General features: G+C 58.8%; 45 protein-coding genes (1 of these 45 only partly in view). 25 read left to right on the top strand and 20 right to left on the bottom strand.

From position 1 onward, the window contains the following. Positions 1–403, top strand: partial view of an L-asparaginase gene (locus tag C8C92_RS00475; protein ID WP_099761627.1) — the 3' portion only. 371 nt of this gene lie to the left of the window's left edge; 403 of the gene's 774 nt are visible here — the last part of the coding sequence; its start codon lies off the left edge, out of view; it ends in the stop codon at positions 401–403. Here the strand turns inward: C8C92_RS00475 and C8C92_RS00470 are convergent. Beyond that, positions 391–1,404, bottom strand: coding sequence for a D-2-hydroxyacid dehydrogenase family protein (locus C8C92_RS00470; RefSeq protein WP_099761630.1), 1,014 nt, complete (start codon positions 1,402–1,404; stop codon positions 391–393). The two genes, C8C92_RS00475 and C8C92_RS00470, sit on opposite strands and share 13 nt — an antisense overlap. A 328-nt stretch (positions 1,405–1,732) precedes the next feature. Between C8C92_RS00470 and C8C92_RS00465 the strand changes: the two genes are divergently transcribed. Further along, positions 1,733–3,604 (top strand): phosphoenolpyruvate carboxykinase (GTP), encoded by a 1,872-nt coding sequence (locus C8C92_RS00465; protein ID WP_099761632.1) that lies wholly within the window; start codon positions 1,733–1,735, stop codon positions 3,602–3,604. Between the two features lie 142 nt (positions 3,605–3,746). Here C8C92_RS00465 and uvrA read toward each other — a convergent pair whose 3' ends face one another. Then, the gene (gene uvrA / locus C8C92_RS00460) at positions 3,747–6,596 is read right to left on the bottom strand and encodes an excinuclease ABC subunit UvrA (RefSeq protein ID WP_099761635.1); all 2,850 of its coding nucleotides are present in this window, start codon (positions 6,594–6,596) and stop codon (positions 3,747–3,749) included. Between the two features lie 381 nt (positions 6,597–6,977). Between uvrA and ssb the strand changes: the two genes are divergently transcribed. Then, on the top strand, positions 6,978–7,493 hold the full coding sequence (gene ssb, locus C8C92_RS00455; protein WP_034754418.1) for a single-stranded DNA-binding protein: 516 nt from the start codon (positions 6,978–6,980) through the stop codon (positions 7,491–7,493). Positions 7,494–7,575: 82 nt separating this feature from the next. Here ssb and C8C92_RS00450 read toward each other — a convergent pair whose 3' ends face one another. Next, positions 7,576–7,881 carry a hypothetical protein gene (locus C8C92_RS00450; protein ID WP_116742739.1) on the bottom strand — a complete coding sequence of 102 codons (306 nt, stop codon included), beginning with the start codon at positions 7,879–7,881 and terminating at the stop codon, positions 7,576–7,578. 114 nt (positions 7,882–7,995) lie between these two features. After that, positions 7,996–8,412, bottom strand: a complete 417-nt coding sequence (locus C8C92_RS00445) for a DNA breaking-rejoining protein (RefSeq protein WP_116742738.1) — start codon at positions 8,410–8,412, stop codon at positions 7,996–7,998. A gap of 289 nt (positions 8,413–8,701) precedes the next feature. Here C8C92_RS00445 and C8C92_RS00440 point away from each other — a divergent pair, with 289 nt between their 5' ends. Then, positions 8,702–9,481 (top strand): acetoin reductase, encoded by a 780-nt coding sequence (locus C8C92_RS00440; protein ID WP_099761642.1) that lies wholly within the window; start codon positions 8,702–8,704, stop codon positions 9,479–9,481. A gap of 73 nt (positions 9,482–9,554) precedes the next feature. On the opposite strand, the gene C8C92_RS00435 is transcribed toward C8C92_RS00440, so the two are convergent. Together C8C92_RS00435 and C8C92_RS00430 are read right to left on the bottom strand one after the other, a co-directional pair. After that, positions 9,555–13,136, bottom strand: coding sequence for a M1 family aminopeptidase (locus C8C92_RS00435; protein ID WP_116742737.1), 3,582 nt, complete (start codon positions 13,134–13,136; stop codon positions 9,555–9,557). Positions 13,137–13,145: 9 nt separating this feature from the next. Then, positions 13,146–14,072 (bottom strand): ABC transporter ATP-binding protein, encoded by a 927-nt coding sequence (locus C8C92_RS00430; protein WP_116742736.1) that lies wholly within the window; start codon positions 14,070–14,072, stop codon positions 13,146–13,148. 258 nt (positions 14,073–14,330) lie between these two features. Here C8C92_RS00430 and C8C92_RS00425 point away from each other — a divergent pair, with 258 nt between their 5' ends. After that, positions 14,331–14,840: a hypothetical protein gene (locus C8C92_RS00425; protein WP_116742735.1), complete on the top strand. Its 510-nt coding sequence runs from the start codon at positions 14,331–14,333 to the stop codon at positions 14,838–14,840. A gap of 6 nt (positions 14,841–14,846) precedes the next feature. On the opposite strand, the gene C8C92_RS00420 is transcribed toward C8C92_RS00425, so the two are convergent. Then, positions 14,847–15,695: a hypothetical protein gene (locus C8C92_RS00420; RefSeq protein ID WP_116742734.1), complete on the bottom strand. Its 849-nt coding sequence runs from the start codon at positions 15,693–15,695 to the stop codon at positions 14,847–14,849. 225 nt (positions 15,696–15,920) lie between these two features. Between C8C92_RS00420 and C8C92_RS00415 the strand changes: the two genes are divergently transcribed. Next, the gene (locus C8C92_RS00415; RefSeq protein WP_116742733.1) at positions 15,921–16,667 is read left to right on the top strand and encodes a metallophosphoesterase family protein; all 747 of its coding nucleotides are present in this window, start codon (positions 15,921–15,923) and stop codon (positions 16,665–16,667) included. On the opposite strand, the gene C8C92_RS00410 is transcribed toward C8C92_RS00415, so the two are convergent. The 5 genes from C8C92_RS00410 to C8C92_RS00390 all read right to left on the bottom strand — a co-directional run bounded on the left by C8C92_RS00410 (position 16,660) and on the right by C8C92_RS00390 (position 25,165). Continuing rightward, entirely contained in the window at positions 16,660–18,003 is a 1,344-nt protein-coding gene (locus C8C92_RS00410) for a sigma-54 dependent transcriptional regulator (RefSeq protein WP_099761655.1), read from the bottom strand. The two genes, C8C92_RS00415 and C8C92_RS00410, sit on opposite strands and share 8 nt — an antisense overlap. Beyond that, entirely contained in the window at positions 17,996–19,903 is a 1,908-nt protein-coding gene (locus C8C92_RS00405) for an ATP-binding protein (protein ID WP_099761658.1), read from the bottom strand. The genes C8C92_RS00410 and C8C92_RS00405 overlap by 8 nt, the downstream gene beginning before the upstream one ends. 121 nt (positions 19,904–20,024) lie before the next feature. Next, positions 20,025–21,035 carry a porin gene (locus C8C92_RS00400; RefSeq protein WP_099761660.1) on the bottom strand — a complete coding sequence of 337 codons (1,011 nt, stop codon included), beginning with the start codon at positions 21,033–21,035 and terminating at the stop codon, positions 20,025–20,027. Between the two features lie 108 nt (positions 21,036–21,143). Further along, on the bottom strand, positions 21,144–22,457 hold the full coding sequence (locus C8C92_RS00395; RefSeq protein WP_099761662.1) for a dicarboxylate/amino acid:cation symporter: 1,314 nt from the start codon (positions 22,455–22,457) through the stop codon (positions 21,144–21,146). A gap of 374 nt (positions 22,458–22,831) precedes the next feature. After that, positions 22,832–25,165: a catecholate siderophore receptor Fiu gene (locus C8C92_RS00390; protein WP_116742732.1), complete on the bottom strand. Its 2,334-nt coding sequence runs from the start codon at positions 25,163–25,165 to the stop codon at positions 22,832–22,834. A gap of 294 nt (positions 25,166–25,459) precedes the next feature. On the opposite strand from C8C92_RS00390, the gene nudC reads away from it, so the two are divergent. Together nudC and folE are read left to right on the top strand one after the other, a co-directional pair. Continuing rightward, positions 25,460–26,299, top strand: a complete 840-nt coding sequence (gene nudC, locus C8C92_RS00385) for an NAD(+) diphosphatase (protein ID WP_116745795.1) — start codon at positions 25,460–25,462, stop codon at positions 26,297–26,299. Between the two features lie 74 nt (positions 26,300–26,373). Beyond that, a complete protein-coding gene (gene folE, locus C8C92_RS00380) occupies positions 26,374–26,940 on the top strand; it encodes a GTP cyclohydrolase I FolE (protein ID WP_035822985.1) in 567 nt (188 codons plus the stop codon). Positions 26,941–26,987: 47 nt separating this feature from the next. Here the strand turns inward: folE and C8C92_RS00375 are convergent, their stop codons facing one another. Further along, positions 26,988–27,830 (bottom strand): helix-turn-helix transcriptional regulator, encoded by an 843-nt coding sequence (locus C8C92_RS00375; protein WP_243420067.1) that lies wholly within the window; start codon positions 27,828–27,830, stop codon positions 26,988–26,990. 168 nt (positions 27,831–27,998) lie between these two features. Here C8C92_RS00375 and C8C92_RS00370 point away from each other — a divergent pair, with 168 nt between their 5' ends. Further along, complete coding sequence (locus C8C92_RS00370; RefSeq protein ID WP_116742731.1) at positions 27,999–28,430, top strand: hypothetical protein; 432 nt, start codon at positions 27,999–28,001, stop codon at positions 28,428–28,430. On the opposite strand, the gene C8C92_RS00365 is transcribed toward C8C92_RS00370, so the two are convergent. After that, a complete protein-coding gene (locus C8C92_RS00365) occupies positions 28,424–28,789 on the bottom strand; it encodes a hypothetical protein (protein ID WP_099761670.1) in 366 nt (121 codons plus the stop codon). The two genes, C8C92_RS00370 and C8C92_RS00365, sit on opposite strands and share 7 nt — an antisense overlap. 327 nt (positions 28,790–29,116) lie before the next feature. Between C8C92_RS00365 and C8C92_RS00360 the strand changes: the two genes are divergently transcribed. Beyond that, complete coding sequence (locus C8C92_RS00360; RefSeq protein WP_116742730.1) at positions 29,117–30,763, top strand: methyl-accepting chemotaxis protein; 1,647 nt, start codon at positions 29,117–29,119, stop codon at positions 30,761–30,763. A 1-nt stretch (position 30,764) separates the two neighbouring features. Here C8C92_RS00360 and C8C92_RS00355 read toward each other — a convergent pair whose 3' ends face one another. Continuing rightward, a complete protein-coding gene (locus tag C8C92_RS00355; RefSeq protein ID WP_116742729.1) occupies positions 30,765–31,196 on the bottom strand; it encodes a hypothetical protein in 432 nt (143 codons plus the stop codon). A gap of 179 nt (positions 31,197–31,375) precedes the next feature. Between C8C92_RS00355 and C8C92_RS00350 the strand changes: the two genes are divergently transcribed. After that, positions 31,376–32,074, top strand: coding sequence for a glutathione binding-like protein (locus tag C8C92_RS00350; protein ID WP_116742728.1), 699 nt, complete (start codon positions 31,376–31,378; stop codon positions 32,072–32,074). A gap of 7 nt (positions 32,075–32,081) precedes the next feature. On the opposite strand, the gene uraH is transcribed toward C8C92_RS00350, so the two are convergent. Next, complete coding sequence (uraH, locus tag C8C92_RS00345) at positions 32,082–32,492, bottom strand: hydroxyisourate hydrolase (protein WP_116742727.1); 411 nt, start codon at positions 32,490–32,492, stop codon at positions 32,082–32,084. Positions 32,493–32,503: 11 nt separating this feature from the next. Beyond that, positions 32,504–32,998 (bottom strand): heme-binding protein, encoded by a 495-nt coding sequence (locus C8C92_RS00340; RefSeq protein WP_116742726.1) that lies wholly within the window; start codon positions 32,996–32,998, stop codon positions 32,504–32,506. A 138-nt stretch (positions 32,999–33,136) separates the two neighbouring features. Here C8C92_RS00340 and C8C92_RS00335 point away from each other — a divergent pair, with 138 nt between their 5' ends. Together C8C92_RS00335 and C8C92_RS00330 are read left to right on the top strand one after the other, a co-directional pair. Further along, the gene (locus tag C8C92_RS00335; protein WP_116742725.1) at positions 33,137–33,847 is read left to right on the top strand and encodes a heavy metal response regulator transcription factor; all 711 of its coding nucleotides are present in this window, start codon (positions 33,137–33,139) and stop codon (positions 33,845–33,847) included. Continuing rightward, a complete protein-coding gene (locus C8C92_RS00330) occupies positions 33,844–35,244 on the top strand; it encodes a heavy metal sensor histidine kinase (RefSeq protein WP_116742724.1) in 1,401 nt (466 codons plus the stop codon). The genes C8C92_RS00335 and C8C92_RS00330 overlap by 4 nt, the downstream gene beginning before the upstream one ends. Positions 35,245–35,400: 156 nt before the next feature. Here the strand turns inward: C8C92_RS00330 and C8C92_RS00325 are convergent, their stop codons facing one another. From C8C92_RS00325 to C8C92_RS00315, 3 genes are all read right to left on the bottom strand, one after another. Further along, positions 35,401–38,739, bottom strand: coding sequence for an AAA domain-containing protein (locus C8C92_RS00325; protein WP_243420066.1), 3,339 nt, complete (start codon positions 38,737–38,739; stop codon positions 35,401–35,403). Between the two features lie 174 nt (positions 38,740–38,913). Next, complete coding sequence (locus C8C92_RS00320) at positions 38,914–40,620, bottom strand: methyl-accepting chemotaxis protein (RefSeq protein WP_099761688.1); 1,707 nt, start codon at positions 40,618–40,620, stop codon at positions 38,914–38,916. 207 nt (positions 40,621–40,827) lie between these two features. Next, positions 40,828–41,718 (bottom strand): LysR family transcriptional regulator, encoded by an 891-nt coding sequence (locus C8C92_RS00315; protein ID WP_116742722.1) that lies wholly within the window; start codon positions 41,716–41,718, stop codon positions 40,828–40,830. Positions 41,719–41,838: 120 nt separating this feature from the next. Between C8C92_RS00315 and C8C92_RS00310 the strand changes: the two genes are divergently transcribed. The 12 genes from C8C92_RS00310 (at position 41,839) to C8C92_RS00255 (ending at position 56,817) form a co-directional block, all read left to right on the top strand. After that, the gene (locus C8C92_RS00310; RefSeq protein ID WP_207780956.1) at positions 41,839–43,020 is read left to right on the top strand and encodes a serine hydrolase domain-containing protein; all 1,182 of its coding nucleotides are present in this window, start codon (positions 41,839–41,841) and stop codon (positions 43,018–43,020) included. Beyond that, positions 43,017–44,180 carry an MFS transporter gene (locus C8C92_RS00305; RefSeq protein WP_116742721.1) on the top strand — a complete coding sequence of 388 codons (1,164 nt, stop codon included), beginning with the start codon at positions 43,017–43,019 and terminating at the stop codon, positions 44,178–44,180. The genes C8C92_RS00310 and C8C92_RS00305 overlap by 4 nt, the downstream gene beginning before the upstream one ends. A gap of 354 nt (positions 44,181–44,534) precedes the next feature. Then, positions 44,535–45,818 carry a nucleotide sugar dehydrogenase gene (locus tag C8C92_RS00300; protein WP_099761694.1) on the top strand — a complete coding sequence of 428 codons (1,284 nt, stop codon included), beginning with the start codon at positions 44,535–44,537 and terminating at the stop codon, positions 45,816–45,818. Positions 45,819–45,827: 9 nt separating this feature from the next. Beyond that, entirely contained in the window at positions 45,828–46,868 is a 1,041-nt protein-coding gene (locus C8C92_RS00295) for an NAD-dependent epimerase/dehydratase family protein (RefSeq protein WP_116742720.1), read from the top strand. A gap of 500 nt (positions 46,869–47,368) precedes the next feature. Then, complete coding sequence (locus C8C92_RS00290; protein WP_207780955.1) at positions 47,369–49,291, top strand: SLBB domain-containing protein; 1,923 nt, start codon at positions 47,369–47,371, stop codon at positions 49,289–49,291. A 54-nt stretch (positions 49,292–49,345) separates the two neighbouring features. Continuing rightward, a complete protein-coding gene (locus C8C92_RS00285) occupies positions 49,346–50,587 on the top strand; it encodes a Wzz/FepE/Etk N-terminal domain-containing protein (protein WP_116742718.1) in 1,242 nt (413 codons plus the stop codon). A 111-nt stretch (positions 50,588–50,698) separates the two neighbouring features. Beyond that, complete coding sequence (locus C8C92_RS00280) at positions 50,699–51,817, top strand: DegT/DnrJ/EryC1/StrS family aminotransferase (RefSeq protein ID WP_116742717.1); 1,119 nt, start codon at positions 50,699–50,701, stop codon at positions 51,815–51,817. Next, positions 51,814–52,512: a WbqC family protein gene (locus C8C92_RS00275; protein ID WP_116742716.1), complete on the top strand. Its 699-nt coding sequence runs from the start codon at positions 51,814–51,816 to the stop codon at positions 52,510–52,512. The genes C8C92_RS00280 and C8C92_RS00275 overlap by 4 nt, the downstream gene beginning before the upstream one ends. After that, entirely contained in the window at positions 52,512–53,495 is a 984-nt protein-coding gene (locus C8C92_RS00270; protein WP_116742715.1) for a hypothetical protein, read from the top strand. The genes C8C92_RS00275 and C8C92_RS00270 overlap by 1 nt, the downstream gene beginning before the upstream one ends. A gap of 12 nt (positions 53,496–53,507) precedes the next feature. After that, complete coding sequence (locus C8C92_RS00265) at positions 53,508–54,068, top strand: GNAT family protein (protein ID WP_116742714.1); 561 nt, start codon at positions 53,508–53,510, stop codon at positions 54,066–54,068. Positions 54,069–54,203: 135 nt separating this feature from the next. Next, positions 54,204–55,718 carry an oligosaccharide flippase family protein gene (locus tag C8C92_RS00260; RefSeq protein ID WP_116742713.1) on the top strand — a complete coding sequence of 505 codons (1,515 nt, stop codon included), beginning with the start codon at positions 54,204–54,206 and terminating at the stop codon, positions 55,716–55,718. 199 nt (positions 55,719–55,917) lie between these two features. Next, positions 55,918–56,817: a glycosyltransferase gene (locus C8C92_RS00255; RefSeq protein WP_116742712.1), complete on the top strand. Its 900-nt coding sequence runs from the start codon at positions 55,918–55,920 to the stop codon at positions 56,815–56,817. Positions 56,818–57,671: the final 854 nt, after the last annotated feature.

Genomic DNA, 57,671 nt, shown 5'->3' with positions numbered 1-57,671 from the left:
GGGCGCCGATTACAACGTCAACCCCGTGATGGGCTGGGGCGATACGCCCGGTGCCACCACCGGCGAGTTGATCGATGCCCTGGCCCGTTTCGATCCGCAAGGCCTGGCGCAGGCGCTGGGGCGCGACGACGACCATAGCGCGTGGTTTGGCCGCGTCTGCGACGCCTTGTTGCCCAATTACATGTACAGCCTGGACATGCAGCGCACCCCCGGCGAGCCCTTGCAGGACATGCCGCCCGTGCCGGTCGTGGCCGTGCGCGCCGGCGTGGCGCCGTATGCCGGGCCGGACATCGCCTGGCCGCCCGGCTGGGCCGGCCTGTGGCGCGGCCGGCACGCGCTGGCCGCGCCCGCCATCCGCATCACGGGTGAGCCTGACCTTCTCAAGGGGTTTCAGCGCTCCTGAGGGGCTTGCCGCGCATGCTGCAAGACCTCGGGATTGAGCAGACGCGTGCATTGACCCTGCGTAAAATCGACGATGTTTTGCAAGGCGTAGCGGAAATACAGTTCATAGCTGTCACGCTCGACGTAGCCCAGGTGTGGCGTGGCCAGCACGTTCGGCAGCAGCAGCAATGGCGCGCCTGGGGGCAGCGGCTCGTCCGTAAACACGTCAAGCGCGGCGGCGCCCGGGCGCCCCTGCTGCAGCGCCGCTTCCAGCGCACCCTCGGCCACCAGCTCGGCGCGGCTGGTGTTGACGAACAGGGACGTCGGCTTCATGCGCGCCAGATCCTCGCTTGTGACCAGGCCGCGCGTCGTCTCGGACAGGCGCAGGTGCAAGCTCAATACGTCGGCTTGTTCAAAGAACGCTGCGCGCGATGTCGCCACCGTGTCGCCAGCGGCCACGGCGGCCGCGCGGCTCGCTTCGCTGCCCCACACGAGAATGGTCATGCCAAAGGCGCGGCCATAGCCGGCGATCAATTGACCGATCTTGCCGTAGCCCCAGATCGCCAGGGTGCGCCCTTTCAATACCGTGCCGAGCGTGTTGCGCGCCGGCTCGATGGAGGACGTTTGCCACAGCCCTTCCTGTAAATGTTGCGCGTATGGCACGATCTTGCGCTGCGCCGCCATGATCAGCGCCCACGTCAGTTCGGCCGGCGCCGTGGGCGAGCCGATACCTTCCGCGATGGCGATGCCCAGTTCCGTGGCGGCCGCCACATCGATGTGGCCGCTGACCTTGCCCGTTTGCGAAATCAGTTTCAAATTCGGCAGTTTCGACAGCAAGGCGCGGTTGAAACTGCTGCGTTCGCGGATCAGCACCAGCGCGTCGAACGGCGCCAGGCGGATGGCCAGCTGACCCAGGCCCCGCGCCGTATTGCTGAACACTTTGACCTCGTGGCCATCGAGCAATTTGAAGCAATCGAGGCCGCGCACGGCATCCTGGTAATCATCGAGTATGGCAATTTTCATGGTGGATGGCCGATTTTAGTAAGGATTTGGTAGGGAAATAACAGGATACGGGAAATGCTGAATAGCCTACTACATTAGTCAAGCTATTCTCCTACATTTTTGCGAGAATAGCTGATTGGCGGGTGTACAATCGCCGGCACTTTTGAAGCTTCCTGAGTATAGTTATAGCGCAAACTGTTCCCGCAGCCTGGGCGCATGATCCAGGTAAACGACACCAGAGCCCTGCCCGCGTGAAGACGCCGCCTGCAGTGAGCCGCAGCCACCTCTCAACGATGCTGCCTGTCTTGCCGGAATGACCAGAATTTCTTTTATTGGTATTGGAGGTAATATGAATCAGCCCGTCATGGGTGGCGTCGCCGCACTCAACGTCCCAGCTTATATTAAACAACAGAAACTGATCAACTGGGTGGCCGACATTGCCGCGCTGACCAAGCCGGACCGCATCTACTGGTGCGACGGCTCGCAGGAAGAGTACGAGCGCCTGTGCGCCGAAATGGTTGCCAGCGGCACCATGAAAAAACTGAATGCCGAAAAGCGCCCGAATTCTTATCTGGCCTGCTCGGACCCGAGCGACGTGGCCCGCGTCGAAGACCGCACATATATCTGCTCGACAACGAAAGAGGCGGCCGGCCCGACGAATAACTGGACCGAGCCTGGCGAAATGCGCCACACCCTGAACGGCCTGTTCGACGGCTGCATGCGCGGCCGTACCATGTACGTCGTGCCCTTCTCGATGGGCCCGCTGGGTTCGCCCATCGCGCACATCGGCGTGGAACTGTCCGATTCGCCGTATGTCGCCGTCAACATGAAGGTCATGACCCGCATGGGCCGTGCCGTGTACGACGTGCTGGGCACCGATGGCGCCTTCGTGCCGTGCGTGCACAGCGTGGGCGCGCCGCTGGCTGCCGGCCAGCAAGACGTGAAATGGCCGTGCAACAGCACCAAATACATCGTGCATTTCCCGGAAACGCGCGAAATCTGGTCTTTCGGTTCGGGCTACGGCGGCAACGCCTTGCTGGGCAAGAAATGCTTCGCCCTGCGCATCGCCTCGAACATGGGCTACCAGGAAGCGCAAGCGGCCGACAACAACCCGGGCTGGCTGGCCGAACACATGCTGATCCTCGGCGTGGAATCGCCGGAAGGCAAGAAGCATTACGTCGCGGCAGCGTTCCCATCGGCTTGCGGCAAGACCAACTTCGCCATGCTGATCCCGCCGGCAAGTTTTAACGGCTGGAAAGTGACCACCATCGGCGACGATATCGCCTGGATCAAGCCCGGTGCCGATGGCCGTTTATATGCCATCAACCCGGAAGCCGGTTATTTTGGCGTGGCGCCGGGCACCAACGAAAAAACCAATTACAACTGCATGGCGTCCATGCGCGACAACACGATCTTCACCAACGTGGCGCTGACGGACGACGGCGACGTCTGGTGGGAAGGCTTGACGAAGGAAGCACCAAGCCACCTGATCGACTGGCAGGGCAAGGACTGGACGCCAGCGTCCGGCACCAAGGCGGCGCATCCGAACGCACGCTTCACTGTTGCTGCCACGCAAAATCCGGTGATCGACGCCGCCTGGGACGATCCGGCCGGCGTGCCGATCTCGGCCTTCATCTTCGGCGGCCGCCGCTCGACTACAGTGCCGCTGGTGACCGAAGCGCGCAACTGGGTCGAAGGTGTCTACATGGCGGCCACCATGGGTTCCGAAACGACGGCCGCGGCCGTGGGCCAGATGGGCGTCGTGCGCCGCGATCCATTTGCCATGTTGCCGTTTATCGGCTATAACATGAGCGATTACTTCCAGCACTGGCTGGACATGGGCGTCAAGGTGGGTAAAGTGAACCCGGCGGCCCTGCCGAAGATCTACTGCGTCAACTGGTTCCGTACGGACGAGGCCGGCAAGTTCGTCTGGCCTGGCTTTGGCGACAATATGCGCGTGCTGAAGTGGATGCTCGAGCGTATCGAAGGCACGGCGGGCGGCGTGGAAAACCTGTTCGGCACGACGCCGCAGTATGGCGACTTGAACTGGGATGGCTTGCCATTCACGCAAGAACAGTTCGACACCATCACGTCGATCGACAAGGCGGCGTGGCGGGACGAATTGAAATTGCATACGGAGCTGTTTGAAAAACTCGCGTATCATCTGCCGCAAGAATTGACAGATCACAAGGCAGCGTTGGAAAAGCGTTTGGCTGAGTAAGCGTTAGTAGTGGGGGAGAAACACGCCGGCAAAGACTGGCGTGCGATAAATGACACGCCGGCAATGACTGGGGTGCTAGCAAAAAGAGAAACGGCGCGGATTGCATGAGCAATCCGCGCCGTTTTTTATTGCGCTGCCGTTCTTATTGCTTGAGCAGCGGCCCCAGGTATTTACCCGTCACGCTGGCCGGATTCAGCGCCACGTCTTCCGGCGTGCCGGTGGCGATGATCTGTCCGCCGCCGGCGCCCCCTTCAGGGCCCAGGTCGACCAGCCAGTCGGCCGTCTTGATGACGTCCAGGTTGTGCTCGATGATCACCAAAGTGTTACCCTGGTCGCGCAGGCGGTGGATGACTTTCAACAGCAAATCGATGTCGTGGAAGTGCAAGCCCGTGGTCGGTTCATCGAGGATGTACAGGGTGCGTCCCGTATCGCGCTTCGACAGTTCCAGCGACAGTTTGACGCGCTGCGCTTCGCCGCCGGACAGGGTAGTAGCGCTCTGGCCCAGCTTGATGTAGCCCAGGCCCACGTCGAGCAGGGTTTGCAGCTTGCGCGCGATCAAGGGCACGGGCTTGAAGAATTCATGCGCCTCTTCCACCGTCATGCCCAGCACTTCCGTGATGCTCTTGCCCTTGTAGTGCACCTCCAGGGTTTCGCGGTTGTAGCGTTTGCCGTGGCACACGTCGCACGGCACGTAGACGTCGGGCAGGAAGTGCATCTCGACCTTGATCACGCCATCGCCTTGGCATGCTTCGCAGCGGCCGCCTTTCACGTTGAACGAGAAGCGGCCTGCGCTGTAGCCGCGTTCCTTGGCGGTCGGCACGGTGGCGAACAGATCGCGGATCGGCGTAAACAAGCCCGTGTAGGTGGCGGGGTTCGAGCGCGGCGTGCGGCCGATCGGCGCCTGGTCGACGGAAATGACTTTGTCGAAGTGCTCCAGGCCGCTGATCGATTCGTGCGGCGCCGGTTCCGTCTGCGAACCGTACAGATGGCGCGACAGCGCCGGATACAGGGTATCGTTGACCAGCGACGATTTGCCCGAGCCGGAGACGCCCGTCACGCACGTCATCAAGCCTACCGGCAAGCTGAGCGACACTTTTTTCAGGTTGTTGCCCGTCGCACCAGTAATGACCAATTGCTTTTCCGGATTGCTGACATGGCGCTTGTTTGGTACGGCGATTTTCAGCTTGCCGTTCAGGTATTGCGCCGTCAGCGATTTCTTGTTCTTGAGAATGTCTTGCAGGGTGCCTTCGGCGATGATTTCGCCGCCGTGCACGCCCGCGCCGATGCCCATGTCGACGATGTAGTCGGCCGTGCGGATGGCGTCTTCATCGTGCTCGACGACCAGCACGCTGTTGCCGATGTCGCGCAAGTGTTTCAGCGTTTCGATCAGGCGGTCATTATCGCGCTGATGCAAGCCGATCGACGGTTCGTCGAGCACATACATGACGCCCGTCAAACCGGAGCCGATCTGCGACGCCAGGCGGATGCGCTGTGCTTCACCGCCCGACAGCGTGTCGGCGCTGCGGTCCAGCGACAGGTAATCGAGGCCCACATTGTTGAGGAACTTCAGGCGCGAAATGATTTCTTTCACGACCCTGTCGGCGATTTCCTTCTTGGCGCCCGTCAGTTTCAGCTTTTCAAAAAATTCCAGCGTCTCGCGCAGCGGTTTTCCCGCCACTTCATAGATGGCGCGCTGCTGCTTGCCGGTGCCGACCTTGACGAAGCGCGCTTCCACGCGCAGGCGCGCGCCATCGCATGAGGGGCAGCATTTTTCATTGATGAACTTGGCCAGTTCTTCCTTGACGGCCATCGAATCCGTCTCGCGGTAGCGGCGCTGCAGATTGTTGACCACGCCTTCGAACGTGTGTTCCTTGATGACGGTGCGGCCCCGTTCGTTGACATAGGTAAACGGAATCACTTGCTTGCCGGAACCGTACAGCACGGCTTGCTGGGCATTCAGTGCCAGTTGCTCGAACGGCATGTCCAGGTCGAATTCATAGTAAGCGGCCAGGTTCGACAGCATCTGGAAATAAAACTGGTTGCGGCGGTCCCAGCCCTTGACGGCGCCCGATGCCAGCGACAGGTTCGGGAACGCGACGATGCGTTTCGGGTCAAAGAATTCGATGTGCCCCAGGCCGTCGCATTCCGGGCAGGCGCCCATGGGGTTGTTGAACGAGAACAAACGCGGTTCCAGTTCCTGCAGGGAATAGCCACACACATTGCAGGCGAACTTGTTCGAGTACACGTGTTCTTGCGCGGTATCCATTTCGTAGGCAATGGCGCGGCCATCGGCCAGGCGCAGGGCCGTCTCGAAACTTTCCGCCAGGCGCTGCTTGATTTCCTGGTTGACCTTGACCCGGTCGATGACGACGTCGATCGTGTGTTTTTCCGTCTTCTTCAATTTCGGCAGGTCATCGACTTCATAGATCTTGGCCGCATGCGTGCCGCTCTGTACGCGAAAGCGCACGAAGCCCTGCGCCTGCATCTGTTCGAACAGGTCGACATGTTCGCCCTTGCGATTCGCGACGACGGGCGCGAGTATCATCAGCTTGGTGTCTTCCGGCATGGCCAGCACAGCATCGACCATTTGCGATACGGACTGGGCGGCCAGCGCGTTTTCCGGGTGGTCGGGGCAGTACGGCGTACCGACGCGCGCGTACAGCAGGCGCAAATAATCGTGGATTTCCGTCACGGTGCCCACCGTCGAACGCGGGTTATGCGACGTTGCCTTCTGTTCGATGGAGATGGCCGGTGATAAGCCTTCGATCAGGTCGACGTCCGGTTTTTCCATCAACTGCAAAAATTGGCGCGCGTAGGCCGACAGCGACTCGACATAGCGGCGCTGGCCCTCCGCGTACAGGGTGTCGAAGGCCAGCGAAGACTTGCCGGAGCCGGACAAGCCGGTAATCACGATCAGCTTATTGCGCGGCAAATCGAGATTGATATTCTTGAGGTTATGCGTGCGAGCGCCGCGAATGCGGATCTGTTCCATGTGATTGCCTTGCTTTCAGTGAGTGGTGCGGCCGGCGCATTGTGCCTGGGTGCAGATGAGGAGCCACAACGGGTCAACCTGTAACTATAGCCGGGTTTTGCTCTGCATGCCTGAGGCGTCCATGGGCGGATTGCGCCGCCGGGCGAACGTGCCCCGACAAAGTTTGATACAGATGCGTGCAGACGTTTAAGCACTGTATATAATACCAGTATTCAAGTTTCTTGTTTTCACCTGCCGTGAAAAAAACGTGCTGCCGCACGGGAGAGGGCGTCCGCCAGAAAGCGGGTGCTTTGCGCCGCGTGGTCGCTTATAATCCTCGTTTAGTACACTAAACTACCGCGCGGGACACCGGCTCCCGCTGCAGTTCATCAGGAGTTATTCATGGCATCAGTCAACAAAGTCATCATCGTCGGCAATCTGGGCCGTGACCCGGAAATCCGCTACATGCCTAGCGGCGACGCGATCGCCAACATCGCCGTGGCCACTTCGTACAAATCGAAGGACCGCAATACGGGCGAACAAAAAGAATTGACAGAGTGGCACCGTATCTCGTTCTTCGGCCGCCTGGCGGAAATCGTCGGCCAATACTTGAAAAAAGGTTCGTCCGTCTACGTCGAAGGCCGACTGCAAACCCGTAAATACACGGACAAGGACGGCGTCGAGAAGTACGCAACCGACATCATCGCGGAACAGATGCAAATGCTGGGCGGTCGCTCCGGCATGGGCGGCGATGCCGGCGGTGGCGATGACAGCTACGGTGGTGGTGGCGGCGGCGGCTACGACGCCCCGGCCCCGCGCCAGGCGCCAGCCCCGCGTCCAGCCCCGGCCCCGGCCCCACGCCCGGCACCGAAGCCAGCCCCGAACTTCTCGGATATGGATGACGATATTCCGTTCTAATTCGGTCAAGGTCGTTTTTTGTTGCCTGAAGCCTGTTTTCCGAGAGGAAAACAGGCTTTTTGCGTTATGGAGAGAGTAACGCTTACCTTGCAAGCGCTTCCAGGCGCGGCATCCCGATCCAGCCAATCTGGCCCTGGCAGTGCCCGCTCATCACGCGTACATGGGCAAGGGCTATGCCTGTAGCCCCGGGTGTATTATTTTTGATTTCAAGGATGGCAACCGTGTCCCCTTTCAGCGGCTGGCAGGCATGCATGGCATCGCCTTCGATGGTTGCTTCCCTCAACAACACGTTGCTCTCGGTGAGCTTTGCCATGCGTTCGGGCGTTTGCGCTCCTGCCAGGCTGCAGCTGAGTGCCAGGACGATGGCAATGAAATTGGCTTGTTGCATATCTCCTCCATTGAGTCAGTCAGAAAAACCAGCAATGGATAAGATCATCGGCAGGCGAAAAAATTCAATGCCGCTGGCCTGGGGGACAGGTGCGCATGCTGAATCACGCAAACCTCAATCGCGCAGCCGCATCTCCAGGCTGTAATTCGCCACCGCATTCCTGCGCGCCGCGTTGCGCATCAAATACACCTGCACCGTGTACTCGCCATCGGCCGGCAGTTTCACCTGGTAACTGTTGCCGCTGGTCGAGCCGATGAACAGGGCTTCGTCCTGGCCTGGCTGGCGGATGTTGAAGTAATTCGATGGCTGATTGGTCTTGAGCTTGACGCTGAGGGTCTGGCCGGCCTTGCCAGTGAGCGTGTATTCGGCCGTGGCGTAGCCCTTGATCTTGCCTTTCACGCTGCGCGCGTTCTTGCTTGCCGTCAATTCGACGGTTTCCTTGTGGACTGGATCGGCGCTCCAGGCGGGCGTGGTGAAAACGAGGGCCGCCAGCAGCAGGCTGGCGCGGAGGGGCAGTGGACGACGCAGCATATAAAATTTCCTTTGAACGTGGATAAAAACCGGGCGATGGTGATGCCGCCCATCTTACGCCAGCGGCTGCCAGGCGCCTGTACGGCAGCGCGCGCATGGCCAGTTCGAGGATGGTTTTTTTCCCCTTTCTTGATCCAGGTACTTTTTTTGGCTGCGCACGTTTCAAGCTGCGGAAAAATTTCAATTTCAGGTAGGCTGAAGTGTCACTACGCTGCGGAACCGGCCGTGGGCGCTGCTGCGCCGGACCGGTTTTTTGCTGCTCTTCTTCCCTGTACTGAAAGGAACGCAAATGGGTATTTCCGGAAAAGTCGCGCTGGTCACGGGTGCCGCGCAAGGTATCGGCAAGGCCATCGCCTTGCGCCTGGCCAAGGATGGCGCCGATATTGCGCTGGTGGATTTGAACCAGGACAAGCTGGACACGGCTGCCGCCGAAGTGCGCGCGCTGGGGCGCCGCGCCGTCACCTTCATTGCCGACGTGTCGCAGCTCGATCAGGTGAGCGCCGCCGTGGCGTTTGCGGAACAAGAATTGGGCGGCTTCGACATCATCGTCAACAATGCCGGCATCGCGCAAGTACAGCCCTTGCTCGACGTCACGCCGGAAGAAGTCGACCGCATCATGCGCATCAATGTGCAAGGGACGCTGTGGGGCATCCAGGCGGCCGCCAAGACGTTCAAGAAACGCCAGCAGAAGGGCAAGATCATCAATGCCTGTTCCATCGCCGGGCATGACGGCTTCGCCCTGCTGGGCGTGTATTCGGCCACCAAGTTTGCCGTGCGCGCGCTGACGCAGGCGGCGGCCAAGGAACTGGCGGCCGACGGCATCACCGTCAACGCGTATTGCCCCGGCGTTGTCGGTACCGACATGTGGGTCGAAATCGACAAGCGCATGGCCGAGCTGACTGGCGCCGAACTGGGTGCGACGTACAAGAAATATGTGGACGGCATCGCGCTGGGACGTGCCGAGACGCCGGAAGACGTGGCGGGGCTGGTTTCCTTCCTGGCGGGGCCGGACTCGGACTACATGACGGGCCAGGCGCCGCTGATCGATGGTGGTCTCGTGTACCGTTAAAACACTGACGGCATAAAAAACAGGCCACGCTGTCGGTGACGGCGTGGCCTGTTTGCGTTGGTTCAAGCTAGCCTTAATTGAAAGTGATTTCCTTGCGGTTATCGCGCGGGACGCGGTCGATCATCTTGTTGTACGGATCAACACCCACTTCGAACGGTTTGTCCTTCACGGTGATGGTGATCACCGGGTCGCTGCCCGACACGCTGCGCTTGTCCGTGAACAGGACTTTTTCATCCTTTTCCTTGGCGCCAGGGGCGCGCGCGAAGATGGCGATTTCAACCGGCTCGTCATAGGCGCGCGCGCTTTCCTTGCCCTTGCCGTCGGACTCCAGCTTGGCCAGGTGCAACTGCATGGTGACATCCCACTGGCCATCCTTGCGCTGTACGGCTGACGCTTGCGTCACGCGGTTGTCGTAGAAAACGATCTTCTCGAACAGGTCCGTGATCAGCGCCTGCTTGTCCTGCGGCGCTTCGGCGCGGATGTAGGCCAGCAGCTCCAGGGTGGTGGTGAACGGTGCCTGCTGGTAACCCTTGTCCTGCAGATAGCGTTTCAGGGCACGGTTCAGGGCTTCCTCGCCGAGCTCGTCGCGCAGGCGGTAGAACACCAGGCTGCCTTTGTTGTAGTGGATGTATTGCTGTCCTTCCACGCGCGCCAGCGGCTGTTCCTCGATGGCTTCGCCGCCGCGCCCGCTCAGGTAGCGGTCCAGTTCATAGCGCAGGAAGCGGCGCATTTTTTCGCGGCCATATTCCTTTTCCATCACCATCAGCGCCGAGTACTGCGACAGCGATTCCATCAGCATGGTGGCACCCTGCACGTTGGCGCCGATCACCTGGTGGCCCCACCACTGGTGCGCCATTTCATGCGCCGTGACGTAAAACACGTAGTCGATGTCATCCTTGTCGCGCAGGTCGGCGATGAATCCGATGCCCTCCGAATACGGAATCGTATTGGCAAACGACTGCGCGAAGCTCTGGTAGCCCGGAAACTCCAGGATGCGCACCTGCTTGTGCTGGTAGGGCGTGAACTGGGTGGTGTAATAGTCGAGCGACTTTTGCACGGAGGTAATCATGCGCTGCGTATTGTAGCCGTGCTTCTTGTCGAAATAAATTTCGATCGGTACGCCATGCCAGTCGCCTTTCTTGACCTCCCAGCGCGCCGACAGGTAGGCAAAGAACGGCATCATCGGCTGGTCCATCTTGTAGCGGTAATAGCGGCGGCCATCCTTTTCCCAGCTTGCCTGCAGGTAACCAGGCGCCAGCGCGATCTGCTCGCCGCTGGTGGAGACGGTGGTGTCGAAATGGATCCAGTCCGCTTCATTGCCAAAGACGGTGTTGCCGTAGGCCGACTTGTCTTCCAGCTTGGCCATGCGCTGCGGTTCGCCCAGGCCACGTTTGCGGCGCTCATTGCGGTCCGTCAATTCCATTTCCTTCGCGTAGCCGAAGTGGGGGAAGAAGGCCTGGTTGTTGAAGAAGCTGCCGTTCAGGTTGACCTGGTCCGGCGCGCCGTCGTTGGTGAAACCCTGATGCGTGACGGCCACCGTGAAGTCCAGCGGCAGGGTGGCGCCCGGTGCCAGGGGTTGGGCCAGCTTGAGGATGCTGAAGCCGAGTTCCTTGTCATCGAGCACGACCTTGTGCTCAGGCAAGTTCAACCAGTGCGTTTCCAGGTCCGGGTTGAGCTGGATGCGCAGGGTATCGAGCGGCTGCTGCGTCTTGTTTTGCAGCACGTAGTGGCCCTTGATCAACACCTTGCGTTGCTCAGGATAGATAGCCACATCGGCCTGGACGTCGGTGATCTTCAATTGCGGCAAGCCCTTGTATTGTTTGTACAATTTCTCGTAGCGGGCCTGCTTGTCCATGCCGATGTCCGACGTCTCGTACTTGTTCAGCACGTTCGTGTTGTAGAAGATCCAGCCGCCCGTGCCTGCCCAGCACAGCACGACTACGGCCAGGGCGGCGCCGGCGCGGCCTTGCAGGCGCTGGCGGGCCAGGCGCACGCGCGCGCGCCAGTCGACGGACAGGCCGCGTACCCAGAAGGCCCGTGCCAGCATGATGAGCGCCACGGTAAACAGGCTCCAGTACACAGAGAACCAGGCCCAGCCCGTCAGGAAGTGGCCATAGCCATTCATGTCCGAATACTTGATGGCGGGCGTGCCGCCGAAGGCGTACAGATTGTGTTCCAGATGCAGCATGCCCAGCACGGCTTGCGCCACCATCAGCAGGATCACCAGCAGGTAGCCGATGAACTTGTTATTCGACAGCACTTGCAGGGTGAGGGCGCACAAGCCCATCAGCACGAAGAAGAGGGAACCGAGCAGGGTGCCTTTCAGGTACAGGCCCAGCTCCACGGGCGCGCCGCCCTTGACGAGCTGGAAACCGATGGCGGTGATGACGCCCACTAACAGGTAGCCGGCGATGACGCCGACCAGGGCCGTGCATTTGGCCAGCAGGGGCACCCAGCCGGGTACGGGCATGGCATCGCTGACGTCGGCGATCTTGACCTGGCGCTCCTTGAAGATCAGCTCACCCGCATAAAAGGTGACGATGATGATCAACAGGAAGCTGAAGCTGTTGTTGATGCTTTGCAGCATCAAATGGGTCATCGGATACACGGCCGTGCCGTACATATTCTTGCCCACGCTGGAGCCAGCGATCAGGTTGATGATGCCGAACAGCAGCATGACGAGGAAGGGCACGCTCTTGAAGACGCCGGCGGCATCGAAGCGCAGGATCTGCCACCACTGGCGCCAGGCCGTTGCCGGGGTAAAGGTGGGCATGCTGCGCGGCAGGTGCAGCGGCGCGCTGGCGGCCGGTGCGGCCGCTGGCGCCTTGTGCTTGCCGAACAGGCGCTTGCCCGTGCCCGTGCGCTGCGGCTTGAAGAGGATCACGGTGGCGGCAAACAGCACGACGGTGATGCCCAGCCACAGCAAGCGGTTGGCCAGCAGGAAGCCGGACAGTGGCGGCAGGCTGGCATTCGACTCGGCGGCCGTGAAGTAGCGCGTCATGCGGCCAAAGGCGCGCACGCCGAAGGGGTCGAGCAGGACGGCATACCATTCATTGTTGATGTCGCGCGTAAACACCCCTGCCATGGCCCACAGCACGAAAAAGCCCAACACGCCCACGTAGACGAGCATCATCGAACGCGTGGTGGCCGCCAGCAGCATCAGCAGGGCGCCGATGAAGAGCAGGTTGGGGATCACGATGACGGCGAAGCTCCAGGCATACGCCTGCAGCGAGAACGCGCCCACGCGCTGCGCATCGACCCAGGGCATGACGGGGCCGAGCATGGTGGCCAGGGCAATGGCGACGAAGATCACCAGGCAGGCGACAAAGCCGGCGGCGAAGCGGCCGAACAGGTAATCCCACTTGCGCATGGGCGTGGCGAACAGCATGTCGGCCATGCCCACTTCGCTGTCGCGCAGCACGGCGCCGGCGATGAAGACGGTGACGAGCAACATCGCCAGCAGGCTGAAGATGCCCAGCATCTGCGCCACCACGGTGGGAGCGTTGCGGTTGATGTTGCCGATGGCGCCACCGATCTGCACCGAGTCGCTGGTGGTGGCGCCAAAGGCCATCAGGGCCATGATGATTGCAAAGACCCACAGCAGCGGCTGTTTCAGCTGGTAGACGAGGTCAAACTTGAAAAATTCCTTCCACATGGCGGCCCCTTACGCTGCCACGGCGGCCGAGGTGGCCGGTGCGGTAGCGGGAGCAGCGGCGCCGTCGCGGGCAGCGTTGCGCACATGCAGGAAATACACGTCTTCCAGATCTGCGGCGATCTGCACGAAGCCGCTGTCGGGCTGGCTGTCGGCATACACGTTGATTTGCGGCTTGCCGCCCACCAGACGCGTCGACAGCACGTTCAAGGTTTGCTGGTACTGCGCCAGTTCTTCCGTCGTGATGCTGCGGCGCCAGACTTTGCCGTGCAGGGTATCGATGGCCGCCTGCGGCTCGCCCTGCACCAGCACCTGTCCCTTGACGATCATGGCCATGCGCGGGCACAGGTCCGTTACATCGTCGACGATGTGCGTCGACAGAATCACCACCACTTGTTCGCCGATCTTCGCCAGCAGGTTCAGGAAGCGGTTGCGTTCGTCCGGGTCCAGACCGGCAGTGGGCTCATCGACGATCACCAGGCGCGGTGCACCCAGCAGGGCCTGGGCGATGCCGAAGCGCTGGCGCATGCCGCCCGAATACGTGCCCAGGTTGCGCTTGCGCGCTTCCCACAGATTGGTTTGCTGCAGCAAGGCTTCCACGGCTTCCTTGCGCGGGCCCTTTTCCGTCAACCCTTTCAAGACGGCAAAGTGGTTGAGCAAGGTTTCCGCGCTCACCTTCGGATACACGCCGAAATCCTGCGGCAAGTAGCCGAGCTGGCGGCGCAAGCCAGCCTTGTCCTTGAGCACATCGAGGCCATCGAAATGGATGCTGCCGCTGTCGGGATCTTGCAAGGTGGCAATGGTGCGCATCAGCGAGGACTTGCCTGCGCCATTCGGTCCCAGCAAGCCGAACATTCCGTTGGGAATCTCCAGGCTGACATCATTGATGGCCTTGACGCCATTGGCATACGTTTTGTTCAGCTGTTTGATCGATAGCATGTGCAGCACTCTCCAGAGCTTGGGTCTAAAAAAGCCGGCAGATACCTGTCTGCCGGTCTGTGCAAGGGGATCGCCCTTGTTTTCTGTCAACCGCGATGGCGGATGTTACTTAAAGGAAATAATATATAAGCAATTGGGAAAAAAGTAATCTTTTTGCGACCGGAGGCGGAAAGACGGGCATGAAATGCCCCAGGCGGCGATCAGTGACGGTGATACCATCGCGCACTGGATCGACGCCACTGCGGAGCAAATCTTTTCATGCATGCCATACACAAGATCATCGCCTTGCGCGCCATTGCCCCGGGCGAAGAGGAGGCACTGGCGCGGCTGTTTCAACTGTACTGTTATGACAATGCCGCCTGGAGCGGTGAGGCACTGCTGGCCGACGGCCGCTACGACGTGTGCGATGCGGGGCTGGCGTCGTATGTGCATGCAGCCGGCCACACGGCCAGCTGGATCGAGGTCGATGGCGAACTGGCGGGCTTTTTCGTCACGGAGCCTGGCATGGCGGGCGGGCTGGCGGTGCAGGAGTTCAGCGACTTTTTTATTCTGAAGCCGTACCGGCGCCGCGGCGTGGCGCTGGAAGTGGTGCGCAGAGTGCTGCTGGACAGCGCTCAGACATGGCTGGTGGCGATGTTTCGCGCCGATGCCGCTGCCTGCGCGTTCTGGCAGCAGGCGTTCGCGCGCCTGCCGTTTGCCAGGATCGAGGCGTACGACGATGCGGCCTTGCCGCAGTTTCAGCTATACCTGCTGAAACCGGCGGCCTGAGGCGGTTTAGAAGCGTACTTTCACATACGCTGACGGTCCCGTCAGGCGAATGTTCAGGTCCGCATCGCGTTCGCTGTCGCGGTGCAGCTTGATTTTCGAGATGCCGTAATCGGCCACGAAACCGATGTTCTTGAACGGAAACCATTCCACACCGACATTCCCGCCGTAGATGTGGCCATTGATGCGCCCGCCATTTTTCTTGATGCCCGACGCTTCCACATACATGCGCAAGTCCGGCGTGAAGGCGTGGCGCCAGCCCACTTCCAGCAGCGGCGCAAACGCGTGCTCGCCGATGGAGTCGCGCGCCGTGGCCGTTTCGCCATTGACGACGCCGGTGGCCGTGCCGTTCAGGTTGGCATGGTAGTAGGCGGCGCCCAGGCCTATGCCGAAGGTGTCGTTGCCGCTGCCCAGCCACCATTTATAGGCCAGCTTGGCCAGGTCCAGCTTCAGATCCGCATTCGCCGTGGCCGTGCCCGTGACGGGCTGGCCATTGATGATGGTCTCGCCCGTCAGGCTTGGCGTGTAGGATTTGTCGTAGCGGTAGTAGTCGAATGCCAGGCCGTGGCGGTCGCCGATCAGCACATCGGCCTTGATGCGCGGGATGGTGGTATGGCTGGGCTTTGATTCGGGGGCGTCGATGCGGCCAAACTGCGTGTCGGCGCCGATATTGATGCGCGGATCGGCGGAAAACGCTCCCACCGAAATACTGACACGGTCCAGCGTGGGCGATGGCTCGGCCCGCGCCGTGGCGCCGGCCGTGGCCATGCCCAGCACGCCCAGCATCATGCTGCCGCGCAAGGCGAGATGCTGCAAACGGGGTGGGGACAGGCGGGCGGGGACGGACGTAACAACCATGGGACAACTCCTCAGGATAAAGTGAAACTGTCGCGATGCTTGGGCGGCCCACGCTGGGCAACAGTGCAATGAGGAAATGGTAGCAATGGTTACATTTGAATCACGTAGCCGCACGGCGCAAGTGGTCGTCGGATTTGTCCTACCGTGTGTAATAGCTGGTACATGCCGACATTGCTTGCGACCTGGAACGCGGGCAGAATGGTGTGCAAGAAGAGGAGACACTGCATGAAAATCGCCGCCATTTCCGATATCCACGGCAACCTCGATGCGCTTGAGGCCGTGCTGGCCGACATCGCCCGGCGTGGCGTCGACGTGACCGTCAACCTGGGCGATATCGTCTCGGGCCATCTGCAGCCGCGCGCCACAGCGGCGTATCTGATGGGGCTCGGCTTGCCCACCATCCGCGGCAACCACGAGCGCCAACTGCTGGGCGACCCGGCCCGCATGGGCGTGTCCGACGCTTTTGCGCGCGCGCAACTGCTGCCCGAGCAACTCGCGTGGATCAATGCGCTGCCTGCTACCTTGCGCTTGCGTCACGATGTGCTGCTGGTGCATGGCACCCCGACAAGCGACCTCGTGTATTTTCTCGACAGCGTCACGCCGCAGGGCAGCCGCGCCGCCACGCCGCAAGAGGTGGCCGAACGCGCCGGGACGGCCGACGCGGCCCTGATCCTGTGCGGCCACACGCACATGCCGCGCCAGGTGCGCCTGGCCGATGGGCGGCTGATCGTCAACCCGGGCAGCGTCGGTTTGCAAGCCTACGACGACGATCATGCTTATCCGCACGTGATGCAGAACGGCACGCCGCATGCGCGCTATGCGATTGTCGAACAGGCGATGGACGGCGCCTGGACGGCGCAGTTGCACGCCGTGGAATATGACTGGGAGCAGGCGGCGCGGCTGGCGCTGGCGAATGGCCGGCCCGACTGGGTCACGCCCTTGCGCACGGGCCGTGTCGGCGTGCTTACCTGAACTCTTCCGCCACCAAGTTGTACTTTTGCATCTTGTGATACAAGGTCTGTTTCGGTAAGCCGAGCACTGTGCTCACTTCGCTGACGTTGCCGGAATATGCGCGTAGTTCCTGTTCGATCAGTGCGCGTTCGAAGCCGTTCACCTGCTCCGCCAGCGACAGGGGGCTGGCCTGATTGCCCGCCAGCAGGCTCGAAGCGCCGCCGGCGATACCCAGCACGAAGCGGTCGGCGATATTGCGCAGCTCGCGCACATTGCCGGGCCAGGAATGGGCCATCAGGTTGCGCATCTGTGCGCTGGAAACCACGGGCGCGGCGCGGTTGTAGCGGGCGGCGGCGGCCAGCACGAAGTGCTCGAACAGGATGGGAATGTCTTCGCGCCGTTCGCGCAAGGGCGGCAAATGCAGCACGATCAGATTCAGGCGGTAGTACAGGTCGCTGCGGAATTTCTGCTGCTGCGACAAGTCTTCCAGGTCCAGCTTGGCCGCCGCGATGACGCGCACGTCGACGGGCGTGGGCACGTTGGAACCGAGCCGTTCGATATAGCGTTCCTGCAGCACGCGCAGCAATTTCACTTGCAGGGACAGGGGCAGGCTTTCGATTTCGTCGAGGAAGAAAGTGCCGTGGTCCGCGTGCTCGATCTTGCCCACCTGCCGCTTGGCCGCGCCCGTGAAGGCGCCCGGTTCGTGGCCGAAGACTTCGCTTTCAAATATGCTTTCGGGAATCGCGCCGCAGTTGACGGCGACAAAGTTATGCTTGCGGCGGTGGCTGAAGTCGTGCAGGCAGCGGGCCACCATTTCCTTGCCCGTGCCCGTGTCGCCATAGATCAGTACGTCGGCCGGTTCGTCGGCAACGTCGAGTATCAAGCGCCGTATGTCGCGCATCGCCACGGAATTTCCCAGCAGGCGTGATTCGATGCCGCCGCCGTCCTCGAGCTGGCGGCGCAGGCTGTGCACTTCCAGCGTGAGTCGCCGCGTTTCCAGCGCGCGCAGGATGACGTCGACCAGTTGCTCGGACGAATACGGCTTTTCGATGAAATCGTAGGCTCCCGTGCGCATGGCGTGCACGGCCATGGTGATGTCGCCGTGGCCGGTGACGAGGATCACGGGCAGGTTGGCATCGAGCGCCTTGACCGCTTGCAGCAATTCCAGGCCGCTCATGCCGGGCAGGCGCACGTCGCTGACGACGATGCCGGGAAAATCCGGCGTCAGCAGTTTATAGGCCAGTTCGGCCGAGTGGAAGGCCAGCACGTCCAGGCCGGCCAGCTGCAGTGCCTGCTCGCTGCCTTCGCGTACGGTGGGGTCGTCTTCGACCAGCAAGACCTTCAAGCCGTCAAACATGTTTTTCCTCCTGCGTTGCAATCTGTAGTTCGATGGTGAAGATGGCGCCGCCGCCGGGGGCGTTTTCGGCGCGCAGCACGCCGCCGAACTGGCGCGTGATCTGTTCGGAAATGGCCAGGCCCAGTCCCAGGCCCAGTCCTTGCGGTTTTGTTGTGAAGAACGGTTCGAACAGGTGTTCGTACACTTCCGTCGACAGGCCGGGCCCCGTGTCGGCCACATGGATCAGCACGTGTTCGGGCGTGCATGCGACGGACACGCGCAGGCTGCGCACGTCGCTGCCGTTCATGGCGTCGAGCGCGTTCGCGTACAGGTTCACCAGCACCTGCTCCAGGCGGTTGCTTTCGCACATGGCGAAGATGTCTTCAGGCGGCAGTTGCAGGGTGAAACGCACATTTTCCACCTGCAGCCGGCGCTCGACCAGGAACAGCGCATTGCTGATCGCCGTGGGGATCGAGACGGAAGTCAGGCTGGTTGTCGATTTGCGCGCAAAAATCTTCAATTGACCCGTAATAGTCCCCATCCTGGCCGCAATTTGCGAGATCTTCGCCAGGTTGCGCCGCGCATCGTCGAGCCGTCCGCGCTCGAGCAGGATCACGGCATTGTCGGACATGGTGCGCAGCGCCGTCAGCGGCTGGTTGAGTTCATGCGTGATGCTGGCCGACATTTGCCCCAGCACGGCCATCTTACCGGCTTGAAACAATTCGTTTTGCGTGATGTGGAGTTTTTGCTCGGCCTTGCTGCGCACCTCGATTTCCTGGCTCAGGCTTTGCGTCATGGCATTGAGTTCCGAGGTGCGTTCCTCGACCATGGCTTCCAGGTTGTCGTAGGCATGTTGCAAGTCTTCGCGGGCGCGCAATTTTTGCGCCACGGCTGCGCGGCGCTGGCGCAGGTAAAAGAACAGCAGCATGAAAAAACCCAGCAGCACGCAAGAGAAGGCGGCCGCCGCGCGCGCGCTGGCTTTTGCCTGTGCCAGGTCGGACAGGTAGATAAAAGTCCAGCCTTGCGGCGATTTGAGCTTGATCTGCGTCATGACGCTGGAGCTGATCTTTGGTGGCGTGTCGGCGTGTTCCTGCTCGCGCACGCTGATCACGCGCGCGCCATTGCCCAGCTGGCGGTCCGAGATGAAGGGGATGGCTTCGAGCTGCTTCGAGTAATACTGGCGCGTGCGGTTGAGTTCTTCGACGATGGCGGGCGACAGCGGCGCCAGGGTCTTGTATTTCCAGTCCGCCATGGAACTGAGAAAGATCACGCCGTGCTCATCGGCCAGCATGACCTTGTCCGCGCCTTGCACCCAGCGTTTTTCCAGGGTTTCCAGGTTCACCTTCACCGTTGCCAGGCCCAGCATGTGGCCATTCTGGTAGATGCCATGGGCAAAGAAGTAGCCGGGTTCGAGCCGCGTCGTGCCGACGCCATAAAAACGCCCCGGCGTGCCCCGCAGGGCGTCCTGGGCGTAGGGGCGGAACGAGATATTGTCGCCAATAAAGCTGTCGGGCTGCTGCCAGTTGCTGGCGGCCCGCGTGTTGCCGTCGAGGTTGCTGATGAAAATGGTCGACGATTTCGCCTGGGCATTCATCTGCTCCAGGTAATGGTTGACCGTATCGACCAGCACCGGGTCTTCCGGATGTTGCAGCAGGCGGATCACGTCGCGGTTCAGTTCCAGCGTCTTGGGCAGGAAATCGTATTTCTCCAGCGCGTTTTCCAGGCTGCTGACATACACCTCGAGGCGCTGCGCGCCACTCGCCTGCAACTTGCCGATGGCGATGCGTTCGGTCCAGAAATACACGAGCCAGACGGTCGTCAGGCACGCTGCCAGCACCACGCCCCAGGCCAGCGTTTCACGGCCCGAGCGTTGCGCCAGACGCTGGCGCCAGGAAAGGGAGGGTTTGTTACTGCTATTCATAAAATCAGCTGCCAACTTGCAAGAACCTACAGTATCGCATTTAAATATTGCGTAAAAAGAAAAAGCCGCCGGATATGCATCCGGCGGCTCACGCTTTTATTTTACGGACAGCTCAATGTCCTTAGAACGTGTGGCGCATGCCCAGGTTGAAACCGCTGTTACCGGTGCCATCGTCGGTGGCATTGCCAACCTTGTAGGTAGCGCCGTTCTTGTTGCTGATGTGGCCGTAACCTGTGTACAGGTCGCTGCGCTTGGACAGCGCATAGAAGGCGCCGATGGCCCACTGCTGGGCGTCACGGTTGGCAATGCTCTTGTCGTTGTGGCGGATGTACGACGCGACCAGCTTGGTGGCGCCGAACGGAGCGCTGAAGCCGACGAGGATGTCATTGCTCTTGCTGTCGTTGCTCTTGTTGTCGTCGATGGCGCGGTTGTCTGCATAGCCGAAGTTGCCTTGCAGCACGCCGAAGTCGTAGCGCGTGGCCAGCAGGGTGTTGCGCGTTTGGATGGTCGCCAGCGCATTTTCCAGGCGGTGGTGCGTCAGGGTCACGTTCAGCGGACCGTCGATGTAGTGCACGGCGCCGCCCATGCTGCGGCTTTTCGCATTGTCGCCGGCCACTTCGCCAAAGCCATACGCCAGGTCGGCCGACAGGCGGCTATAGGTCGGCGTGCTGTATTGCACCATATTATCGACGCGGTAATTCGTCGTCGACATAATGTTCGACGCCGTGCCGGCCAGGCCGATGACGAACGGATCGGCCACGTCGCGCAGGGCCAGGTAGTACGGCGTGTATTGGCGGCCCAAGGTGACGGCGCCGGCGCTGCCGGTCAGGCCGACGTACGACTGGCGGCCGAACAGCCGGCCGCCCTGGCCCGAGGTGCCGGTATCGATGTTGAAGCCACTTTCCAGCACGAAAATGGCGGCCAGGCCAGCACCGAGGTCTTCCTTGCCTTTGAAGCCGATGCGCGAGCCGGAGGCGATGCCGGAGGCAACGCGGTTCAGGCGGTCGCCGGCCGCATCCTTGTCGAACACCAGGCCGGCGTCAGCCACGCCATACATGGTCACGCTCGATTGCGCCAATGCGCCGCCGGAAGCTGCGCCAAGGGCCAGCAGGGTAAACAGGACTTTTTTCATGAAAATCTCTCTAATAAGTTGGAATGACTACTGATCGCACTACCTGACTGCTTGTTACTCAACATGGACAACAAATAAATGGCCCGCTTGTGGCGGGCCATGGCGCTATCAGGCTTTGCTAGCGTGGTCAGCTTCGCCCCAATGGCTTTCCGTGTTCTGGTTGGCGGCGTTGGCCGCAGCGGCTTCTTCCTCGGTGGCCAGGCCACCCTCCCACTTGGCGACGACGGCCGTGGCGACGGCATTGCCGACCGCGTTGGTGGCCGAGCGACCCATGTCGAGGAATTGGTCGACGCCCATCAGCAGCAGCAAGCCCGCTTCCGGGATATTGAACTGGTTCAGGGTCGCGGCAATCACCACCAGCGAGGCGCGCGGCACGCCGGCCATGCCTTTCGAGGTCAGCATCAGCAGCAGCAGCATGGTGATCTGCGTGCCGATCGACAGGTCGATACCGTAGGCTTGTGCAATGAACAGCACGGCGAAGGTGCAGTACATCATCGAGCCGTCGAGGTTGAAGGAGTAGCCCATTGGCAACACAAAACTGGAAATCTTGCGGTCCACGCCGAACTGGTCGAGCGCCGTCAGCAGTTTTGGATACGCCGCTTCCGAGCTGGCCGTCGAGAAGGCCAGCAGGAATGGTTCGCGGATCAGGCCGACGAGCTTGAAGATGCGCGGGCCGATGACGACGAAGCCAGCGCCGATCAGCAGGGCCCACAGGCACAGCAGGCCTATGTAGAAGCCGCCCATGAACTTGGCGAACGTGACCAGCACGCCCAGGCCGTGGGTGGTGATGACGGAGGCCATGGCGGCGAACACGGCCAGCGGGGCCAGGTTCATGATGGTGCCGGTGATGCGCAGCATGACTTGTGCCAGCTGGTCGACAACGGCCGTCAGGGTCTTGCCCGATTCGCCCAGGCCGGCCAGTGCGCCGCCGAAGAAGATCGAGAACACCAGCACTTGCAGGATTTCATTGTTGGCCATGGCCTCGATCGGCGACTTCGGCACCAGGTGCGTGAAGAAATCTTTCAAGGTGAAGGCGGCCGTTTTCAAATTGGTCGACGCGTGTACGTCCGGCAGCGGCAGGCCCAGGTTGGTACCCAGCTGCATCAGGTTCGACAGCACCATGCCCAGCGCCAGCGAGACCAGCGAGGCAACCACGAACCAGCACATGGCTTTCAAGCCGATGCGGCCCGCCGTCTTGCCGTCGCCCATGTGGGCGATACCGACTGTCAGCGTGGAAAATACCAGCAGCGCAATGATCATCTTGATCAGGCGCAAGAAGACGTCGGTGACGATGGAAATATTGCCAGCGATCTGAGCGCTGAGCTTGGCATCAGGGAAGGCGGTGTTGCATCCATAACCGACGGCAATGCCGAGGATCATGGCAATCAGGATGTACAGGGTTAATGGCCGTTTCTTTTTCATTTTGACTCCTCCGGTGAAACGCCGCTGTGAGCGGATTATTGATAGCGAGCAACTCAAGCTTGGAGTCAGTATTTCTCAAAAACAAGCCTTTGCGTGCCAGCGATTATTTGCAGCAAAACCTGTACATAGCAAAGGATATGCCTGAAATGGGAATTTGCGACCTAACTTCTTAAGTTGTTGATTTAAGGAAGCTTTTTTGTTGCTTAGATGTCGCAATTTGGCGTGCTTGCGCGAAATATTGGACGCGAAGGGTGATCGCTGTATGACTTTTCATACGCTAGTCGCGGCAAGGGGGTGGTGCGGCAAAAAGACAAGATTATCAGGACAATAAAAAAGCCCCTCCGTAGAGGGGCCCGATGTGGCGCGCTGCGTGTTTAGAACTTGATATTTGCCGTCAGGCTGAACGAACGGGGCTGGCCCGGGGTGTAGCGGAAGCCGGACTTGTTGATGGCCGCCACATAGGTCTTGTCGGCCAGGTTGTAGGCGTTCAACTGCAAGTCGAGGTTTTTGTTGACGGTATAGGTTGCCATGGCGTCGACAACCCAGTACGCATCCACCCGGGCTGGCGTGCCGACGGCGCCATCGGTACCGCGCAGCATTTCACCCACGTAACGCGCGCCGCCGCCGATCTTCAGGCCAAACGGCAGGGTGTACGAAGTCCAGCTGGTGAACGCCTGTTTTGGCGTGTAGCTGAGGTTATTGATGCCGCTGGCCGTGACGACCTTGCCCGACTCGACCTTGGTATTCATGCGCGTGTAGCCAGCGCTGACCAGCCAGTTCGGCATGACTTCGCCGACCACGCCGATTTCGATGCCTTCCACGCGCTTCTTGCCGGTCTGGTAATAAATGGTCGGGATCACAGGATCCTGTTCCACCTCATTCTTGACGGTGGTCTGGTAGACGGCGGCCGACAGCGACAGTTTTTGCTTCAGGAAGTCCCACTTGGTACCGATTTCCTTGGTGATGGTTTCCTGCGGGTCATATTTCGGGTTTTGCGCGCTGCTGGCGCCGGTGCTCAGCGCAAAATTGGTGCCTGGCGGCGCCTTCGACGTGGCCAGCAAGGCGTATACGCTGCTGTCCGGCGTCGGCTTGTACATGGCCGAGATCTTGCCGTTGGCGAAGGTGTCGTTCAGGGTGATGTGAGCAGGAATTGGCGTGCCCACTGGCAATGGCTGTACCGCTGGCGCCTTGACGGCCGTTTGCAGGGTGACGGCGTCATAGCTGGTGTTGAAATGGTCGAAGCGCACGCCGCCGTTGAAGATCCACTTGTCGCCGAACTTGACGGTGTCGAACACATACAGGCTTTGCGTGTTGACTTCGCCTTCCGTGAAGGCGCCGCTGCGCACGGGGTTGTGGCCGGTGACGGTGTCACGCGGATTCGGATGGTACAGATTGGCATCCGGCAAGGTACCCAGGCTGGCAGGCACATAGCTGTAGTTGGTCTGCTTTTCGCTGGTGAACTCGGCGCCGGCCACCACGGAGTGCTTCAGCACGCCCGTGTCGAACTGTGCGCTGACCACGGTCTGGTTGGTCAGAATCGTGTTTTCCTGATCCTTCACGGTGCGCAGCGAGCGCGCCATGGTCCAGGTCGACGGATCGGTCGGGACCGGTGTCTTCAGGTTGGCCATGCTGCCCATGAAGGCCGTCAGCAGGTAATCCTGCTTGGTCTTGCCGTAGCGCGTGGTGTTCTGGAGCTGCACGTTGGGCGAGAAATCATGGTCGATGCGCAAGGTGCCCATGTCGGCCTTGACCTTGTCGTAGTCCGCGGTGGAACCGTAGAAATTCTTCGTGTCGACCCTGGCGGCGCTGTTCAGGAAGGTGCGGATGACCGGTTGTTCCTTCGTGGCGACGTCCGGCGTCGAGTAGCCAGGCAAGCCGATGGTCGGCACGCCGCCGTCGGGCACGTTATTTTGGTCCACGTGCAGGTAACTGGCCGTGATGCGCGTCGGTTTGCCGATGCCGAAGGTGACGGTGGGCGCGAAGGCCCAGCGCTTGTTGGTGACTTCATCGCGCGCCGGGTTGCCGCTGTCCTGCGTCATCAGGTTCAGGCGCATGGCCGTGCCAGAATCGCTGTCGAGGACGCGGTTCCAGTCGGCCGTGGCGCGTTTCTGCTTGCCGCTGCCCGCCGTCAGCAGGGAATTGAACTTGTTTTCCATGCTGGCCGTCTTGCTGACCAGATTGATCGAACCGGTGGGCGAGCCGCGGCCGCTGTCCGTGCCCGCCGGGCCCTTCAGCACATCGATCTGTTCGATGTTGAAGACGTCGCGCGAAATGGAGCCCACATCGCGTACGCCATCGACATAGATGCTGCCGGACGAATCGAAACCGCGCATGTAGACGGCGTCGCCCGTGTTCGTGTTGCCGTTTTCGCCGAGGAAGAAAGTGCCGACGCCTGGCGTGTTGCGCAGTGCGTCCGTCAGGGTCAGCGCGCCTTGCTGTTCGATCAATTCCTTCTTGATTACGACGATGGTTTGCGGCGTATTGACCAGCTCTTCCGTGTATTTCGGCGACGAGGCTTTTTCGGCCTTGAAATCATTTTCCTTGGAGCCCACGACTTTGATTTCGTTCAGGGTTTGCTGCGATGCCGGGGCACTCTGGCCGGCCGGGTCGGCCGCCTGGGCGGCGACGGGCAGCAGCATCACGGCCAGGGCGGCGCCGATGTGCTGGTTGAAACGGGTTGCGGCGTGTTTGCGGCTCTTGATTGCCATCTTGCTCTCTCGATAAGTTCAGGTTGGTAGTTCCTGGCTGGCTCTGCGCCGCTGTGCTTGGGCACGCGGGCAAGTGGCTGGCGATGGAGACGGAATAGGCGGTATTGTAATAACTGGGCGCTATTTCGTAAATGAGAATCGTTATCAGTATCGTTTACGCAACGGATTGGATGTACCGCAAAAAAAACACTGTCATGGCGCATGAATCCTTGCTTTGCAGCTTCGCCGCTGCTATGCGCGCAAGCGTCCGGCAGCGGGAGTATGATGAGCAACCTTTACAAATTTCCGCCCAGCATGCTGCAGACTCCTGATGCCTTTGTCCCCCTGATCGACCCACCCGAACCGGCTCCGGCCGCCACCGAGACGCTGACGTTTGTCTTTCACCGCGGGCGTTTATTGTTGCGCTCGCCTGAGCTGACCCTGCCCACGGCCGCCGAGGCGGCTGCGCTCGATATCGACCTGAGCCGCGCCCAGCCCGTGGGCCTGTGGCAGGGCCGCTATTGCCAGACCGTCTGGACGGATGCGGAGCTGCTGCCCGCCGATAGTGCCCTGGCCTGGCACGCCATGCGCTCGCTCTTTAATACCGTCGATGATGACTTCCTGGGCCTGGCCAGCCGCGCGGTGCAACTGGCCGAGTGGGCGCGCACGCACCGCCATTGCGGCGTGTGCGCCACGCCCATGCAGCGCACGCGCGGCGAACGTTGTTTTACTTGCGCCGCCTGCGGCATGCTGGCGTATCCGCGCATCTCACCGGCCATGATGGTGCTGATCCGCAAGGGCGATTCCGTGCTGCTGGCCATGCACAAGCATTCGCCATCGCAGCGCTTCAGTCCGCTGGCCGGTTTCCTGGAAGCGGGCGAATCGATCGAGGAAGCGGTGCACCGCGAAGTGATGGAAGAGGTGGGCTTGCGCGTGCATAACTTGCAGTACTTCATGAGCCAGTCCTGGCCGTTTCCCCACTCGCTGATGATTGCGTTTACGGCCGATTACCTCGACGGCGAGATCCGTCTGGACGAGAACGAGATCGCCGAGGCGCGCTGGTTCGGCCCCGGCGATGCGTGGCCGGAAGCCAGTTCCAGCGTGTCGATTTCCGCGTTGCTGGTGAGAGCGCACCGCCCGCCGGCAGTGGCGTAAAGCGGGGGCTGCTCAGGCAGCTTGCCGCATTTTCTATATACTGGCGGCAATTGAAAATTTTAGGGTGGTGTAGCATGTCTCAAGAAGAATTCTCCGAAAACGACTGGCGTCGGCTGATCAGCAGCTTTGGCGAAGATCCGCAGCGTCCCGGCTTGCTGGAAACGCCGGCACGCGTGGCCAAGGCGTGGAAGCACTGGACGTCCGGTTATGGCCAGGATCCGGTGGACTTGCTGAAAGCCTTTGAAGATGGCGCGGAACAGTACAACGAGCTGATCGTCGTGCGCGGCATCCCCGTCTACAGCCATTGCGAACACCATCTGGCGCCGTTCTTTGGCAAAGCCACCATCGGTTATGTACCCAACGGCAAGATCGTCGGCCTGTCGAAACTGACGCGCCTGGTCGATTGCTTTTCCAAGCGCCTGCAAGTGCAGGAACGCATGACGATGCAGATCGCCAATGCCCTGATGGAAGTGCTGGAACCGAAATCGGTGGGCGTGGTCGTACGCTGCCGTCACCTGTGCATGGAAAGCCGCGGCATCCGCACGCCGGGCGAAGAAACCATCACCTCGGCGATGCTGGGCGAGATGCAGCCGAACCTGGCGCTGCGCACGGAATTTTTGGCCCTGGCGCGCGAAGTTTGATTGTTTAGGCGACGATGCACGACGAAGGCGGCTGATGCCGCCTTTTTTTATACTCTTCCGGATTCGCGTTGCGCCAGATAACGCGCTGGTGGCTTGCCCACCGCCTTGCGGAACATGGTGACAAAACCGCTGGTGTTTTCATAACCGAGTTCGAGCGCCACGGCTTTCACGCTATGCCCTTGCGCCAGCCCTTGCAAGGCCAGGATGACGTGCAATTGCCGGCGCCAGCGGCCCACGCTCATGCCCATTTCCTCCAATGACTGCCGGGTCATGCTGCGCTCGCTCATGCCGATGCGCCTGGCCCATTCGGCCAGGGTGCTTTTATCGGCTGGCTGCGCCAGCAGCAGGGCGGCCAGGCGGCGCAGGCGCGCATCGCGCGGTATCGGCAAATGCAAGTCTTCCACCGGCGCCGTGGCCAACTCATCGAGCAGGGTGGCCACCAGGCGTTCCTGCGCGCCGTGCAGCGCGGTCAGGGTGGGAAAACAGGCCGCCTTGGCGATCAGTTCGCGCAGCAAGGGCGAGACGGCCACGGTGCAGCAGACGGTGGGCAAGGCCGGTGCCATGGTCGGCTCGACAAACAGGCAATAACATTGCGCCTCGCCCACGCCCTGCGCGGCATGCATCAGGCCGCCCGGTATCCACACGGCGCACTGGGGCGGCACGATCCACACGCCGCTTTCCACCTCGCAATGAATCACGCCCCGCGTGGCATACAGCAGCTGCCCCTTGCGGTGCTGGTGCGGCGCCTGTTCCGCATCCTCGGGCACGCTGGCCAGGCCCACGGCCAACAAGGGACGCAGCACGCCATCGACGTCGAAATCGATGATGGAGGCGCCGACGTCCAGGCCCAGGTGGGCCATCAGCATGCTGGGCAAGAGGGGATGGGGCATGGGAAGACTTTGGCTGGATTGAATAATATTGTGGCCATTTTATGCAATGACGCGCCATGCCGCCAACGCTATCGTATGGGCATCCGCCGCCCCGCTTCAACGGTAACCGCCGCCGCCCGTGTTCTGATGAAGGTAAGGAGGAACGGCCACCCCTTGAAGGAGTCTCCCATGCAACTCGATATCACCGATTTCCCCCTCGTCTGGATGCGCCGCGACAGCGCCTCCAGCAGCCCCGACGATGCCTTGTTCGCCCAGTTCGAAGACTTGCTGGCGCGCCAGCAGGCGTTTGTCATCCTCAGCGAAGAGGGCCTGGACGAAGAGGGGCATGCGCATCCGCAGGAAGAGCGCAAGCGCGCCGTACTGTGGATGAAGCGGCACAAGGCCGCCCTGCGCGCGTATATCCAGGGCATGGTGCTGGTCGAACCGAGCGCCGCGAAGCGCCTGGCCGGCAAGGCCTTCGCCGTCCTGTTCGGCCAGTTCTGGGGCTATCCCCTGCATTTCGGTACCAGCCGCGACGACGCGCTCGACATCGCGCAGCATTTGCTGAAGGCCTGGCTGCCGCCGCAACTGCCGTCAGGCAACACGGCTATGCATCAGTAGCGATAATCGTTGACGAAGTGTTTTGTAAAATTGTACTTGCTGCCGCCATCGAGCAAGTCGACCAGGCGTTTCGGCGCCGAGGCCGACATGAAGGCGTCGGCGGCGCCGCCCGTGCTGCGGAACCTCATGCCGGGGCTGAGGATCTGGCTGGCGCCGATTTTCAGGTGCTGGAAGCTTTTCGTTTTCTCATTGTTGAGGATGAAGTGCAATTCCTGCTTGAAGGTCAGGAAGGGAATCTTCAGCCACCAGCCTTCGTCTGTGCCATAGCTGGCGACGCTGGCAAAATGCGTGTTCTTGTCCGTCAGGGTGGGTTTGCCCAGGCGGTCGTTGATGCGTTTCATGGCTTCATTCTTGGTCATGCTGTTCTTTCGTGATTCGTCGTAGTGCGTCGTGTATCGGCCGGCGTGCATTTTGACACACGCACGCCACCCCCGCCTGCCTTGCCTTCGCCTATCTGCATGCTTTTTTGCCGCAATGCAGCATCAATTCTCATCAATTGTCGCAGCCCATTAACAACACTGTGTAAAAAACATTGCTTCCCAGCATTGTAAGTATCGGTCGTTCGAGCGTATGCTGGAAACGTCTGAACGGTGCCGCCAGAGCACCGTCGCCGCCGCATTCCTGGCCTGCAGAGCTGGAAGCAGGCCACGCCCCTTCGCCGCACAATAGAGAGTTGGAGACACAGCATGAAGAAATTGACGTTCCAGCAGAAGTTATGGATCCCCCTGATTTGCAGCCTGTTATGCATCACCGTTATTTTTGTCTATAACGCGCTGGAAATTCGCAAGATCCGCATCGAAGAGCGCAGCGCCGACCTGAGCAATGCCGCCGATCTGGGCCTGGGCGCAGTCAAGATGTTCGGCGACCTGGCCGCCAGCGGCGCCCTGACGCCGGAAGAAGCGCAGAAGCAGGCCACGGCCGTCATCAAGAGCATGCGCTTTGGCGAGACTGGTTATTTGTCCATCATCAACCTCGATGCCGTTGTCGTGATGAATCCCGCCGCGCCGCAAACCAACGGCAAGAACATGTCGGATTTTAAAGATGCCAACGGCACCTATCTGTACCGCGACATCGTTGCCGTCGGCAAGAGCGATGCGGGCAAGGGCTTCGTCCACTATTACTTCCCCCGTCCCGGCCAGAAGAACGCCGAACCGAAGATGAGCCGCGTGGTGGCCTACAAGCCGTGGAGCTGGACCATCGTGGTGGGCGTGTACATGGACGATATCGACGCGGCCTTCCGCCAGTCGCTGATCACCTCGCTGGGCGTACTGCTGCTGGTGTGCGGCTTGCTGGCCGCCGTCGTCGTGGCGATCAACCGCAGCCTGCGCCATGCGCTGGGCGGCGATCCCGAATATGCGGCCGACGTGGCTGCCCAGATCGCGAATAACGACTTGAGCGGCGCCGTGCGCACGCATGCCAACGACCGCCACAGCGTGCTGTATGCGATGAAAACCATGCAGGCCAACCTGGTCGACGCGATCAGCGAGATACGCCACAGTGCCGAAACGATTGCCACGGCATCGAGCGAGATTGCCAGCGGCAATATGGACTTGTCGGCGCGCACGGAAATGCAAGCCAGTTCACTGGAAGAAACGGCGGCCTCGATGGAGGAATTGACCTCGACCGTGACGCAAAACGCGGGCAATGCCGTGCAGGCAAATGAACTGGCGCAGTCCGCCTCGGCCGTGGCGCGCCAGGGCGGCGCCGTGGTGGCGCAAGTGATCGGCACCATGGACACCATCAACGCCTCGTCGCGCAAGATCGTCGACATCATCGGCGTCATCGATGGCATCGCCTTCCAGACAAATATCCTGGCCTTGAACGCGGCCGTGGAAGCGGCGCGCGCCGGCGAGCAGGGCCGCGGCTTTGCCGTGGTGGCGTCGGAAGTGCGCAACCTGGCGCAGCGCTCGGCGGGCGCGGCGAAGGAAATCAAGGAACTCATCGGCGCTTCCGTCGACAGCATCGCGGCCGGCAGCGCCCTCGTCGCACAGGCGGGCACGACCATGGATCAGGTGGTCGCTTCCGTGTCGCGCGTGACCGACATCATGGCCGACATCACGGCCGCCTCGCACGAGCAAAGCACGGGCATCGGCCACGTCAACCAGGCGATCACGGAAATGGATAGCGTGACGCAGCAAAATGCGGCACTGGTGGAAGAGGCGGCGGCAGCGGCGGCCAGCATGCAGGACCAGGCGGCCGTGCTGGCGCAACTGGTGACGCGCTTCAAATTGTCGGCGCAGGAGCCGGCGACGGCGTCGCGTCTGGCGGGCAGTTCGGCTGGCGCGCCACGCGCCGTGGCGAAAAAGCCGCTGCGCAGCCTGGCGGCGCGCTGATTTACTGGGCCGGCGCCGGCGCCGCCGCTGGCGGTGCCGGCTCGAATTCCAGCTTGTCATCGACGACCACGAATTGCCCGACCGGTTGGCCCAGGTCGGCTTTCGGGTCGTTTTCCATTTCCGTCAGCTCATTGCAGGTGTTCGTTTCCGCCTGCCACAACTGCTTGCCCATGCGGATATTCCACAAGCCATCGCCGGCCGCAAACAGCTCGACGGTGATGTCGGCCGGTGCATCGGTGGACAGGATATGCAGGCGCTGGCATTGCGGCAAATTGGTGGCCATCAGCTGCACTTCCACGCTATCTTGCCAAAAATAACGTTGCTGGCGGCGCACGGTCAGGGAATGCTCTTGCCCATCGAACATGTAGATGGCGAAGTCCTGGACACAGCCTGACAGCAGGACGGACAGCATGACGATCAGGAGTTTGCGCATGGTCGGCTTTCTTTGTTTGTGCACTGGAATGTCGGGATGCCTGCGTGACGGGGCGAGTGCAAGCTTGCGCCGCCTGGGTGCCGTCTTGTTTTTCGCTTACGTGGCATTATATCCATGCACACCAGTTGCGGCGCGACAATAGTTACGCCCTCCCCATGCCAACGAGCTGAAAGACGACGATGATCGACCTGTATTACTGGACCACGCCCAACGGGCACAAGGTGACGATGTTCCTGGAAGAAGCGGGCATCCCCTACAACATCATTCCCGTACATATCGGCAAGGGCGAGCAGTTCAAGCCCGAGTTTCTTGCCATCGCGCCCAACAACCGCATCCCCGCCATCGTCGACCAGGCCCCGGAAGATGGCGGCGCGCCCCTGTCCCTGTTCGAATCGGGGGCGATTTTGCAATACCTGGCGGAAAAAAGCGGGCAATTCCTGCCGGCCGACGTGCGCGGCCGCGCCGAGGTCATGCAATGGCTGTTCTGGCAAATGGGCGGCCTGGGCCCCATGGCCGGGCAAAATCACCATTTCGTGCAATATGCGCCCGAACCGATCGAGTACGCCATCACGCGCTACGTCAATGAAACGAACCGTTTATACGGCGTGCTGAACAAGCGCCTGGCCGACCGCGAGTTCGTTGCCGGCGACACGTATTCCATCGCCGACATGGCGATCTACCCGTGGATCGTGCCGCACGCGCGCCAGCGCCAGAAGCTGGAAGATTTTCCGCACCTGGCGCGCTGGTTCGCGGCCATTGCCGCCCGTCCGGCCACCGTGCGCGCGTATGCCCGCGCGGCCGAAATCAACGTGCAGCCCACCGTCAGCGGCGATGCGAAAAGCGTGCTGTTCGGCCAGACGGCGAAAACGGTGGCCTGATCAACGGTCAGTTACCCCGATACGTGGAAAAGCCGAAAGGGCTGAGCAGCAACGGTATGTGATAGTGCTGGTCAGTCTTTTCCACGTGGAATTGCACGGGAATTTCCGGGAAGAAGGTTTCCTGTTTCAGGCGCGCATAGTGTTCGCCTGTTTTAAACACGATGCGGTAGTCGCCCGCCTGCATGGGCGTCTCGGCCGGATACATGGCCGCGATGCGCCCCTGCGCATTCGTCACGGCGCTGCCCAGCTGTTGCCAGCCCTCACCGTTCTTTTGCTCCAGGGTCACCGTCACGCCCGCCGTCGGCTGGCCGCTCTGCAGGTCGAGGATGTGCACGCTCAAGGGATTGGCGGCGGCCAGAGCCATGCTGGACAGGCTGGCGAAAGCCAGGGTGGCGGTGATTTTTTTCAGATAAGTCATCGTTGTCTCTTTCAAAGGGTGGGGGAATCGAGTTCGGGCATGGCCGCCAGGGCGGCTTGGGCGCAGGCGCGGTCTTGCAGGGCGCCACCGCCACCGGCGACGCCGATGGCGCCGACCACTTCGCCCCTGGCGCGCAAGGGCAGGCCGCCGCCCAGCAGCAACAGTTCCGGCAGTGTCGTCAAATTGGCCATGTCGGGGTTGTCGCGCGCGGCCACGGCCAGCGCCTGGGTATCGTTTTTCGTCGACAGGGCCGTGTAGGCCTTGCGCCGGCTGGCCTCCGTGTTGTGCGGCCCGACGCCATCGGCGCGCTGCACCGTCACGACATTGCCGCCACGGTCCAGTACGGTGACGACGATGTGCCGTCCTTGCGCCTGGCAAGCGGCCATGGCCGCATCGGCCAGCTTGTTGGCCGCTGCCAGAGAAAGCTCATCGACCTTGCGCAATTGAGCGTGGGCGGGACTGGCCAGCAGGCACAGCAGGGTACTGCCGAGTAACAGGGTTTTCATGGGGCGGTCCGTTGAATAAAGTGACGCCAGTATGGCCAGTGTTACCCTACGAGAAGATGATCGCCGCATGACATTTTTATCATCCGCGGCCGTCTGCGCGCGGCGTAAAATGGTTTTATATTCTTTTAGAAAGCGGCCATGCGCATCCTCGTGATTGAAGACGAACCAAAGACGGGCGACTATTTGCTGCGTGGCCTGGCCGAGTCCGGCTTCACGGTGAGCCTGGCGCGCAACGGCCGCGACGGCTTGCACATGGCGAGTTCGGACGCGCCCGACTTGATCGTGCTCGACGTCATGCTGCCCATCATGGATGGCTGGCAAGTGCTGCGCGCGCTGCGCTTGCAGGAAGGCGGCGCGGATGTGCCCGTGATTTTCCTCACGGCGCGCGACGAAGTGCAGGACCGTGTGAAAGGGCTGGAACTGGGCGCCGACGATTACCTGGTGAAACCGTTCGCGTTTGCCGAACTGGTGGCGCGCATCCGCACCCTGCTGCGGCGCGGGCCGCCGCGTGAAGATGACGTGATCCGCATCGGCGACATGGAAATCGACGTAATGAAACGCAAGGTCAGCCGGCAAGGGCAGCGCATCACCCTGACGGCCAAGGAATTCGGCTTGCTGCATTTACTGGCGCGGCGCCAGGGCGAGGTCTTGTCGCGCTCCATCATCGCTTCGCAAGTGTGGGACATCAATTTTGAGAGCGACACCAACGTCATCGACGCAGCCATCCGCCGCCTGCGCAGCAAGCTCGACGATCCGTTCGAACCCAAGCTGATCCACACCTTGCGGGGCATGGGCTATGTTTGCGAATTGCGCACGCCATCCGCTCCAGACAGCGGCGCGGCCGCATGAAGCTGGCAGAACTGCGCCGCTCGCTGACCCTGCGCGTCACGCTCGTCTTCGTGCTGATCGTGGCGCTCGTGTCGGCCGGGCTGGGCATGCATTTGTACCGCTCTTTTGTGGCGGAAATCGAGCGCCGCGACGATATTTTATTGCTGGGAAAATTGCGGCAAATCCAGCAATTGCTGGGCAATGCGGGCACCCTCGACATCATCCGCGAGCGGCCCCAGTATTTCCGCGACACCATGAGCGGGCAAGAAAACTCGCTGGTGCGCATCGTGCGCGCCGATGGCACGCGTTTGATCGATGTCAATCCGCATGGAGAGACGGTGGCGCATGCTGTTCCCGTGGCCGTCGATGCACCCGTGACGGCCAGCGACATCGTCAGCTGGACCAGCCGCGACGGCTATCCGGCCAGGGTCGTGGCGGCCAGCGCGCGCATCGGCGACCCGGCGCAGATGGCCGACATTTCCGTCGCCCGCGTCTACGGCGACCGCACGGCCATGTTTGCCGCCTACCGCTGGCAGATCGTCGTGTCGGTTGCCGTCAGCGCGCTGGTGGCGGCCTTGCTGGCCAGCGTGATGCTGTTGCGGGGATTGCGTCCGCTGCGCAATATTGCCGCGCATGCGGCCTTGGTGCGGCCCGGCAAGCTGGGCCAGCAGCTGGAGGCGCGCGATGCGCCCACGGAATTGCTGCCCCTGATCCAGGCCTTGAACGCCATGCTGGCGCGGCTGCAGGAAGGCTATGCGCGGCTGTCGCAGTTTTCCGCCGACCTGGCGCATGAATTTCGCACGCCCGTCACCAATCTGCTGGGGCAAAGCCAGGTCATGCTGGCTCGCCCCCGTAGTGCGCAAGAGTATGAACAGCTGGTGTCGTCGAATGTGGAAGAGCTGGAACGGCTGTCGCGCATGATCGACAGCATGCTGTTTCTGGCGCGCGCGCAGCAGGATGAAATGGTGCTCGTCAAGCAGACCTTGCCCGTGCAGGACGAGTTTTTGCGCCTGGCCGATTTCTTTGAGGGCCTGGCCGAAGAACGCGAGCTGGCGCTGGCTTGCCACGGCAGCGGCACGGTGATGGCCGAGCCGCAACTGCTGCGCCGCGCGCTGGGCAATCTGCTGTCGAATGCGATCCGCCATGCGGCGCCGGGCAGCACGATACTGTTACGTTCGCATGCGACGAAGGAGGGCGTGGAACTGAGCGTGAGCAACCTCGGCCCCGCCATCCCCGCGCGCCATTTGCCGCACCTGTTCGAGCGTTTTTACCGCGCCGACCCGGCCCGCAGCGACTCGGCCGCCTCCACAGGATTAGGGCTGGCCATCGTCACGGCCATCCTGCAATTGCACGGCGGCAGCGCGACGGTCGCATCCGACGCGGCCGCCACGACATTTACCCTCGTTTTCCCGGCGTAATTGACTGGGGTGGTGTCGGATTACGCTACGCTAATCCGACCTACGCCGCATTCCGGCGCAGGGTAGGTCGGATTAGCGAGGCGAAGCCACGCGTAATCCGACAAGAGCCGCCAATAATATTGTCGGATTACGTGGTTCCGCATGGTCTCGGGGCCGTTACCCCATTTCCACCAAAAACTCATGCATGCCCGTATGCGGCAATTGCGCGCACGCCGGTGCAAAGTGCGGCAACTGTCCCCACAGCAAGGGGTTACCGACGATGTACACAAAGTGTTGCGCGCGCGTCAGGGCCACGTTGAGCAGGTTCGGCGTGGCCGCCGCCCATTGTGCGGCACCGGCCGTGCTGTCGTCGGCGCCCAGGACCAGCATCACCACGCTTTGTTCCTTGCCCTGGAAGGTGTGCACGGTGCCCACCATCTGGCTGCTCCATTGGCGCAATTCGCGCGCCGTCGGTGCCTTGCCGTAGCCGAGGCGACGGTCCCAGTCCATATCGACGATGCGCGAGCGCAATTCGTTGCGCACCGCCTTGAACGGCGTAATCACATACATGTCGGGCAATTTGCCGTCGCGGCGATACAGTTTCAGCAGCACTTCCAGCACGAAATCGAGCTGCACGGGCACCACTTGCTTGTAGCTGACGGGACCAAGAGCGTCGATCCAGCGGCTGGGGCCACGCGTCAGGCCGCGTGCACCGTCCGGCGGCGTGCGGTCGCTCAAGCCATAGACCATCTTGTCTTCATAGGCGATGCTGTTGGCCAGTGAAAACATCGGTTCCACGCAGCGGCGGTGCACGCGCAGGGGGCTGCCGATCCACAGCGGCTGGGCGCTGCCGGCGCCGACGACTGCGCCATAACGGTTGGCCTTGTCGGCCAGTGTCTGCACGGAAACGGAAGTTGGCGCGTAACTGCCATCCTGCGTGTGCGGCGACAGGGCGGACAAGGTTTGCACGAGGCGGCCCGGCACCGTGAACACGGGTTCGATTTGCAGCGGGTCGCCCACGACGACGGCACGCTTGGCGCGCCACAGGCTGCCCAGCGCCGCTTGCGGCACGGCCTGGCCCGCTTCATCGATGAACAGCCAGCCCAACGATTCGGGGCCCATGCCCTGGAACTGGCGCGCGAACGAGGCGAACGTGGTCGACACGACAGGCACCACCATGAACAGGCTGTGCCAGACCATGGCGATGTGCGACTGGTCATACGCGCGCTTGTTTTTCAGCAATTTCGACACGGCCAGCAAGTTGCCGCCAAAGCCGGGCCCGCCCTTCTTCGCCACTTCCGCCAGCCAGGCTTCATGCAGGGCCAGGGCCTTGGCGAACAGGCGCGAGCGCAGGCGCGCCAGCGCCGGTTCATGCCACAGGCCGCCAATTTGCAGCGCGTCGCCGTCCAGCTCGTCCAGGGTGGCCGGGGCGATGATGGTGGGGAAACGCATGCGCGCGCGGCGCAGCAGTTCCGTGCTGTCATCCCATTCGCGCTGGCGCGATTGCGCCGTGCGCAGGGCGATGTGCAGGCTGTTGCGGGCGCGCTCGCAGCGCGGTTCCAGCTCGCCTTTCAGCAGCAGCTTGATGGCGGACACGTCGCGCGCGGCCTGGCGCTGCGCCTCGGCATTGGCGATGACGGCATCTTTGTAGGCGCGCGCCGGGGCCGTGCGGAACAGGCGGGCGAAAAAGCCGGGCTGCGTCAGCGCCACCAGGCGTTCCTCTTCCAGCAATTCTTTCTTGCTGGCGAGCAGGGTGTCCTGCTGCGCCAGCGCGCCGGACAGGGCGGCATTCGCCGCATCCATCTCTTGCTCCGCAGCAATCAGCGCCTGCTGGCTGGCCGCAATGAAGTCGGCTTCCGTGCAAGTGCCCACGGCTTGCCACAGGGCAGCGTACTGGGCGTGCTCGGCCAGGGCCTTTTCCACCACGTGTTCCGTCTCGCGAAACTCGCGCGCCGCCTGGGCGAAGCTGACGCCCTGATAGCTGGCCAGCCATTGGCGGATATTCTGTGCGTTCGGCGTCTTGCGCGCCGTGGTTTTATCCCAGTCGTCGTCATAGAAATTGCTGACGAAGCGGCGGCGGTTCGCGCTATTGCCCAGCGCACAGGACATCAAGCCCCATGGCGCCTCTTGTTCGGCCAGAGCGCGGTTGGCGCCATTGCCGTCGGCCACGACCCGGCGCGCCACGCTTTCAAAGTAACGCGTGCGTGCCCATTCCTTGCCCAGCTGCTTGGGCTTAGGTAAATCACCTGAAATGTTTTCCACCGCCGCATTGTTCGACGAGGCGACGACCATTTCAAAGCCCGTCAGTTCCGGGCGCAAGCGCGCGATGGTGATCGGGTCGCGCACGCCTTCGAAGGCCACGGCCACCTTGCCGATGAAGGCGTCGCCGGCGCGGTCCAGGCAGGACAGCACGCTGGCGCGGCGCACGATGTTGTCAGCGAACAATTCGCGCAACAAGGTCGTCTTGCCCGTGCCCGGCGGGCCATTGACGGAAAAGATGCCGCGTTCGCTCAAGCCCGTGCGCGCGCCATGGATGGCGAACTGCTGCATCAGGCTCATGGCGTAGCTGGCGTCTTCCAGCCAGTGGCCGCGGTTCATATTGCCCGGATTGAGCATGGCGGCCAGCGCCTGGCGTCCAGCCGGGCTGTACAGGTCGATGCGCTCATCCTGCGCCAGCGGCGTCAGGTAGGCGGCGACGGTGGCTGGCAGCTTGCCGCCGCGCAAGGCGCGGATGATCTGTTCCAGGTCGTCGAGGTAAAAACTGTTGAGGATATCGATCGATGGTTCCACCGCGTCGCCGAAGTCCAGGCTGCGGTTCTGGCTGGCCTCAGCCAGGTCGGTTTCCGCCACGGCGGCGCGTTTCTTGCGCGTGCGCAATTCGAGCACGACCAGCGGCTGGCCGGCGGACGGGTGGAAACCGGCCCAGTCGCGCAGCAGGTCGGCCAGGGCCGCGATTTCCATGCCGGACAGGGGCGATGAGACATTGCCCGCCTCGTCCGTCACTTGCTGGGGTGCGCGGGCGGCGGCGAAATTGCGCAAGCTGTCTTGCAGCGCCAGCTGGCTGTCGCTGAAGGCGTCCAGGCTCAGGCCCGACCAGTCCGGCGTGCGCGCGCGGCCCAGGGCCCACGGCAACGTCGACACGGAAACGGGATCGAATTGCGGCTCGCCCAGCGCATTGAGATTCAGGCGGGCAAAGCACGAGCGTCCCAGCAGCTCTGTTTTTTCTGTGTCGGCGATGTTTTCCGGGCCGTTGGCCGGTGGACAAGCCTTGTTGATTTCCGCCTTGTCGAACACGCCGAGGAACAGCGAGAAGCCGTCGATCTCGCGGTCGGACGGGACTTGCCATTGCGTGGCGAACTGCAGCGGCAATTGCGCCAGCTGTTCGCGGTGCAGGAGACGCACGGTGGACTGGTCTTCAACGTCCGTGATTTGATTCAGGTCAAACGGGATAAAGAATTCGATCTTGTGCCAATACTCCAGGATAGCCAGGAGGCGCTGCTGTTCTGCCTGATTCATGATGACCAATATTTTGTAAAGCGAGCGAGGATTGTAAAGGGTATGCGCGGCGCGTGTTTTGCACTTTCGCCTATTGCGCGGGCTTTGCCGCAAAAAAAGTGGCGATGGCGGACGAAAAAAAGCCAGGCAGCAACTTCCTGCCTGGCTTACATGTCTGGAGCTTGCTGCTATTACTTAAAACTCTTCCCATTCGCTTTCGGCAGCCGCATTGCTGCGGCGTGCCGGTGCGGCTGCCACGGCCTGGCGCGCGGGTGCGGGCTTGGCTGCGGGGCGTGCGATGGCGGCCGCTACCGCTGCTGTGCGCACAGGCGTCAGCCTGGCTGCGCTGGCGACATGGTTGCCTGTCTTGAAGAATCCCACCACGTGCGCCAGCTCGCCCGCCTGTTCCTGCATGCTTTGCGAGGCGGCTGCCGCTTCTTCCACCAGGGCCGCGTTTTGCTGCGTCACTTCATCCATCTGGGCAATGGCCATGTTGATCTGCTCGATGCCGATGGTCTGCTCGTGCGTGGCGGAGGTGATTTCTCCCATGATGTCGGTCACGCGCACGATGCTGTCGACGATGTCGCCCATGGTCTGGCCCGCTTCATTGACGAGGCGCGAACCCGTGTCCACGTTGGCCACCGAGGCGGCGATCAGTTCCTTGATTTCCTTGGCGGCCGAGGCCGAGCGGTGCGCCAGGTTGCGCACCTCTGTTGCCACCACGGCGAAGCCGCGTCCCTGCTCGCCCGCGCGCGCCGCTTCCACGGCCGCGTTCAAGGCAAGAATGTTGGTCTGGAAGGCGATGCCGTCGATGACGCCGATGATGTCGACGATTTTCTTCGACGATTCGTTGATGGTGCCCATGGTGTCGACCACTTGCGAGACGATGCTGCCGCCGCGCACGGCCACTTCCGACGCGCTTTTCGCCAGCTGGTTCGCCTGGCGCGCATTGTCCGCGTTCTGTTTCACGGTCGAGGTCAGTTCTTCCATGGCCGACGCCGTCTCTTCCAGCGAACTGGCTTGCTCTTCCGTGCGGGACGACAGGTCGAGGTTGCCGGCGGCAATTTCGCTCGATGCCGTGGAAATCGCCTCCGTGCCGTGGCGCACTTGCGCCACCACGCCCAGCAGGCTGGTGTTCATGGCTTTCAGGGCACCCAGCAGGCGGCCCGTTTCATCGCTGGAATTGACGACGATGTGCGAAGACAAGTCGCCGGACGCCACGGTTTCGGCCACGCTGACGGCCGCATTGATGGGCTGGGTGATCGAGCGCGTGATGATCCAGGCAACAAAAGCGCCCAGCAACACGGCCACGCTGCCCAGGATGATCATGTAGGCGCGCGCGCTGGCGCTCAGTGTTTCGGCATCCGTCGCCGCTTGCGCCGCCTGCTCGGCTTCATACGCGACCAGGCTGTCGAGCGCGCCCAGCACGATCTTCAGGCTGGGTGCCGCCTGCTGCGTCAAAAAGGCGATCGCCTCTTCCGTCTGGCCCGCATTGCGCAGCTCGATGACCTTGTTGTTCAGCGGCGCGCCCGATTTCAAGGCGGCGTCCAGTTCGGCCATCAGCGCCGTTTCCTTGTCCGTCGAGATTTTCTTTTGCAAGGTTTCCTTGGCGGCGCCGTATTTCTTGCGCGACTCGCCGATTTTCGCCAGTTCCGCCTGTACCAGCGCTTCCGTCGGCGCCACCACCACGCTGGTGATCGCCAGGGTAATGTTGCGCACGTTGTCGCTCATGGTGTTGGCCGCAGCCATCTTGACGTTCTTGTCGGCCACGATGTCGTGGGTGCGTGCGCTCAGTTGGCCCATGGAATACAGGCCGACGAGCAAGACGGCCACCAGCAGGCCGAGGACGACAGCAAATCCGATCCCGAGCCGGGTGCCGATTTTGAATTGTGTGAGTGACATGATTGCTTTCGTATTGCGGTAGTGAGGGAAAACGTCGACAAGCCAGGACTACGGGTTAATACGTAAGGGCGGCGAGTCTGTAATTGTTCCTCAAAATTTTGCACTGCAATACAAAAACTTGTATCAAGTCCGTGAAAAGTTTTAAAAATGGTAGCAATTTAAATAAGTTGTCGTGTGGAAACAACGCGCGCGGCGCTGGATGCGGGCTCAGTTTTCCGGAAACACGTGGATGGCCAGGAAATCGATGAAGGCGCGCAGTTTCGGCGTCAGGTGGCGGCTGCTGGGCCACAGGATGCGCAAGGCGCCGTCGTGCTGGCGGTGCGCGTCCAGCACCGGCTGCAAGCGGCCTGCGGCGAGCGCTACGCGCACGGCAAAGTCGGGCAGGGCGGCGATGCCCAGGCCGCTTTCGGCAAAGTGCAGCAGGGTCTCCACACTGTTGCAGTTGAGTAGTGCCGGCAAGCCCGCCGCGTGCAGGGCCGGCCACTCGGGCAGGGGCCAGGCTTCGATCTTGCCGCTGCTGGGAAATTTGTACAGCAGGCAAGTGTGCTGCGCCAGCTCGGCGGGCAAGGCTGGTGTGCCGTGCTGTGCCAGATAGGCGGGCGCTGCCACCAGCTGCAACTGGAACTGGCCCAGTTGGCGGCTCATCAAACGGCTGTCGGCGCTTTCGCCCGCGCGCACGACGGCGTCGTAGCCTTCCTCGATCACGTCGACCCGGCGGTCGCTGAAATCGAGGTCGAGTTCCACTTGCGGATAGGCGCGCGCAAAGGCCGCCAGCACGGGATTGAGCAAGCTGCCCACCTGTGGCAGGCTGACGCGCAGCCGGCCTTGTGGTGCGCTCTTGCTGTTCGTTAACTCCAGCTCGGCCGCTTCGATCTCGCCCAGGATGCGCCGGCAGCGTTCGAGGAATACCGTGCCTTCGCTGGTCAGCGCAATGCTGCGCGTGCTGCGGTGAAACAGGCGCACGCCCAGGCGTGCTTCCAGCCGCGCGATGCTCTTGCCGATGGCCGAGGCGGAAATACCGAGCACCCGGCCCGCCGCCACGAAACTGCGCGTTTCCGCCGCCTGCACGAAGGCCGTGAATCCCGCCAGGTTATCCATGTCGTCCCTTGTCATCACTGATTGCGGATGCCAACGTCCGCACAGACAGAAACTATAGCCTGTTTTTCTTTGATCGCGCCTGGCTTACCTTGGCAGCCTGATCATTTGAAAGGCTACGCCATGATGTACAACTTCTCTCCCGCGGCCTTGTCCGCCCGCATCGATCCCTTGCTCGATGCCGTCTTGCAGCAGCAGCGCCTGGTGGGCGCCGTGGTGCTGGTGTGCCAGCGTGGCCAGGAAATCTATCGCCGCGCTGCAGGCTACCTGGACCGCGAGGCGGGCACGCCCATGCGCGAGGATGCCGTCTTTCGCCTGGCCTCCGTCAGCAAACCCATCGTTTCCACGGCCGCGCTGGCGCTGGTGGGGCAGCATCGCCTGGGCCTCGACGATCTGGTGGCGCGCTGGCTGCCGTATTTCACGCCGTGCCAGCCGGACGGCGCCGTGGCGGCCATCACCGTGCGGCATTTGCTTACGCACACGGCAGGGCTCGACTATGGCTTTTTCCAGCCGCCGGGCGGCGCGTATGCGCAGGCGGGCGTGTCCGACGGCATGGATGCGTCCCGTATTTCCCTGGCAGACAATCTGCGCCGCCTGGCCACCGTGCCGCTGGCGTATGCGCCGGGCACGCGCTGGGCGTATTCGATCGCCACCGACGTGCTGGGCGCGGTGATCGAAGCGGTGACTGGTTTGCCGCTGGCGCACGCCGTGGCACTGCTGGTGACGGCGCCGCTGGCCATGCGCGACACGGGTTTTATCAGCACGCAGCCGGCGCGCCTAGCCGTCGCGTATGCGGACCGCGCAGCGGGAGAGGCCCGGCCGCGGCGTTTGCTGGAAGTGGGGGAAGACCATCTGCCGTTTCTCGACGGCATGGCAGGGTTTGTGTTATCCCCGGCACGCGCCCGCGATGCGCACGCTTATCCGTCCGGCGGCGCCGGCATGCTCGGTTCCGCGCCTGACTTCATGCGCTTGCTGGAAACCCTGCGCCTGGGCGGCGCACCGCTGTTGCCGCCTGCGCTGGCACGCCAGTTGGGAGAAAATCAGACTGCTGCGTTCGACTTGCCGTTCTGGCCCGGCCGTGGCTTCGGCCTGGGTTTTACCGTGTTGACCGATCCGCAAATGGCCGCCACGCCGGAAGCGGCGGGCACGTGGCGCATGGGCGGCACGTATGGCCACTCGTGGTTTGTCGACCCGGCACGCGAACTGTCGGTGGTGGCGTTCACGAATACGGCGCTGGAAGGCATGGCGGGGCCGTTTGTCACGCAACTGTGCCAGGCAGTGTATGGCGTGGGGCAAGGGCAATGAGGCCCATCGTCTTCCTCGCGCTGGGCCTGTTCGGCGTGTATTGCATCGAGTTTGGCGTGGTCGGCATCTTGCCGATGATTATGCAGCGCTTTGGCGTGACGGCGGCGCAGGCGGGCTCATTGGTGAGCCTGTTCGCACTGGTGATCGCCGTGGGCGGTCCCTTCCTCGTGCTGCTGGCCACGCGCTGGCGCCGCAAACCGGTGCTGATCGTCTCCCTGCTGGTGTTCGCGCTGGCCAGCGTGGCCTCGGCGTATGCACCGCGCTTCGGGTGGCTGCTGGCGTTGCGCGTGGTGCCGGCCCTGTTCCACCCCGTGTATTTCTCGCTGGCCATGGTGGCCGCCGCCGCCCTGTATCCGCCGCAGCAAGCGGCGCGGGCCGGCGCGCATGCGTTCACGGGCACCAGCATGGGCATGGTGCTGGGCATTCCGCTCACCACCTGGATCGCCGCGCAGTCTGGCTATGAGGCATCGTTCCTCGCTTGCGCGCTGGTCAATGCGCTGGCGGCACTGGGGCTATACCTGTTTCTGCCGGACACGCCGCAGGAGGCGCCAATGGCGTATGGCCGCCAGCTGGCTGTGCTGCGCAAACCCGCTCTGTGGTTCACCATTGCCGCTGCCGTGTTTGTCTTTGCCGCCATGTTTGCCGTGTATGCATATGCGGCCGCGTACCTGCAGCAGGTGGCGGGCTTGTCGGCGCGCCAGACGGGGCTGGCGCTGGTGCTGTTTGGCGCAGGTGGCGTGGCCGGTAATCTGTTCGCGGGGCGCCAGCTGGGCACGCATGTGCTGCGCACGGTGGTGTTGCAGCCCGTGCTGCTGGGGCTGGCGTACTGGTTGCTGTACCAGTTTGCGGGCGGCGATATTGGCTGGGCGGCACTGGCCGTCCTGCTGCTGTTCTGGGGCGCCGCGCATACGAGCGGCCTGATAGTGGTGTGGCTCAGCAGCGAAGCGCGCGAGGCGCCTGCGTTCGCCATCGGCGTGTATATCGCCGCCATCAACCTGGGCGTGACCGTTGGGGCCGTGGCGGGCGGCATGGCGATTGCACGCTATGGCATGCAGGGCGTGATCGCCAGCGGCTTGCTGCTGGCCGTGCTGGCGTTGTTGCTCATTGTGCTCAAGGCGTGGCGCTACCGCAGCCACGCAGCTGGCGTGATGGCGGGGTAGAGGACATAGCAGATTGACATTGGCCTTGCCAGCTTGGATGGCGATGGCGGGAGGGCTGGCCTGGCTGTCATTTGTAGGGTATGGCGATGCGAATGCTGGTGCCGCTGATTTGTCTCAGTTGCACCACGGAAATTAAATAAGTTGGATCGAGGTCCATAGTGTCGCCTCACAATAGGCGAGCACGGGACAGGCGCACGACTGCAGAATGGTTATGAATTCTGCTATAGTCTCGGATGTTGTCCGGTACTAACGCTCATTTATACCGGACGGGCTCCTCTTTCGCTGGTCGCCATTTCGCTGTGCGGTGATGCCTAATTAGCCTCCATGTTTCCTTCAATATCGCCTTATATATCCATGCAAAATCGTAAAATTTCAGTAGTTGGCCTTGGCTATGTTGGTTTGCCTGTCGCCGTAGCGTTTGGTCGCAAGATGCGCACCATAGGATTCGATATCAACGAAACGCGGCTAACGGAGTTGCGCGCTGGTCATGATCGCACCAATGAAGTTACCGGTGCCGACCTGGGTGATTCCGATATCCTGTTTACTTCCAGTACTGTGGAACTGGCGCAGGCCGATTTCCATATCGTTGCCGTTCCTACGCCTGTGGACGATGCGCACCAGCCGGATCTGACCCCCGTGGAGCGCGCTTCGGAAACGGTAGGCAAGGCGCTCAAGCACGGTGACATCGTGGTCTACGAGTCGACGGTGTATCCTGGCGTGACCGAAGATGTGTGCGTGCCCATCCTGGAACGCGTATCGGGTTTGAAGTGCGGCGTGGATTTCACCGTCGGCTACAGCCCGGAGCGCATCAATCCAGGTGACAAGGAACATACTTTCACGAAAATTATGAAAGTGGTTTCCGGCCAAGACCAGGCCACCCTCGATATCGTTGCCGACGTGTACGCGTCGGTGGTGACGGCAGGCGTCTACAAGGCCGCCAGCATCAAGGTGGCCGAGGCGGCCAAGGTGATCGAAAACACGCAGCGTGACTTGAACATCGCATTGATGAACGAGCTGTCGCTGATCTTCGAACGCATGGGCATCGACACCAACAGCGTGCTCGAGGCAGCTGGCACCAAGTGGAATTTCCTGAAATTCAAGCCGGGTCTGGTGGGCGGCCATTGCATCGGCGTCGACCCTTACTATCTGACGCACAAGGCTGAAAAGCTTGGCTACCATTCGCAAGTCATTCTTGCCGGACGCCGCATCAACGATGGCATGGGTGCCTACATCGGCCAGCAGACGATCAAGCAGCTGATCCGTGCCGGCCACAACGTTGCGCAAGCCACGGTGACCGTGTTTGGCCTGACCTTCAAGGAAAACTGCCCGGATTTGCGCAACTCGAAGGTCATCGATGTGATCCGCGAACTGCAATCGTTCGGCGTGACGGTGCAAGTGACCGATCCTGAGGCGGATTCGGCCGAAGCGGAACATGAATATGGCATCAGCCTGACGCCGTTGGCGCAGCTGAAACCGGCCCACGCAGCCGTATTGGCTGTGGCGCATCATGAATACGCAGCCTGGAGCGTGACGCAATTCCAGCAGGTGCTGGCAGACGGTGCAGTAGTGATCGACGTCAAGGGCATTTGCAAGCCGGCCGAGTTCGAAAGCGCCGGCATTCCCCTGTGGCGACTGTGAAAGAGATTAATGCAAGCATATGAACAAATCTGCGCCGAGCTGCGCAACCAACCCAAGACCTGGCTGATTACCGGCGTAGCCGGCTTTATTGGCTCGAACCTGCTAGAGGCATTGCTGAAGCTGGGGCAGAACGTGGTGGGCCTGGATAATTTTGAAACCGGCCACCGTCATAATTTTGACCGCGTGCAGGCACTGCTGACGCCGGAGCAATGGCAACGTTTTCGTTTCCACGAAGGCGATATCCGTGAATTGGCTGATTGCGCACGCGCGGTCGATGGTGTCGATTACGTCTTGCACGAAGCGGCACTGGGCAGCGTGCCCCGTTCGCTCGAAAATCCGATTCGCACCAATGACACGAATATCTCCGGTTTCCTGAACATGCTGGTGGCGAGCCGCGACGCCAAGGTCAGCCGTTTCGTTTTCGCCGCCTCCAGTTCCACCTACGGCGACCATCCTGGCCTGCCAAAGATCGAAGACCGTATCGGCAAGCCGCTGTCGCCGTACGCAGTGACCAAGTACGTCAATGAGTTGTATGCGGACGTGTTCGGCCGCTGCTATGGCCTGGAAACGATAGGATTGCGCTACTTTAACGTGTTTGGCCCGCGTCAGGACCCGGAAGGCGCGTATGCGGCCGTAATACCCAAGTGGTATGGCGCCTTGTTGCGTTCCGAGCCGATCTACGTGAATGGCGACGGTGAGACGAGCCGCGATTTCTGCTTTATCGCCAATGTCGTCCAGGCCAACATCCTGGCCGCGACGAGCACCAATCCGGAAGCCGTCAATCAGATCTACAACCTGGCCTTGGGTGACCGCACCACGCTTAACGAGCTGTTCGCATTGATACGCGAACGCGTGGCGCGCAGCATGCCTTCGGCGGCGCAGGCAGAAGTCGTGTACCGCGCCTTCCGCGACGGCGACGTGCGTCATTCGCAGGCTGACATCAGCAAGATTTCCACGCTGCTCGGTTATGTGCCGACGCACCGGGTAGCCGAGGGTCTGGACGAAGCCACCGCATATTATGTCGATTCGATAACGACATCGAAGAACTGATTCAATAGCAAGACTGGAAGACTGCCACAGAAAGTCGCCCAGGCGGCATTTGTAGGCGCCTTGGTTTTTTGTCATGCGCGAGCGAGCTTCAGCGTTGTCTGCGCCACCACTGTTACAAAAGTCGGTGGCGCATGGCGCTTTCCCCACGTCCATTTCACGAATCCTTCTGGTATCCTTGGACTGTCGCTTTTCGGCATCGGACTGTGGCGCAGCGTTGGCGCCGCTGATAATGTGTCTGCCAGTCACCAATCCTGGCGCTGCTGTGCAATGAGTCCCTGAATGATTTCATCCGAGTAAAGTGGTTGCCCATGTAGGTGATCAGTCGCTACGTCACCTGGCCCGGCCGCGGCATCGTGGATGAGCGAATGCTGGCTGTTTGACAGCATGGCGCGGCACGATGTGCGTCCCGTGCCATGTTGGGTATCCTGAGGCATGGAGAAAGTCGGCCGCGCGCGGCAAAAAATTGTGAATGCAGTGGTGCGGATATATTCGGGCACCAATTGAATCAACCTTATCACACAAAAAAGACCAGCATGAAAATGTACTGTAACGTAGCAAAGCCGATCCTCAAGCAACTGATCCTTTCATCGTGCCTGTTTGCTGTGGCGTCGACATCGGCTTGGGCCCAGAGTAACGCACTGGGGGGGCGCGGTGCCAATGCCGCGAATACCGAGCCATCCGGTACCATGCCCCTGCCTAGCCTGACAGGCAACGACACGCGGCAGGCGCAAGCTCCCTTGCTGACGCGACCAGGCAAGACCAGCAGCGATGTGAAGCCGTCGTTCGAGGCCTATGCTGAAACGGTCACTGGCAAGAACCTGAATATCTTTGGCAAGGACTTGTTCAGCGATGTGCCTTCCACCTTTGCACCGTTTGATGGCGCGCAAGTGAACTCGGATTATGTGGTCGGCGCTGGCGACGAATTGCAGATACGCGGCTGGGGTATGGTCGATATCGACATCAGCGCTACGGTCAACCGCAGCGGAGAGATCTATATCCCTCGCGTTGGCGCGGTCAAGGTCAGCGGCGTGGCATACCGCGACCTGCAGGGACACTTGAAAAAAGCAGTGAGCAAAATGTTCAACAATTTTGACCTGACAGTCAGCATTTCGCAGACGCGGGCCGTGCAAATCTATGTCGTCGGCCATGCCATGCGCCCTGGCACATACACACTGGGCGCCATGAGCACCTTGCTGAACGCCTTGTTCACATCGGGCGGACCGAATGCCGCCGGTACGATGCGCAACATCCAGGTCAAGCGCGGCTCCAAAACGGTGACAACGTTCGACTTGTACGATGTACTGGTCAAAGGCGACAAGAGCCACGACATCGCCCTGCAGGATGGCGATGTGATCTATATTCCGGAAGTCGGCCCTCTGGTGGCACTATCCGGCAATGTCAAGAAGCAAGCCATCTTCGAATTGAAGGGCAGCACTTCACTGGCCGATATCGTCGGCTGGGCGGGCGGTGTCGATTCCGCAGCGGAAGCAAAACGCATTCTGATCGAAAAAAACGTCGATAACAATTACCAGACCGTCGTGGATATCACGGCCGAGTCGGAAAACATCAGCAGCCGCCTGGCGGGCATACCGGTGAAGGCAACCGACATCCTGCGCATCTTTGCTCCTGGTGCGGTACCGGTGCAGATACAGATTCAAAACGAATATGTGCGCGTGTCTGGCGAAGTCAAGCAAAGCGGCGTGTTCCAGCTGAAGAAAGGCGAAACGCTCCGGGAACTGGTGACCCGTCTTGGCGGCACCACCGATAACGGTTATATCTACGCGATGACGCTGAACCGTGAATCCGTGCGGCGCCTGCAGCAGGCAAAGCTGGACGAGGCGGCAGATCGCTTCGAGCGTGACCTGGAGTCGAATGCAACGCAACGTATCGGCAGTTCCAACGACAAGGATAATGCCGCCAAGATCGCCGTCGAATCGGAACAGCAGCGCAGCATTGCAAGGCGCTTGCGTGCGATCAAGGCCGAAGGGCGGATCGTGCTGGAGTTGCAAAATGGTAATGCACAAGTGAAAGACTTGCCGGACCTGCCTTTGCAGGACGGTGACAGTGTCTTCATTCCGCGCCGTCCGCATACGATCGATGTCATTGGTTCGGTGTTCCAGCAAAATGCTTTTGTGTATCGTCCGAGCCGCACCGTGAGCGACTATCTTGAGCTTGCCGGCGGTCCGACCGTGACGGCGGACAAGTCTGAAATGTATGTGATTCGTGCAGACGGCACGGCCCAAAGCGGCCGCAGCAGTGGTTGGTTCAGTGGCGTAGGCGGCAATCTCGTCAACGCAGGTGATACCGTCGTTGTGCCGGAGAAAATCGAGCGCAGTTCGTTTACGCAGAGCTTCAAGGAATGGACGACGATCTTTTACCAGTTTGGCCTGGGAGCTGCCGGACTTAAGGTGCTGAAAAACTAAATGGCCTTCATGGTATGAGAGTACCGAGCCCGAAACCGATTGAAAGTAAAGACGATGTCTGAACAACAGCGCAGCAATAGTCAAGCAAATGATGCCGCAAGCATGGATGATCAAATCCACCCTCTGGACCTGTTAATTGTATTGGTCAGCAGAAAAAAAATGATCATAGGCATGGCAATAGGGACTGGTTTGGTAGCAATGGCCGTCAGTCTGATGATCCCGCCTACTTTCACCAGTACAGCGAAAATTATGCCGCCGCAACAGCAGCAGAGTTCCGGGATGTCCGCCATGCTGGGTCAGCTTGGCGGGTTGGCAGGTACGGCTGGAAGTCTGGCAGGGATTAAGAATCCGAATGATTTATATGTGGGGTTGCTGGAAAGCCGCACTATTGCTGATAAATTGATTGAACGTTTCAAACTTAAGTCGCGCTATGAAAAAGCGACAATGGATGACACCCGCAATACGTTAAGTGGCTTCAGTAATATTGCAAATGGCAAAAAAGATGGTTTGATATCTATCAGTGTAGAAGATTCAGATCCGAAAATTGCTGCTGAAATGGCAAATGCCTATGTTGAAGAATTAGCGAAGCTTACGCAAACGATGGCAATCACCGAGTCATCGCAACGTCGTCTATTTTTCGAAAAGCAACTTAAGGATGCAAAAGAGCAGTTGGCCAAAGCTGAAATTGCCCTGCGTGCCACTCAGGAAAAAACTGGGCTTATCCAGTTGGATGGACAAGTGCAGGCTATCATCGGTAATGTCGCCCAATTGAAGGGTGCTATTGCGGCTAAAGAGATACAGTTGAATGCAATGCGTACCTTCGCTGCGCCACAAAACCCGGAACTGTTACGCTCTCAGGAAGAGTTACGTGGCATGCAAGTGCAGTTATCTAAACTGGAACGTAGTCGAACTGGAAATGGCGATCTGATGGTACCTACCGGCAGCATTCCTGAGGTTGGCGTCGAGTACGTGCGCAGTTTGCGCGATGTGAAATACTATGAAACGGTATTTGAATTATTGGCCAAGCAGTTTGAATTGGCGAAAATAGATGAAGCCAAGGATTCGTCGCTGATCCAAGTATTGGATGAGGCAATTCCGGCTGAACGTAAGTCTGCACCGCTACGCGGATTGATTACCTTGATAGCGGTGGCCGTGGGTGGAGTATTGGGAATAGTGATGGCATTTGCCAGTGCAATATACACGGAATCTCGCCGGAGTTCGGAAAGTAGGGAGCGTTGGGAAAAATTATCGTCAGTATGGAAAAATTCTACACGCAAAGGCAAAGTTGGAAATTGAGTGTTGGAAAAATTTAATACATGATAATGCGACAGCTGGTACTTAGCAGCGTGTAAAGACCCAGATTAGATTACCTGCATCTTTTTTTGATTTGATTTGATTTGGAGTATTATGAGCAATACCAAACCCATTTACGTCACCCAACCGTATTTACCTCCCCTGGACGAGTTCCTGCCATACCTGGAAAAAATATGGGATAGCAAGGTATTGACGAATGGCGGTCCATTTCACCAGCAGCTGGAAAAGGCGCTGTGCGCTTACCTGGGCGTAGAACATCTCGCGCTGTTTTCCAACGGTACCATTGCCTTGATTACCGCCTTGCAGGCGCTGCGGATCACGGGCGAGGTGATTACCACCCCGTATTCCTTCGTCGCGACCGCCCACTCCCTGCTGTGGAACGGCATCAAGCCGGTGTTTGTGGACATCGATCCTGATACGCTCAACCTCGATCCCAAAAAAATCGAGGCGGCCATCACGCCACAAACCACCGCCATCATGCCCGTGCATTGCTATGGCCACCCATGTGACGTGGATGCGATCCAGAAAATTGCCGACAATTACAATTTGCGCGTCATTTACGACGCGGCGCATGCCTTCGGGGTACAAAACAAGGGCGGCAGCATTCTGCGCTGCGGCGACCTATCCGTGCTCAGTTTCCATGCCACCAAGGTATTTAATACCTTCGAAGGCGGCGCCATCATTTGCCCGGATGCGAAGACGAAATTGCGCATCGACCAGTTGAAGAACTTTGGTTTTGTCGACGAACTGACGGTCGTGGCGCCTGGCATCAATGGCAAGATGAGCGAGATCAATGCGGCCTTCGGCGTATTGCAGCTGCAACATGTCGACCATGCCCTGGCTCGGCGCCGCGAGATCGACGAGACCTACCGCGCCCTGTTGCGCGATGTCAAAGGCATCAGTTGCGTGCAGGATGCCGGCGAAGTGGTAGCCAACTATTCCTATTTCCCGATTTTAATCGATGCCGACTATCCTTTGAGCCGCGATGGCCTGTATGACCGCCTCAAGGAACATGCCGTGTTTGCCCGCCGCTATTTCTACCCGCTCATCACTGATTTCCCGATGTACCGCGGCTTGCCGTCCGCGCACCGCGACAATATTCCCGTTGCCACGGCGGCGGCGCAAAAGGTGTTGTGCCTGCCGATTTATCCTGAGTTGACGGCTGAGCAACAACGGAAGATCGTGGACCTCGTCGTGGCGCCAACCGCATGAAGCTGGCAATCATGCAGCCCTATCTGTTTCCATACATAGGGTATTTTCAGCTTGTTGCCGCGGTAGACAAATTTGTCTTTTACGATGACGTGAATTTTATCAAGAATGGCTGGATCAACCGGAACAGGCTGTTTCTGGCCGGCGAGGTACGCTACATCACGGTGCCCCTGGCCGGGGCCAGTCCTTTCCTTAAAATCAACCAGATAGCTGCGCAAGGCGGCGGCATCTGGCAGAAAAAAATGGCCGAATCCTTGCGCCATTCCTATCGAAAAGCTCCGTTTTTTGACGAAGTTAACGGCATTTTTTCCGAAGTTATTTTTTCGGATAATCTGAATATCGCCGAGATGGCCAAGAAGAGCGTTGTACTGATCGCCGATTACCTGCAATTGCAGACCGATTTTGTCATGTCGTCTGTCGAATATGAGAATGCGCATCTGCACAGCGCCGAGCGCGTCATTGATATTTGTGAAAAAGAGAAGGCGAAGCAATACTACAACCTGCCAGGTGGGCGGGACTTGTATGATGCGGCGGCATTTTCCAGCCATGGCATCGATCTGCATTTTCTCGATACAAAAATAGAACCCTATGCTCAGGGTTCTGCCGATTTCCACCCTGGTTTATCGATGCTGGATGTGCTGATGTTTAACGATCGCGCCGCAGCAAAGCAAATGCTAACTGGCAACTCGGTGATTTGATGAACAGCGCTATTGGCGGGTATTTTGAGCTGGAATTTCCCAAGGCTAAGCCATTCTTGTATCCGGCGGCTTATGAATTCCAGTCCGCGCGGGCGGCTTTCCTGGCTTTGTTACGGACGGGGAAACCATCCAGGGTCTACATGCCGCATTACATCTGCGATTCGATGGTTGCACCGCTTGAAAAAGCCGGAGTGGAATGCCTGTTCTATTCCATTGATGGCGAGTTCAACATCATCGGCGATGTCGAACTTGACGAAGCGGATTGGTTATTCTATGTGAATTATTTTGGCGTCTGTGAAAAAAATATAGATGGCTTGTTCCATCGCTACAACCCTCGCCAGCTCATCCTGGACCATTCGCAGGCATTTTATTCGCCTCCCCGCGATTGTCTGGCCACGATCTATTCTGCACGCAAGTTCTTTGGCGTGCCGGATGGCGGTTTACTGGTCACCGGGCTGCCAATTGCTGAGCCGCAGGAGAGCGATCAGGAATCGTTGTCACGTGCAATATCCGGCTTAACGCGTCTGGCGAAAACGCCGGAGGCTGGCTACGCAGACTACCAGAAGGCGGAACATTCGCTGGAACAGTGCGAGCCGCTAAAGATGTCGCAACTGACCCGGCGCATATTGCATGGTATCGATTTCGAAGCTGCAAAAATCAGGCGTAACGAAAATTTCGACTTCCTGCACAGGCACTTGGGCAGTCTGAATCAAATTGAATTGGATTTGCAGAACATGGATGGTCCGCTTTGCTATCCTTTTCTTGTCGATTCTGTAGAGTTACGGTCACATTTAATACGCGAGAGAGTCTTTGTGGCTACCTATTGGCCAGAGACGATAGCACGTGTCAGCAATAACAGTCATGAGTCGAAATTTGTGAAGAGTTTGCTGCCATTGCCATGTGATCAACGTTATGGTGTAGATGCAATGCTGCGTGTGGCGGAAATATGCCTGGATTTTCTTTCTCGAAAAAAATTACTATAGTTGGAGCCTAAGATGAATATTAATGGAAAAGTTGTTACCTTGCGCGCCCCTGAACTTGCGGATATTCCGCAGTTACATAAATGGAGTAATGATCCGGAAATTTGGAAAATGCTTGGTGGCTGGCATTTTCCTTTCTCGAGCCGCTCCACGGAGGAGTGGGTCCGTAGCCGGAAGGACAATAATCTTACCGATCATGTTTTTTGTATAGATACACCTGAACATGGTCTGATTGGAACTGCCAATATTGTAAATATTGACTGGAAAAATAAAACTGCATTTCATGGAATGATGATCGGCCAGGAAAATATTAGAGGCAAAGGTTATGCACTGGATGCTTTATTCTCTATCATGCGCTATGCCTTCATGGAACTGGGATTGAATCGCCTCGATGGGGATATGATTGCGTATAACGAAAGATCGATAAAATTCTATATCGAAAAAGGTGGTTGGAAACATGAAGGCGTACGTCGTGATTGGTTTTATAAAGACGGTACATATCATGACAAAGTTATTGTCGGTGTGACTAAAGATGATTATGCCGAAATTTTGGAGAAAAATAATTACTGGGGTTGATGTGTAAATATTTCTCTATGGAATTTATTTTTTATATGAAAAATCTTTATTTTATTGTTTTTCATAACGTAAGTGTTTTTTTTGTAGTCTAATATTAGAATATATAAATATCAATTCAAGTAATCGGAATTTAAAGTGTCATTAAAAAAGAATATTTTGGCAAATTATGTTAGCCAAATATATGTCACGCTGATAGGCATCGTGATGATTCCCATGTATTTACGTTACATGGGCGCGGAGGCTTATGGCCTGGTCGGTTTTTTCGCGATGCTACAAGTATGGTTTCAGCTACTTGATATGGGACTGACGCCAACTATGGCGCGGGCGACAGCGCGTTTTAATGGCGGTGCAAGTGATGCACTTACATTGTGTCGCTTGCTTCGTGCACTTGAGGGTATTTTTATTGGTATTGCTGTACTTGGTGCTGCAACTATGATTGCTGGATCAGGGGTGATTGCCAGTAGTTGGCTTAAGATTCAATCCTTGCCACTGGCTGAAGTACAGCATTCCATTATGCTAATTGCCTTGATCGTCGCACTTCGTTGGATGTGCGGCTTATACCGAGGTGTGATAACTGGCTTTGAACGCATAGTTTGGCTTAGTGGTTTAAATTTCGGAATATCAACTTTTAGGTTTGTTCTCGTTATTCCTTTCTTTATCTATGTTGGTTCAAGCCCGGTGCAGTTTTTTAGTTACCAATTGGCCGTTACTATTGCAGAGTTGTTGCTTCTGGTTCTTCAGACATATCGGCTATTACCTAAATTGGAGTCAAATCATCGGTTGCCATGGCAATGGGAGCCTTTGCGTGGAGTTCTCAAATTTTCCTTCAGTATTGCATTTACGAGTTCTGTTTGGATTTTTGTGACGCAAACTGATAAATTATTATTGTCAAAGTTATTGCCACTGTCTGAGTATTCCTATTTCACCTTAAGTGTTTTGGTTGCAGGAGGCGTCGGGGTAATAAGTGGGCCAATTAGCGCTGCACTTTCACCACGCTTGACTAAGTTATCTGCTGAAGGAAATGAGGCAGGTTTAATTAAGCTATACAGACAAGCTACTCAGCTGATATGCATTATTGCTGTCCCTGCAGCTTTGACATTAGCTTTTTTTGGATATGAAGTACTTTTGGCCTGGACGGGTGATGTCCTTGTCGCAAAAAAAGCGGCTCCAATTCTTTCATTTTATGCACTTGGAAATGGAATCTTGGCATTGGCGGCATTTCCATATTATCTACAGTTTGCAAAAGGCGATCTGAAATTGCACATGTACGGGAATTTACTTTTTGTCGTAGTTCTAATACCTTGCCTTATTTGGGCAACATTACAATATGGCGCTATCGGTGCTGGGTATGCGTGGGTAGTTTCAAATGCCACTTATTTTCTTATTTGGATTCCTAAAGTTCATAGGCGATTTGTCAAGGGATTGCATACTCGTTGGCTCTTTGAAGACGTGATAGCTATCGCCTTTCCAGTTGTAATCGTCTCTATATTAATACGTACATTTTTTGTCTGGCCTGAAGGTCGTCTTGAATTATTGGTCGGAATTTTAAGTGTCGGGGTGATATTTTTAATTGTCGCACTTATGGCATCGTCATTAGTCAGAAATACTATTCGCCAGAAGTGGCAAATTTTCTGTACAGTTAAAGGTTGAAATTGCAGTGATGTAATTTTGAGAGCGTGTTTTTTAACTAAGGTTAATTTCAATTTTTAATTAATAGGAAAGAAATTCTTATCATAGTTTATTTTAAGCTTTGACGAATGTTTCTAATTTTTTGCTATTTATTTATTTTGCGATTTAAATTGCAAAGTAATTAATATGGTAAAAGTATTATTTTTGTGAGGGGGAGAGTGTGGCTCCATTATTTAGTATAATTACATCGTGCTACAATAGTACAAATACATTGTGGGCGACTTATCAGAGTCTTTTAAATCAATCATATACCAATTTCGAATGGATACTTGTTGATGATGCGTCAACTGATGCGGGATTAACAAAACAGCTTATTGAAAGAATCGCTAAAGAAGCACCATTTAGGGTCGTAACACATTTTTTTGAAGATAATCATTTCGGCTCAAAATCTACTTTAATTGGATGTTCTATTGCTTCTGGAATTTATGTCGGATTATTAGATCATGATGACCAGTTGCCTTCCAATACTATGGAAAAGGCAGCAGCTTATATTGAAAAATATGGGAAATTTGAAGATATTGCAGGTATCTGCGGTAGATGTATTGATGAAAATGGAAAATTGATTGGGAGAAAATTTGATTCTGATCAGCTGGTTGCGAACGAGCCGGAGATTAGATTTAAGCAAGGAATCACTTGTGAGTTATTTCAGTTTTCGAAATTGGCAGTAATAAAGCCTTTTTTTGAATTAATGAAACCCGGATATACGAATGGATTTGTATGGGCAAATATTTCTGAAAAATTCAGGTACGTATATGTGAACGATATTTTTCGTGTATATGATACTGGCCTTGCAACTTCCTATTCGAATAATAGAAGTATGAAGATAAGTTATCCAGTAGCCAAGGCTGAGGCTATTAAGAAGGTAATGATGATATATTGGCCTTATTTTAAGTATAATCCGCTTTATGGTGCCAGAATCATTGCAAGTTATTTGAGGCACAATATCAATGCCGGGACTCGCTTTTCCCAGGCATTGTCAGAACTTAGTCCAGCACTCAAGGCTTGTTGTGTTTTTCTTTATCCCTTAGCCATAATGAAATCAAAGGGGTGGTTGAAGTGATAGCCTCCGCTCCGCAAGATTCGCATCTACGTAGGTCCGAAATTCGGATGTCGATGCATATATTTTTACTTATTATTATTGCGGTTGTTTTTATTATATTTTCTATAGCCTTTCCCATACAGGTTCAACCTGTTACGGACCTATATAATTATCAGCAATTTTGGTACAAATTGCAGACGCAAGGGCTATGGGAAAATATTATTGTTTATGAGCCAGGGTTTGTAATTTTTGCCAAATTTTCCAGTTTGTTTTTTTCGTTTTCTGGGTTTGTTTGGTTTATTAAATTTTTGGTTTTTTATTCATTTTTATTGTTTTGTATATCGTTAAATAAAGATGTTTTATTGGTTTTTTCTTTAGTTTTAATATTCTATATTTTTTTCCCTCCATTTGGTTCAGTTTCAGGAGTTGTTATTAGGCAGGGGGTAGCTACTGCCGTGGCATTTTTCTACTTGTCTTTTATTGATTTTAGGTTCGTAAAATTAGGGAATTTTATTTTTCTATCTTTCCTCGCCGCTTTTTTTCATTATTCTGCAATTTTCATAATATTCTCTGTTATTTTAATGTATGCCGTTAGGGGCCTGGGCGCATTCTATATGTGGTGCATATTGAATGTTCTTTATGTCTTCAATATTCCAGGCCTGATTGGTTCATTTTTTTACGAAAAGTCTGGATTGAATTTGGCTTCACTCGAGGTGTTGAATACTGACCCAAGTAATGACTATACTATTGGCTTCAAGCTTCCTTTTCTATTGGTTAGCATAGTATTTATAATATTGCCAATTGCTTTTAGTTTTTTTGGATTGTTGAAAATATCAATAAAGAGACTTTTGGTTCTTCCATTATTTCGATTTTAT

The sequence above is a fragment of the Janthinobacterium sp. 78 genome, from assembly GCF_003096775.1.
Taxonomy (GTDB): domain Bacteria; phylum Pseudomonadota; class Gammaproteobacteria; order Burkholderiales; family Burkholderiaceae_D; genus Janthinobacterium; species Janthinobacterium tructae.
Note: the sequence above shows the minus strand (reverse complement) of the source record. Positions and strands in the feature narration are given on the sequence as shown.

Coding starts and splice junctions, on each gene's coding strand:
- C8C92_RS00470 (WP_099761630.1), bottom strand. CDS start 1,404: ATGAAAATTGCCATACTCGATGATTACCAGGATGCCGTGCGCGGCCTC.
- C8C92_RS00465 (WP_099761632.1), top strand. CDS start 1,733: ATGAATCAGCCCGTCATGGGTGGCGTCGCCGCACTCAACGTCCCAGCT.
- uvrA (WP_099761635.1), bottom strand. CDS start 6,596: ATGGAACAGATCCGCATTCGCGGCGCTCGCACGCATAACCTCAAGAAT.
- ssb (WP_034754418.1), top strand. CDS start 6,978: ATGGCATCAGTCAACAAAGTCATCATCGTCGGCAATCTGGGCCGTGAC.
- C8C92_RS00450 (WP_116742739.1), bottom strand. CDS start 7,881: ATGCAACAAGCCAATTTCATTGCCATCGTCCTGGCACTCAGCTGCAGC.
- C8C92_RS00445 (WP_116742738.1), bottom strand. CDS start 8,412: ATGCTGCGTCGTCCACTGCCCCTCCGCGCCAGCCTGCTGCTGGCGGCC.
- C8C92_RS00440 (WP_099761642.1), top strand. CDS start 8,702: ATGGGTATTTCCGGAAAAGTCGCGCTGGTCACGGGTGCCGCGCAAGGT.
- C8C92_RS00435 (WP_116742737.1), bottom strand. CDS start 13,136: ATGTGGAAGGAATTTTTCAAGTTTGACCTCGTCTACCAGCTGAAACAG.
- C8C92_RS00430 (WP_116742736.1), bottom strand. CDS start 14,072: ATGCTATCGATCAAACAGCTGAACAAAACGTATGCCAATGGCGTCAAG.
- C8C92_RS00425 (WP_116742735.1), top strand. CDS start 14,331: ATGCATGCCATACACAAGATCATCGCCTTGCGCGCCATTGCCCCGGGC.
- C8C92_RS00420 (WP_116742734.1), bottom strand. CDS start 15,695: ATGGTTGTTACGTCCGTCCCCGCCCGCCTGTCCCCACCCCGTTTGCAG.
- C8C92_RS00415 (WP_116742733.1), top strand. CDS start 15,921: ATGAAAATCGCCGCCATTTCCGATATCCACGGCAACCTCGATGCGCTT.
- C8C92_RS00410 (WP_099761655.1), bottom strand. CDS start 18,003: ATGTTTGACGGCTTGAAGGTCTTGCTGGTCGAAGACGACCCCACCGTA.
- C8C92_RS00405 (WP_099761658.1), bottom strand. CDS start 19,903: ATGAATAGCAGTAACAAACCCTCCCTTTCCTGGCGCCAGCGTCTGGCG.
- C8C92_RS00400 (WP_099761660.1), bottom strand. CDS start 21,035: ATGAAAAAAGTCCTGTTTACCCTGCTGGCCCTTGGCGCAGCTTCCGGC.
- C8C92_RS00395 (WP_099761662.1), bottom strand. CDS start 22,457: ATGAAAAAGAAACGGCCATTAACCCTGTACATCCTGATTGCCATGATC.
- C8C92_RS00390 (WP_116742732.1), bottom strand. CDS start 25,165: ATGGCAATCAAGAGCCGCAAACACGCCGCAACCCGTTTCAACCAGCAC.
- nudC (WP_116745795.1), top strand. CDS start 25,460: ATGCTGCAGACTCCTGATGCCTTTGTCCCCCTGATCGACCCACCCGAA.
- folE (WP_035822985.1), top strand. CDS start 26,374: ATGTCTCAAGAAGAATTCTCCGAAAACGACTGGCGTCGGCTGATCAGC.
- C8C92_RS00375 (WP_243420067.1), bottom strand. CDS start 27,830: ATGCCCCATCCCCTCTTGCCCAGCATGCTGATGGCCCACCTGGGCCTG.
- C8C92_RS00370 (WP_116742731.1), top strand. CDS start 27,999: ATGCAACTCGATATCACCGATTTCCCCCTCGTCTGGATGCGCCGCGAC.
- C8C92_RS00365 (WP_099761670.1), bottom strand. CDS start 28,789: ATGACCAAGAATGAAGCCATGAAACGCATCAACGACCGCCTGGGCAAA.
- C8C92_RS00360 (WP_116742730.1), top strand. CDS start 29,117: ATGAAGAAATTGACGTTCCAGCAGAAGTTATGGATCCCCCTGATTTGC.
- C8C92_RS00355 (WP_116742729.1), bottom strand. CDS start 31,196: ATGCGCAAACTCCTGATCGTCATGCTGTCCGTCCTGCTGTCAGGCTGT.
- C8C92_RS00350 (WP_116742728.1), top strand. CDS start 31,376: ATGATCGACCTGTATTACTGGACCACGCCCAACGGGCACAAGGTGACG.
- uraH (WP_116742727.1), bottom strand. CDS start 32,492: ATGACTTATCTGAAAAAAATCACCGCCACCCTGGCTTTCGCCAGCCTG.
- C8C92_RS00340 (WP_116742726.1), bottom strand. CDS start 32,998: ATGAAAACCCTGTTACTCGGCAGTACCCTGCTGTGCCTGCTGGCCAGT.
- C8C92_RS00335 (WP_116742725.1), top strand. CDS start 33,137: ATGCGCATCCTCGTGATTGAAGACGAACCAAAGACGGGCGACTATTTG.
- C8C92_RS00330 (WP_116742724.1), top strand. CDS start 33,844: ATGAAGCTGGCAGAACTGCGCCGCTCGCTGACCCTGCGCGTCACGCTC.
- C8C92_RS00325 (WP_243420066.1), bottom strand. CDS start 38,739: ATGAATCAGGCAGAACAGCAGCGCCTCCTGGCTATCCTGGAGTATTGG.
- C8C92_RS00320 (WP_099761688.1), bottom strand. CDS start 40,620: ATGTCACTCACACAATTCAAAATCGGCACCCGGCTCGGGATCGGATTT.
- C8C92_RS00315 (WP_116742722.1), bottom strand. CDS start 41,718: ATGGATAACCTGGCGGGATTCACGGCCTTCGTGCAGGCGGCGGAAACG.
- C8C92_RS00310 (WP_207780956.1), top strand. CDS start 41,839: ATGATGTACAACTTCTCTCCCGCGGCCTTGTCCGCCCGCATCGATCCC.
- C8C92_RS00305 (WP_116742721.1), top strand. CDS start 43,017: ATGAGGCCCATCGTCTTCCTCGCGCTGGGCCTGTTCGGCGTGTATTGC.
- C8C92_RS00300 (WP_099761694.1), top strand. CDS start 44,535: ATGCAAAATCGTAAAATTTCAGTAGTTGGCCTTGGCTATGTTGGTTTG.
- C8C92_RS00295 (WP_116742720.1), top strand. CDS start 45,828: ATGCAAGCATATGAACAAATCTGCGCCGAGCTGCGCAACCAACCCAAG.
- C8C92_RS00285 (WP_116742718.1), top strand. CDS start 49,346: ATGTCTGAACAACAGCGCAGCAATAGTCAAGCAAATGATGCCGCAAGC.
- C8C92_RS00280 (WP_116742717.1), top strand. CDS start 50,699: ATGAGCAATACCAAACCCATTTACGTCACCCAACCGTATTTACCTCCC.
- C8C92_RS00275 (WP_116742716.1), top strand. CDS start 51,814: ATGAAGCTGGCAATCATGCAGCCCTATCTGTTTCCATACATAGGGTAT.
- C8C92_RS00270 (WP_116742715.1), top strand. CDS start 52,512: ATGAACAGCGCTATTGGCGGGTATTTTGAGCTGGAATTTCCCAAGGCT.
- C8C92_RS00265 (WP_116742714.1), top strand. CDS start 53,508: ATGAATATTAATGGAAAAGTTGTTACCTTGCGCGCCCCTGAACTTGCG.